Source organism: Streptomyces sp. 6N223 (genome assembly GCF_052246635.1).
Classification (GTDB): domain Bacteria; phylum Actinomycetota; class Actinomycetes; order Streptomycetales; family Streptomycetaceae; genus Streptomyces.
This window is the reverse complement of the sequence record NZ_JBQQCA010000015.1, coordinates 1-54,357: the sequence shown is the minus strand read 5'-3', so window position 1 is coordinate 54,357 and position 54,357 is coordinate 1. Positions and strand designations below refer to the sequence as shown.

General features: G+C 73.0%; 58 protein-coding genes and 2 pseudogenes (2 of these 60 cut by a window edge). 31 read left to right on the top strand and 29 right to left on the bottom strand.

Features of this window, described 5'->3' with window-relative positions; all coding sequences use genetic code 11:
- Window positions 1-13: the final stretch of a glycosyltransferase gene (locus tag ACTWQH_RS12190; RefSeq protein ID WP_443286471.1), read on the top strand. The gene continues 2,063 nt to the left of window position 1, outside the view; the window shows 13 of its 2,076 coding nt (coding positions 2,064-2,076); the start codon falls outside the window, past its left edge; the stop codon is at window positions 11-13.
- Here the strand turns inward: ACTWQH_RS12190 and soxR are convergent.
- Window positions 1-558, bottom strand: the 5' portion of a protein-coding gene (soxR, locus tag ACTWQH_RS12185; RefSeq protein ID WP_443286556.1) for a redox-sensitive transcriptional activator SoxR. Its footprint begins 57 nt before the window's first position; the window shows 558 of its 615 coding nt (coding positions 1-558); the start codon lies at window positions 556-558; its stop codon lies off the left edge, out of view. The genes ACTWQH_RS12190 and soxR overlap by 70 nt on opposite strands.
- A gap of 107 nt (window positions 559-665) precedes the next feature.
- On the opposite strand from soxR, the gene ACTWQH_RS12180 reads away from it, so the two are divergent.
- Window positions 666-1,508, top strand: a complete 843-nt coding sequence (locus tag ACTWQH_RS12180; RefSeq protein ID WP_443286470.1) for a metallophosphoesterase family protein — start codon at window positions 666-668, stop codon at window positions 1,506-1,508.
- Window positions 1,505-2,170 carry a 4'-phosphopantetheinyl transferase family protein gene (locus ACTWQH_RS12175; RefSeq protein ID WP_443286469.1) on the top strand — a complete coding sequence of 222 codons (666 nt, stop codon included), beginning with the start codon at window positions 1,505-1,507 and terminating at the stop codon, window positions 2,168-2,170. The genes ACTWQH_RS12180 and ACTWQH_RS12175 overlap by 4 nt, the downstream gene beginning before the upstream one ends.
- Before the next feature lie 54 nt (window positions 2,171-2,224).
- Here ACTWQH_RS12175 and ACTWQH_RS12170 read toward each other — a convergent pair whose 3' ends face one another.
- Window positions 2,225-4,021, bottom strand: coding sequence for a bifunctional metallophosphatase/5'-nucleotidase (locus ACTWQH_RS12170; protein ID WP_443286468.1), 1,797 nt, complete (start codon window positions 4,019-4,021; stop codon window positions 2,225-2,227).
- Between the two features lie 161 nt (window positions 4,022-4,182).
- Here ACTWQH_RS12170 and mshD point away from each other — a divergent pair, with 161 nt between their 5' ends.
- The 4 genes and pseudogenes from mshD (at window position 4,183) to ACTWQH_RS12150 (ending at window position 8,224) form a co-directional block, all read left to right on the top strand.
- Entirely contained in the window at window positions 4,183-5,079 is an 897-nt protein-coding gene (mshD, locus tag ACTWQH_RS12165) for a mycothiol synthase (RefSeq protein WP_443286467.1), read from the top strand.
- Between the two features lie 18 nt (window positions 5,080-5,097).
- A pseudogene (locus ACTWQH_RS12160) lies at window positions 5,098-5,229 on the top strand (helix-turn-helix domain-containing protein); the annotation flags it as partial.
- Window positions 5,230-5,646: 417 nt separating this feature from the next.
- Window positions 5,647-7,737: pseudogene (locus ACTWQH_RS12155) on the top strand (RNA degradosome polyphosphate kinase); the annotation flags it as partial.
- The gene (locus ACTWQH_RS12150; protein ID WP_443286466.1) at window positions 7,718-8,224 is read left to right on the top strand and encodes an NUDIX hydrolase; all 507 of its coding nucleotides are present in this window, start codon (window positions 7,718-7,720) and stop codon (window positions 8,222-8,224) included. The pseudogene ACTWQH_RS12155 and the gene ACTWQH_RS12150, both read left to right, overlap by 20 nt.
- Here the strand turns inward: ACTWQH_RS12150 and ACTWQH_RS12145 are convergent.
- Entirely contained in the window at window positions 8,187-8,897 is a 711-nt protein-coding gene (locus ACTWQH_RS12145; protein ID WP_443286555.1) for a class I SAM-dependent methyltransferase, read from the bottom strand. The genes ACTWQH_RS12150 and ACTWQH_RS12145 overlap by 38 nt on opposite strands.
- Window positions 8,898-9,237: 340 nt before the next feature.
- Here ACTWQH_RS12145 and mshA point away from each other — a divergent pair, with 340 nt between their 5' ends.
- The 4 genes from mshA (at window position 9,238) to ACTWQH_RS12125 (ending at window position 11,810) form a co-directional block, all read left to right on the top strand.
- Window positions 9,238-10,521 carry a D-inositol-3-phosphate glycosyltransferase gene (gene mshA, locus ACTWQH_RS12140; protein WP_443286554.1) on the top strand — a complete coding sequence of 428 codons (1,284 nt, stop codon included), beginning with the start codon at window positions 9,238-9,240 and terminating at the stop codon, window positions 10,519-10,521.
- 126 nt (window positions 10,522-10,647) lie between these two features.
- Window positions 10,648-11,181 (top strand): YbjN domain-containing protein, encoded by a 534-nt coding sequence (locus ACTWQH_RS12135; protein ID WP_443286465.1) that lies wholly within the window; start codon window positions 10,648-10,650, stop codon window positions 11,179-11,181.
- Between the two features lie 99 nt (window positions 11,182-11,280).
- Entirely contained in the window at window positions 11,281-11,556 is a 276-nt protein-coding gene (locus ACTWQH_RS12130) for a type II toxin-antitoxin system Phd/YefM family antitoxin (RefSeq protein WP_443286464.1), read from the top strand.
- Window positions 11,553-11,810 (top strand): Txe/YoeB family addiction module toxin, encoded by a 258-nt coding sequence (locus ACTWQH_RS12125; protein WP_443286463.1) that lies wholly within the window; start codon window positions 11,553-11,555, stop codon window positions 11,808-11,810. Before ACTWQH_RS12130 ends, ACTWQH_RS12125 begins: the two co-directional genes overlap by 4 nt.
- Before the next feature lie 104 nt (window positions 11,811-11,914).
- On the opposite strand, the gene ACTWQH_RS12120 is transcribed toward ACTWQH_RS12125, so the two are convergent.
- The gene (locus ACTWQH_RS12120; protein ID WP_443286462.1) at window positions 11,915-12,925 is read right to left on the bottom strand and encodes a DUF5685 family protein; all 1,011 of its coding nucleotides are present in this window, start codon (window positions 12,923-12,925) and stop codon (window positions 11,915-11,917) included.
- 378 nt (window positions 12,926-13,303) lie between these two features.
- On the opposite strand from ACTWQH_RS12120, the gene ACTWQH_RS12115 reads away from it, so the two are divergent.
- Window positions 13,304-14,122 (top strand): calcium-binding protein, encoded by an 819-nt coding sequence (locus ACTWQH_RS12115; RefSeq protein WP_443286461.1) that lies wholly within the window; start codon window positions 13,304-13,306, stop codon window positions 14,120-14,122.
- Between the two features lie 10 nt (window positions 14,123-14,132).
- Here ACTWQH_RS12115 and ACTWQH_RS12110 read toward each other — a convergent pair whose 3' ends face one another.
- Both ACTWQH_RS12110 and ACTWQH_RS12105 read right to left on the bottom strand, forming a co-directional pair.
- On the bottom strand, window positions 14,133-14,384 hold the full coding sequence (locus ACTWQH_RS12110; RefSeq protein ID WP_443286460.1) for a type II toxin-antitoxin system RelE family toxin: 252 nt from the start codon (window positions 14,382-14,384) through the stop codon (window positions 14,133-14,135).
- Entirely contained in the window at window positions 14,381-14,635 is a 255-nt protein-coding gene (locus ACTWQH_RS12105; RefSeq protein ID WP_443286459.1) for a type II toxin-antitoxin system prevent-host-death family antitoxin, read from the bottom strand. Before ACTWQH_RS12105 ends, ACTWQH_RS12110 begins: the two co-directional genes overlap by 4 nt.
- Before the next feature lie 71 nt (window positions 14,636-14,706).
- Here ACTWQH_RS12105 and ACTWQH_RS12100 point away from each other — a divergent pair, with 71 nt between their 5' ends.
- From ACTWQH_RS12100 to ACTWQH_RS12090, 3 genes are all read left to right on the top strand, one after another.
- A complete protein-coding gene (locus ACTWQH_RS12100) occupies window positions 14,707-15,039 on the top strand; it encodes a helix-turn-helix domain-containing protein (RefSeq protein WP_443286458.1) in 333 nt (110 codons plus the stop codon).
- A gap of 152 nt (window positions 15,040-15,191) precedes the next feature.
- Window positions 15,192-15,623, top strand: coding sequence for a hypothetical protein (locus tag ACTWQH_RS12095; protein ID WP_443286457.1), 432 nt, complete (start codon window positions 15,192-15,194; stop codon window positions 15,621-15,623).
- A gap of 38 nt (window positions 15,624-15,661) precedes the next feature.
- The gene (locus ACTWQH_RS12090; RefSeq protein ID WP_443286456.1) at window positions 15,662-17,776 is read left to right on the top strand and encodes a tetratricopeptide repeat protein; all 2,115 of its coding nucleotides are present in this window, start codon (window positions 15,662-15,664) and stop codon (window positions 17,774-17,776) included.
- A 33-nt stretch (window positions 17,777-17,809) separates the two neighbouring features.
- On the opposite strand, the gene ACTWQH_RS12085 is transcribed toward ACTWQH_RS12090, so the two are convergent.
- Window positions 17,810-18,112 (bottom strand): DUF397 domain-containing protein, encoded by a 303-nt coding sequence (locus tag ACTWQH_RS12085; RefSeq protein ID WP_443286455.1) that lies wholly within the window; start codon window positions 18,110-18,112, stop codon window positions 17,810-17,812.
- Window positions 18,109-18,909 carry a helix-turn-helix domain-containing protein gene (locus ACTWQH_RS12080; RefSeq protein ID WP_443286454.1) on the bottom strand — a complete coding sequence of 267 codons (801 nt, stop codon included), beginning with the start codon at window positions 18,907-18,909 and terminating at the stop codon, window positions 18,109-18,111. The genes ACTWQH_RS12085 and ACTWQH_RS12080 overlap by 4 nt, the downstream gene beginning before the upstream one ends.
- Window positions 18,910-19,105: 196 nt before the next feature.
- On the opposite strand from ACTWQH_RS12080, the gene ACTWQH_RS12075 reads away from it, so the two are divergent.
- On the top strand, window positions 19,106-19,240 hold the full coding sequence (locus ACTWQH_RS12075) for a hypothetical protein (RefSeq protein WP_443286453.1): 135 nt from the start codon (window positions 19,106-19,108) through the stop codon (window positions 19,238-19,240).
- Window positions 19,241-19,388: 148 nt separating this feature from the next.
- Here the strand turns inward: ACTWQH_RS12075 and ACTWQH_RS12070 are convergent, their stop codons facing one another.
- From ACTWQH_RS12070 to ACTWQH_RS12055, 4 genes are read right to left on the bottom strand one after another with little or no spacing between them, the layout of a single operon-like run.
- Entirely contained in the window at window positions 19,389-19,598 is a 210-nt protein-coding gene (locus ACTWQH_RS12070) for a hypothetical protein (RefSeq protein ID WP_443286452.1), read from the bottom strand.
- Between the two features lie 13 nt (window positions 19,599-19,611).
- Window positions 19,612-20,028, bottom strand: coding sequence for a PIN domain nuclease (locus ACTWQH_RS12065; protein WP_443286451.1), 417 nt, complete (start codon window positions 20,026-20,028; stop codon window positions 19,612-19,614).
- Window positions 20,025-20,258, bottom strand: a complete 234-nt coding sequence (locus ACTWQH_RS12060; protein WP_443286450.1) for a type II toxin-antitoxin system VapB family antitoxin — start codon at window positions 20,256-20,258, stop codon at window positions 20,025-20,027. The genes ACTWQH_RS12065 and ACTWQH_RS12060 overlap by 4 nt, the downstream gene beginning before the upstream one ends.
- A 31-nt stretch (window positions 20,259-20,289) precedes the next feature.
- Window positions 20,290-21,228, bottom strand: coding sequence for a DNA adenine methylase (locus ACTWQH_RS12055; protein ID WP_443286449.1), 939 nt, complete (start codon window positions 21,226-21,228; stop codon window positions 20,290-20,292).
- A 212-nt stretch (window positions 21,229-21,440) separates the two neighbouring features.
- On the opposite strand from ACTWQH_RS12055, the gene ACTWQH_RS12050 reads away from it, so the two are divergent.
- The 3 genes from ACTWQH_RS12050 to ACTWQH_RS12040 all read left to right on the top strand — a co-directional run bounded on the left by ACTWQH_RS12050 (window position 21,441) and on the right by ACTWQH_RS12040 (window position 24,470).
- Window positions 21,441-22,202: a MerR family transcriptional regulator gene (locus ACTWQH_RS12050; protein WP_443286448.1), complete on the top strand. Its 762-nt coding sequence runs from the start codon at window positions 21,441-21,443 to the stop codon at window positions 22,200-22,202.
- A 63-nt stretch (window positions 22,203-22,265) separates the two neighbouring features.
- Window positions 22,266-22,730: a protein-tyrosine phosphatase family protein gene (locus ACTWQH_RS12045; protein WP_443286447.1), complete on the top strand. Its 465-nt coding sequence runs from the start codon at window positions 22,266-22,268 to the stop codon at window positions 22,728-22,730.
- Window positions 22,731-22,799: 69 nt separating this feature from the next.
- Window positions 22,800-24,470 carry a threonine/serine ThrE exporter family protein gene (locus ACTWQH_RS12040; protein WP_443286446.1) on the top strand — a complete coding sequence of 557 codons (1,671 nt, stop codon included), beginning with the start codon at window positions 22,800-22,802 and terminating at the stop codon, window positions 24,468-24,470.
- 191 nt (window positions 24,471-24,661) lie between these two features.
- Here the strand turns inward: ACTWQH_RS12040 and ACTWQH_RS12035 are convergent, their stop codons facing one another.
- Entirely contained in the window at window positions 24,662-27,658 is a 2,997-nt protein-coding gene (locus ACTWQH_RS12035; RefSeq protein ID WP_443286445.1) for an AfsR/SARP family transcriptional regulator, read from the bottom strand.
- A gap of 458 nt (window positions 27,659-28,116) precedes the next feature.
- Window positions 28,117-28,611 (bottom strand): inorganic diphosphatase, encoded by a 495-nt coding sequence (locus ACTWQH_RS12030; RefSeq protein WP_443286444.1) that lies wholly within the window; start codon window positions 28,609-28,611, stop codon window positions 28,117-28,119.
- A 165-nt stretch (window positions 28,612-28,776) separates the two neighbouring features.
- Here ACTWQH_RS12030 and dacB point away from each other — a divergent pair, with 165 nt between their 5' ends.
- From dacB to folE, 6 genes are all read left to right on the top strand, one after another.
- Window positions 28,777-30,192 (top strand): D-alanyl-D-alanine carboxypeptidase/D-alanyl-D-alanine endopeptidase, encoded by a 1,416-nt coding sequence (gene dacB, locus ACTWQH_RS12025; protein WP_443286553.1) that lies wholly within the window; start codon window positions 28,777-28,779, stop codon window positions 30,190-30,192.
- Window positions 30,193-30,247: 55 nt separating this feature from the next.
- Window positions 30,248-31,411, top strand: a complete 1,164-nt coding sequence (locus tag ACTWQH_RS12020) for a zinc-dependent metalloprotease (RefSeq protein ID WP_443286443.1) — start codon at window positions 30,248-30,250, stop codon at window positions 31,409-31,411.
- 227 nt (window positions 31,412-31,638) lie between these two features.
- A complete protein-coding gene (gene tilS, locus ACTWQH_RS12015; protein ID WP_443286442.1) occupies window positions 31,639-32,778 on the top strand; it encodes a tRNA lysidine(34) synthetase TilS in 1,140 nt (379 codons plus the stop codon).
- A 57-nt stretch (window positions 32,779-32,835) separates the two neighbouring features.
- Window positions 32,836-33,390 carry a hypoxanthine phosphoribosyltransferase gene (gene hpt / locus ACTWQH_RS12010; RefSeq protein ID WP_443286441.1) on the top strand — a complete coding sequence of 185 codons (555 nt, stop codon included), beginning with the start codon at window positions 32,836-32,838 and terminating at the stop codon, window positions 33,388-33,390.
- 251 nt (window positions 33,391-33,641) lie between these two features.
- Window positions 33,642-35,639, top strand: a complete 1,998-nt coding sequence (gene ftsH / locus ACTWQH_RS12005) for an ATP-dependent zinc metalloprotease FtsH (protein WP_443286552.1) — start codon at window positions 33,642-33,644, stop codon at window positions 35,637-35,639.
- A gap of 95 nt (window positions 35,640-35,734) precedes the next feature.
- Window positions 35,735-36,328, top strand: a complete 594-nt coding sequence (gene folE, locus ACTWQH_RS12000; protein ID WP_443286440.1) for a GTP cyclohydrolase I FolE — start codon at window positions 35,735-35,737, stop codon at window positions 36,326-36,328.
- Between the two features lie 34 nt (window positions 36,329-36,362).
- On the opposite strand, the gene ACTWQH_RS11995 is transcribed toward folE, so the two are convergent.
- The 4 genes from ACTWQH_RS11995 to ACTWQH_RS11980 form a co-directional block, all read right to left on the bottom strand.
- Window positions 36,363-37,121: a hypothetical protein gene (locus tag ACTWQH_RS11995; RefSeq protein WP_443286439.1), complete on the bottom strand. Its 759-nt coding sequence runs from the start codon at window positions 37,119-37,121 to the stop codon at window positions 36,363-36,365.
- A gap of 98 nt (window positions 37,122-37,219) precedes the next feature.
- Window positions 37,220-38,167: an ABC transporter substrate-binding protein gene (locus tag ACTWQH_RS11990; RefSeq protein WP_443286438.1), complete on the bottom strand. Its 948-nt coding sequence runs from the start codon at window positions 38,165-38,167 to the stop codon at window positions 37,220-37,222.
- Window positions 38,168-38,175: 8 nt separating this feature from the next.
- Window positions 38,176-38,958, bottom strand: a complete 783-nt coding sequence (locus ACTWQH_RS11985) for an ABC transporter permease (protein ID WP_443286551.1) — start codon at window positions 38,956-38,958, stop codon at window positions 38,176-38,178.
- Window positions 38,959-39,004: 46 nt separating this feature from the next.
- The gene (locus tag ACTWQH_RS11980; protein ID WP_443286550.1) at window positions 39,005-39,682 is read right to left on the bottom strand and encodes an ABC transporter permease; all 678 of its coding nucleotides are present in this window, start codon (window positions 39,680-39,682) and stop codon (window positions 39,005-39,007) included.
- A gap of 68 nt (window positions 39,683-39,750) precedes the next feature.
- On the opposite strand from ACTWQH_RS11980, the gene ACTWQH_RS11975 reads away from it, so the two are divergent.
- A complete protein-coding gene (locus ACTWQH_RS11975) occupies window positions 39,751-40,911 on the top strand; it encodes an ABC transporter ATP-binding protein (protein ID WP_443286437.1) in 1,161 nt (386 codons plus the stop codon).
- Here the strand turns inward: ACTWQH_RS11975 and egtD are convergent.
- The 5 genes from egtD to ACTWQH_RS11950 all read right to left on the bottom strand — a co-directional run bounded on the left by egtD (window position 40,895) and on the right by ACTWQH_RS11950 (window position 46,957).
- Entirely contained in the window at window positions 40,895-41,923 is a 1,029-nt protein-coding gene (gene egtD / locus ACTWQH_RS11970) for an L-histidine N(alpha)-methyltransferase (protein ID WP_443286436.1), read from the bottom strand. The genes ACTWQH_RS11975 and egtD overlap by 17 nt on opposite strands.
- Window positions 41,886-42,689, bottom strand: coding sequence for an ergothioneine biosynthesis protein EgtC (gene egtC, locus ACTWQH_RS11965; RefSeq protein ID WP_443286435.1), 804 nt, complete (start codon window positions 42,687-42,689; stop codon window positions 41,886-41,888). The genes egtD and egtC overlap by 38 nt, the downstream gene beginning before the upstream one ends.
- A gap of 259 nt (window positions 42,690-42,948) precedes the next feature.
- Window positions 42,949-44,310 (bottom strand): ergothioneine biosynthesis protein EgtB, encoded by a 1,362-nt coding sequence (egtB, locus tag ACTWQH_RS11960; protein WP_443286434.1) that lies wholly within the window; start codon window positions 44,308-44,310, stop codon window positions 42,949-42,951.
- Complete coding sequence (gene egtA, locus ACTWQH_RS11955; protein WP_443286549.1) at window positions 44,304-45,539, bottom strand: ergothioneine biosynthesis glutamate--cysteine ligase EgtA; 1,236 nt, start codon at window positions 45,537-45,539, stop codon at window positions 44,304-44,306. The genes egtB and egtA overlap by 7 nt, the downstream gene beginning before the upstream one ends.
- On the bottom strand, window positions 45,539-46,957 hold the full coding sequence (locus ACTWQH_RS11950; protein WP_443286433.1) for a dihydrolipoyl dehydrogenase family protein: 1,419 nt from the start codon (window positions 46,955-46,957) through the stop codon (window positions 45,539-45,541). Before ACTWQH_RS11950 ends, egtA begins: the two co-directional genes overlap by 1 nt.
- Window positions 46,958-47,124: 167 nt before the next feature.
- Between ACTWQH_RS11950 and ACTWQH_RS11945 the strand changes: the two genes are divergently transcribed.
- The 3 genes from ACTWQH_RS11945 to ACTWQH_RS11935 all read left to right on the top strand — a co-directional run bounded on the left by ACTWQH_RS11945 (window position 47,125) and on the right by ACTWQH_RS11935 (window position 49,242).
- Window positions 47,125-47,928 (top strand): helix-turn-helix domain-containing protein, encoded by an 804-nt coding sequence (locus ACTWQH_RS11945; RefSeq protein ID WP_443286432.1) that lies wholly within the window; start codon window positions 47,125-47,127, stop codon window positions 47,926-47,928.
- Window positions 47,925-48,218 (top strand): DUF397 domain-containing protein, encoded by a 294-nt coding sequence (locus ACTWQH_RS11940; RefSeq protein ID WP_443286431.1) that lies wholly within the window; start codon window positions 47,925-47,927, stop codon window positions 48,216-48,218. The genes ACTWQH_RS11945 and ACTWQH_RS11940 overlap by 4 nt, the downstream gene beginning before the upstream one ends.
- Before the next feature lie 73 nt (window positions 48,219-48,291).
- On the top strand, window positions 48,292-49,242 hold the full coding sequence (locus tag ACTWQH_RS11935) for a phosphotransferase family protein (RefSeq protein WP_443286430.1): 951 nt from the start codon (window positions 48,292-48,294) through the stop codon (window positions 49,240-49,242).
- Between the two features lie 29 nt (window positions 49,243-49,271).
- On the opposite strand, the gene ACTWQH_RS11930 is transcribed toward ACTWQH_RS11935, so the two are convergent.
- The 5 genes from ACTWQH_RS11930 to folB all read right to left on the bottom strand — a co-directional run bounded on the left by ACTWQH_RS11930 (window position 49,272) and on the right by folB (window position 51,737).
- Entirely contained in the window at window positions 49,272-49,697 is a 426-nt protein-coding gene (locus tag ACTWQH_RS11930) for a type II toxin-antitoxin system VapC family toxin (protein WP_443286429.1), read from the bottom strand.
- Window positions 49,694-49,924 (bottom strand): hypothetical protein, encoded by a 231-nt coding sequence (locus ACTWQH_RS11925; RefSeq protein ID WP_443286428.1) that lies wholly within the window; start codon window positions 49,922-49,924, stop codon window positions 49,694-49,696. Before ACTWQH_RS11925 ends, ACTWQH_RS11930 begins: the two co-directional genes overlap by 4 nt.
- A 221-nt stretch (window positions 49,925-50,145) precedes the next feature.
- Window positions 50,146-50,649, bottom strand: a complete 504-nt coding sequence (locus ACTWQH_RS11920; RefSeq protein ID WP_443286427.1) for a DUF3180 domain-containing protein — start codon at window positions 50,647-50,649, stop codon at window positions 50,146-50,148.
- Window positions 50,650-50,685: 36 nt separating this feature from the next.
- Window positions 50,686-51,309, bottom strand: a complete 624-nt coding sequence (folK, locus tag ACTWQH_RS11915) for a 2-amino-4-hydroxy-6-hydroxymethyldihydropteridine diphosphokinase (protein ID WP_443286426.1) — start codon at window positions 51,307-51,309, stop codon at window positions 50,686-50,688.
- Window positions 51,306-51,737: a dihydroneopterin aldolase gene (gene folB / locus ACTWQH_RS11910; RefSeq protein WP_443286425.1), complete on the bottom strand. Its 432-nt coding sequence runs from the start codon at window positions 51,735-51,737 to the stop codon at window positions 51,306-51,308. Before folB ends, folK begins: the two co-directional genes overlap by 4 nt.
- 249 nt (window positions 51,738-51,986) lie before the next feature.
- On the opposite strand from folB, the gene folP reads away from it, so the two are divergent.
- Both folP and ACTWQH_RS11900 read left to right on the top strand, forming a co-directional pair.
- Window positions 51,987-52,859 carry a dihydropteroate synthase gene (gene folP, locus ACTWQH_RS11905; protein ID WP_443286424.1) on the top strand — a complete coding sequence of 291 codons (873 nt, stop codon included), beginning with the start codon at window positions 51,987-51,989 and terminating at the stop codon, window positions 52,857-52,859.
- Window positions 52,856-53,353 carry a nuclear transport factor 2 family protein gene (locus ACTWQH_RS11900; protein WP_443286423.1) on the top strand — a complete coding sequence of 166 codons (498 nt, stop codon included), beginning with the start codon at window positions 52,856-52,858 and terminating at the stop codon, window positions 53,351-53,353. Before folP ends, ACTWQH_RS11900 begins: the two co-directional genes overlap by 4 nt.
- An 8-nt stretch (window positions 53,354-53,361) precedes the next feature.
- On the opposite strand, the gene ACTWQH_RS11895 is transcribed toward ACTWQH_RS11900, so the two are convergent.
- Entirely contained in the window at window positions 53,362-54,195 is an 834-nt protein-coding gene (locus tag ACTWQH_RS11895) for an alpha/beta fold hydrolase (RefSeq protein WP_443286422.1), read from the bottom strand.
- Between the last annotated feature and the right edge of the window lie 162 nt (window positions 54,196-54,357).

Sequence of the window (54,357 nt, the reverse complement as noted above, 5' to 3'; positions counted from 1 at the left end):
CGGGGCGGGCTGACACGCGTCCTCGCACGCGGGGCCGTCCGACATCCCGCCGGGCTCCCCGGGCATCACCATCAGGCGCCGCGGGCCGCAGGCCCCGTCCCGGCCGCACACGTCGTCGGGGTTGGCCAGCAGGCAGCTCTCCAGCGACAGGCAGCCGCAGCCGATGCAGTCCGTCAGGTCGTCCCGCAGCCGCACGAGCTGGCGGATCCGCGCGTCCAGGTCCGCCCGCCACGACGCCGACACCACCGCCCAGTCCTCCCGGTTCGGCGTGCGGCCCTCCGGCAGCCGGTCCAGCGCCGCGCGGATGGCGGTCAGCGGCATGCCCACGTTCTGCGAGACGCGGATGAACGCCACCCGGCGCAGCATGTCCCGCCGGTAGCGGCGTTGGTTGCCCGGGGTGCGGCGGCTGCTGATCAGGCCCTGCTCCTCGTAGAAGCGCAGCGCGGAGGTGGCGACGCCGCTGCGCCGCGCGAGCTGGCCGATGGTGAGTTCCCTGGCGAGGGGCCTGGCGGTCGTGGTCGCGGTCGTGGTCGTGGTCGTCGTGGCGGTGGGGTGCATGGCCATGCCCCTCAGACTAGCCAGAACCTCAACACGACTCGAAGTTTTCGGCCTTAGGGGCCTGAGGTAGTTTGAAGGGGCAAACGGCGGAGGGGAGTTGCGTACCGGTGGGGAAACTGGTTGCTATCAGCGATCTGCATGTGCGGTACGACGAGAACCGCGAGATCGTCCGGAGGCTGCGCCCCGCCTCCGATGACGACTGGCTGCTGGTCGCGGGTGACGTCGGCGAGGTCGCGGCCGACATCGAATGGGCGCTCACCCTGCTCGCCGAGCGTTTCGCCAAGGTGGTGTGGGTGCCGGGCAACCACGAGCTGTGGACCCCACCGGACGACCCGGTGACGCTGCGCGGCGAGCGGCGCTACCGGCACCTGGTGGAGCTCTGCCGCCGCCTGGGCATCGTCACGCCCGAGGACCCCTTCCCGGTGTGGGAGGGCGAGGGCGGCCCCGTCGTGATCGTGCCGCTCTTCGTGCTGTACGACTACACCTTCCGCCCCGCCGGGACCACCACCCAGCGCCAGGCCCTGGCCGTGGCCGAGGCGGCCGGCGTGGTCGGGACCGACGAGTACCTGCTGCACCCCGACCCGTACCCGAGCCGCGAGGCGTGGTGCCGCGCCCGGCTGGAGCTGACCGAGGCGCGCCTGGCCGCCGAGCTGCCCGAGGGCGTTCCGACGATCCTCGTCAACCACTTCCCGCTGGTGCGCGAGCCCACCCGCATCCTGCGCTACCCGGAGTTCGCGCTGTGGTGCGGCACCGAGGCGACGGCCGACTGGGCGAGCCGCTTCAACGCCGCCGCCGTGGTCTACGGCCACCTCCACATCCCGCGCCTCATCTGGCACGAGGGCATCCCGCACCAGGAGGTGTCGCTGGGCTACCCCAGGGAGTGGCAGCCGCGCGCGACGACGCCCGGGCGCCTGGTGCAGGTCCCGCCGCCGGGGGTGGTGGCCAAGTGATCAAGGAGCTGTTGCCGCCCGAGGTGGCGGCGGAGGACTGCTTCGGCGACCCCGAGACGCCGCCCGAGCTGTTCCCCGAGGAGGAACGCCACGTGGCGCGGGCGGTCGACAAGCGCCGCCGCGAGTTCGGCACGGTGCGCGGCCTGGCGCGGACGGCGCTGGCCCGGCTCGGCGGCCCGCGCGCGCCGCTGCTGCCGGGGGAGCGCGGCGCGCCCGGCTGGCCCGAGGGCTTCACCGGCAGCATGACCCACTGCGACGGCTACCGGGCGGCGGCCGTGGCCCGCCGGGAGGAGCTGGCGGTCGTCGGCATCGACGCCGAGCCGAACGAGCCGCTGCCGGACCGGGGCATCCTCGACGCCGTCTCGCTGCCCGCCGAGCGCCCCGCGCTGCGCGAGCTGGCGGCGTCGCGGCCCGAGGTGAGCTGGGAGCGGCTGCTGTTCAGCGCCAAGGAGAGCGTCTACAAGGCGTGGTTCCCGCTCACCCGGAAGTGGCTGGACTTCGAGGAGGCCGAGATCGCGTTCGACCTCGCCGGCGGCTTCACGGCGCGGCTGCTGGTCCCCGGCCCGGAGGTCGACGGCGTTCGCATCGAGGGGTTCACCGGCCGCTGGCTCGCCCGCGGCGGCATCCTGGCGACGGCGATCGCGGTGCCGGCCGGCGGCTGACGCGGCGGCGTAGCACCCCCCGGGGCGGCCCGGGGCCGCCCCGGGGTGCGCTTGCTACTCCACGACCGTGATCCGGTCCGCCGCCGGGGCCGAGATCGGCGAGGCCTCCGACGACACCTCGCCCAGGTACGCCTCCAGCGCCGCCATGTCGTCGCCGCCGACCACCGGGTTGGTGCCCTCCGCCAGGGTCGCGAAGCCGTCGCCGCCGCCCGCCAGGAAGGAGTTGACGGCGACGCGGTAGGTGGCCGCCGGGTCCAGCGGCTCGCCGCCGACCGTCACCGAGTCCGCCACGACCCGCTCCGCGCCCGAGCGCGTCATGTCGAGTGTGTAGCTCAGGCCCTCGGAGGGCTGGAGGACCTTCGGCGCGGCCTCGTTGGCCCCGCTGACCTGCTCCCGCAGCACGGCCAGCAGCTGCTCGCCGGTGAGGTCCAGCAGGTTGACGGTGTTGGAGAACGGCTGGACGGTGAAGCCCTCCCCGTACGTCACGACGCCCTCGCCCTCCTCGCCGGAGGCGGCGTGCGTCAGGTCGGCCCGGATGCCGCCGGGGTTCATCAGCGCCAGGTCCGTCTCCGGATCGAGGGTGCGCGCGTGCGCGAGCTGCGCGTCGGCGATGAGGTCGCCCAGCGGCGACTCCGGCGTCCCGGAGCCGGGACCCGGGATGTCCTCGGCGATGTAGCCGATGGCCCGGTTGGCCACCGGGGCCGCCAGCTCACGCCAGAAGGCGAGCAGGTCGGTCATGTCCGGGGCCTTCTGCTGCTCCCGGTCGACGACGACGTTGGTGCCGTCGACCGAGGCCCGCACGATGTCGTCGCCGCGGCGGTCGTACTCCATGTCCAGCTCGGTGAAGAGCCGCCCGTTGGAGGCGGCGGAGGTGACCAGCCGCTCGTTGCCCGCCGGGTCGGGGATGGTGCAGACGTACGGCTGGTGGGTGTGGCCGGTGATCAGCGCGTCCACGCCGGCGCTCGTCCGCTCGGCGATGTCGACGATCGGGCCCGACAGGCCCGAGCCGGGACCGGCGGCGTCGCAGTCGTTGTTGTACGCCGTCGACTCGGGGAAGCCGCCCTCGTGGACCAGCGCGACCACGGCGTTGACGCCCTGCGCCTCGAGCTCCGCCGTGTAGCGGTCGATCGTCTCGACCTCGTCGAGGAACTCAAGCCCCTCGATGCCCTCCTGGGTCACGATGTCGGCCGTGCCCTCCAGGGTGACGCCGATGAAGCCCACCTTCACGCCGCCGGGGAAGCTCTGGATGGCGTAGGGGTCAAGGATCGGCTCGCCGGTGTCCTCGAAGACGACGTTCGCCGCGAGGTAGGGGAAGTCGGAGCCTTCGAACTCCCGCCCCTCCGCGTAGCAGCCGTCCTCCGGGTGGCAGCCGCCCTCCTGAAGGCGGGTCAGCTCCTCCCAGCCCTCGTCGAACTCGTGGTTGCCCACGCCCGCGATGTCCATGCCCAGGCCGTTGAGCGCCTCGATGGTGGGCTCGTCGTGGAACAGGCCCGACATCAGCGGGGTGGCGCCCACCATGTCGCCGGCGGCCACGGTCACCGAGCGCCGCTCGCCCTCCCGCGCCTCGCGCAGCCCCGTGGCCAGGTACTCCACGCCGCCCGCGGTGATGGTCTCGGTGGTGCCGTCCTCGTGCTCGTGGACGAGTTGCCCGCCCGAGCCGGTGGGTGGTTCGAGCGCGCCGTGGAGGTCGTTGATGGCCAGCACCTGGAGGTCGACGGTGCGCCCGTGCCCCCCGTGCCCGCCGCTCTTCTCCTCGTCCGCCGCCTGGGCGGCGGACAGGCCAACGGCCAACGCCCCGGCCGCCGCGAGGGCCAGGGATGCCGCGGAAAGTCTGTATACGCGTCGGTGCATGCGCGGCACTTTATTGGCTACGCGCGTAGCGTGTCAGGAGGCTTGATGTAACAAGCGGATGAAACACGAGAGAAGCCGGAACGGCGGGGAAGGGCGCAGGCGTTCGCCCTCGTTCTCGCGCGTTGTCCCGAAGCGGCGCGCGGACGCATAAAGTCGGGACCATGAGCGACGTCGTGGTGCGGGACGAGGTAACGGCGGCTGACGTGCGCGATGCCCAGGAGCTCATGGCCGCGGCCGCCAGGGTCGACGGCCAGAGCGCCGTCTCCGAGCAGGGGCGGCTGCTGTTGCGCGGCGGGCCCAGAGCCGGAGTCAAGCATCTGCTGCTGCGGCAGCGCGGCGAGCTGGTGGCGTACGGGCAGCTGGACGGCACGGATCCGGTGGAGGCGCCCTCGGCGGAGCTGGTCGTTCACCCCGACCACCGGGGGCGGCGCCACGGGCGCGCCGTCGGCGAGGCGCTGCTGGCGGAGTCCGGGCACCGGCTGCGGGTCTGGGCGCACGGCGGGCACCCGGCGGCGCGGCACCTCGCGCAGGCGCTGGGGCTGACGCTCTTCCGCGAACTGCGGCAGCTGCGGCGCCCGCTGGGCGGGCTGCCTCTGGACGACGTGCGGCTGCCGCCGGGGGTGACGGTCCGCAGCTTCATCCCGGGGCGGGATGACGCTGCGTGGCTGGCCGTAAACGCGGAGGCGTTCGCCCACCACCCCGAACAGGGGTCGCTGACCCAACGTGACCTTGACGCCCGGAAGGCGCAGGCCTGGTTCGACCCGGCGGGCTTCTTCCTGGCGTTCGCGGGGGAGCGGATGGTCGGCTTCCACTGGACGAAGGTCCACACGGCGGAGGGGCTGGGGGAGGTGTACGTCCTCGGCGTGGTCCCCGGCTCGCAGGGCACGGGCCTGGGCAGGGCCCTGACCATGGTCGGCCTGCGCTACCTGCATCGCGACCGGTCGCTGCCGACGGCGATGCTGTACGTGGACGCCGACAATCCGGCGGCGGTGCGGCTGTACGAGGGGCTGGGGTTCCGGACGTACGAGACCGATCTCATGTACCGGACGGAGACCTAGCGCCATACGCTCGTCCGTATGAACGAAGCCGACCGCCTTCTGCTGGCCCGCAGGGTCGTCGAGGACGGCTGGTCCCTGCGGCGAGCCGCCCGCCACTTCCGGGTCTCACCGACCACGGCGAAGAAGTGGTCCGACCGCTACCGCGCAGGCTGGACGGGAGGGGGCAACCTCCATGACATGCCGCGTTTGCCCCGAGCGCGTGAGAATGGGGGTATGACCCCCCGGCGAGCGCAGACGGATTCCCCCACGCGCGCACCCGCGCCCGTGCCGGGACGCCCAGCCCCAGCGACTCCGACTCCAGCGCCAGGCGCAGGGAACGCCGCCCCGGCCCCGGCCCCGGCGCCCGCGCCGGTCTCGGCGAAGGCGCAGGGTGCGGAGCGCGGCGACCCGGCGGCCACCGCTGCCTCGTCCGCCTCGTCCGCTTCGCCGGCGCCCGAAGGCCGCGCGCGCGCCGCACCTGGAGCCGTCAGCGCCCCCGCGCGGCCGCCGGAGGCTGCGGCCGTGGCGCCGCCGCCCGGTGGGGTCGCCACCCCCGTCGTCGCCGCGCCGGACGCCTTCACCGCGCCGCTGCCCGACGGGCGGTTCCTGGACCGGGAGCGCAGCTGGCTGGCGTTCAACGAGCGCGTGCTGGAGCTGGCCGAGGACCCGACCATCCCGCTCCTCGAACGCGCGAACTTCCTCAGCATCTTCGCCAGCAACCTGGACGAGTTCTTCATGGTCCGCGTCGCGGGCCTGAAGCGGCGCATCGCCACCGGCGTGGCCACCCGCTCCGTCACCGGCGAGCGGCCGCGCGACGTGCTGGAGGCCATCTGGGCCCGCACCCGGGAGCTGATGAGCCGGCACGCCACGTGCTACCAGAAGACCGTCGCCCCGCTGCTCGCCGCCGAGAACATCCACCTCGTGCGGTGGCCCGAGCTGACCGACGAGGAGCGGACCAGCCTCGTCACGCTCTTCCGGCGGCGGATCTTCCCCATCCTCACCCCGCTCGCCGTCGACCCGGGCCACCCCTTCCCCTACATATCGGGCCTGTCCCTGAACCTCGCCGTCGAGGTCCGCAACCCCGTCAGCGGCCACATCCACTTCGCCCGCGTCAAGGTGCCGCCGCAGCCCCTGCTGGACCGTTTCCTCGAGGTGTCCCCGCAGCGGTTCGTCCCGGTCGAGGATCTGATCGCCGCCCACCTGGGGGAGCTCTTCCCCGGCATGGAGGTCATCGCCCACCACGTCTTCCGCGTCACCCGCAACGAGGACCTGGAGGTCGAGGAGGACGACGCCGAGAACCTGCTCCAGGCGCTGGAGACGGAGCTGCTGCGCCGCCGCTTCGGGCCGCCCGTGCGGCTGGAGGTGGAGGAGTCGATCGACCCGGAGATCCTCGACCGGCTCGTGCGCGAGCTGAAGATCAGCCGCAGCGAGGTCATCTCCCTGCCCGGCCCGCTCGACCTCACCGGCCTGGGCGACATCGCCGAGCTGGACCGGCAGCAGCTGAAGTACCCGAAGTTCGTGGCGGGCACGCACCGCGACCTCGCCGAGGTGGAGTCCGCCTCCCCGCCCGACATCTTCGCCGCGCTGCGCAAGCACGACGTGCTGCTGCACCACCCGTACGACTCCTTCTCCACCTCCGTGCAGCGTTTCGTGGAGCAGGCCGCCGAGGATCCGGACGTGCTGGCGATCAAGCAGACGCTCTACCGCACCTCCGGCGACTCCCCGATCGTGACCGCGCTCATCGAGGCGGCCCAGTCCGGCAAGCAGGTCCTCGTCCTGGTGGAGATCAAGGCCCGCTTCGACGAGCACGCCAACATCAAGTGGGCCAGGAAGCTGGAGGAGGCCGGCGTTCACGTCGTCTACGGCCTGATCGGGCTGAAGACGCACTGCAAGCTCTCCCTCGTCGTGCGGCAGGAGGGCGACAGGCTGGCGCGTTACGCCCACGTCGGCACCGGCAACTACCACCCGAAGACGGCGCGGCTGTACGAGGACGTGGGGTTGCTGACCGCCGACCCGGAGGTGGGCGCCGACCTCGGCGACGTCTTCAACCGCCTCTCCGGCTACTCGCTGCACGACAACTACAAGCGCCTGCTGGTCGCCCCGCGCACGCTCCGCGACGGCCTGGTCGAACGCATCCACCGCGAGATCGACCACCACCGGGCCGGCCGCCTCGCGTGGGTGCGGATCAAGGTCAACTCGATCGTGGACGAGGACGTGATCGACGCCCTCTACCGCGCCTCGCAGGCGGGCGTGCCGGTCGACGTGTGGGTGCGCGGCATCTGCGCGCTGCGGCCCGGCGTTCCCGGCCTGTCGGAGAACATCCGGGTGCGCTCCATCCTCGGCCGCTTCCTGGAACACTCCCGGGTCTACGCCTTCAGCGGGGGCGGCGCCGCCGCGAACGGCGAGCAGGCCGAGGTGTGGCTGGGCAGCGCCGACCTCATGCACCGCAACCTCGACCGCCGCATCGAGGTCCTGGTCCGCGTCGCCGACCCGGTCCACTGCGCCTCGCTGGTCCGGCTGCTGACCACGGGCACCTCGGACGCCACCTCCTCGTGGCACCTCGGCTCGGACGGCGGCTGGACCCGCCACGCGGAGGACGCCGAGGGGCGCCCGCTGGCCAACCTCCAGGAGACCCTGATCGAGGAACGGAAACGCCGCCGTGTCAACAACGGAAGCTGACCCTGACTCCGGGGACCCCCACGACCTGGTGGAGGCGGCGGGCTGCGTCCTGTGGCGCCGCGGCGCGGACGGCGGCGTGGAGGTCGGATTGATACACCGGCCCAAGTACGACGACTGGTCGCACCCCAAGGGGAAGCTGGACGACGGCGAGACGCCGCGCGAGGCCGCGCTGCGCGAAGTGCTGGAGGAGACCGGCATGACCTGCGTCCTCGGCGCGCCGCTCAGCACGACCCGCTACGTCGCCAAGGGCCGCCCCAAGGCCGTCCACTACTGGGTGGCCGAGGCCACCGGCGGCTGCTTCCAGCCCAACGGCGAGGTCGACCGCCTGCTGTGGCTGCCGCCGCCGGACGCCCGCGCGATCCTGACCCACCCCGCCGACGGCCCTCTGCTGGACGAGGCGCTGCGGGCGATCGGGTCGGCCGGGTCGGCCGGGTCGGGGGAGACCGGCGTCAACGCCGTGGCGCCACCGCCTCCCAGCGAACCGTGATCTCGCCCTCCCGCCAGCGGCGGGGGCCGCCGGTGAGGGGCCAGCCGGCGGCGGCCAGGGCCCGGGCCGCCTCGGTCCAGCGCTGCCGCGCGCCGAAGGGGGCGTAGGGCGCGGCGCTCGCCCAGGCGTGGTCGAGGTCGCGGAGGAAGCGGTGGACGGGCTCGCCGGGGACGTTGCGGTGGATCAACGCCTTGGGCAGGCGTTCGGCCAGCGCGGCCGGGGTGGTGAGGGTGGCCAGGTGCGCGGCGAGGGTGAGGGTGCGCGGGCCGTCGGGGCCGAGCGCGATCCAGGCGTGGCGGCGGCCCAGCTCGTCGCAGGTGCCGTCGATGAGCAGCCCGTCCGGCGCCAGCCGCGCCGTCAGCCGCGCCCAGGCGTCGGGGACGGCGTTCTCCTCGTACTGGCGCAACACGTTGGCGGCGCGTATCAGGGTGGGGCGTTCGCCGTCGGGCAGCGGCAGCTCGAAGCCGCCGCGCAGGAAGGTGAGGCCGGGGCGTTCGCAGGCACGGGCGGCGGCCACGCGCGCCGGGTCGATCTCGACGCCGACGACCCGCGCGTCGGAGCGCACCCGCCGCAGCCGCGCCAGCAGCTCGACGGCGGTCCAGGGCGCGGCGCCGTACCCGAGGTCGACGGTGAGTGGCCCGGCGCCGTGCGTGGCGACGATCCAGCGGTCCATCCGCCGCAGCCGGTTGGGGCCCGTCGTCCCCCGCGTCACAAACCCCTCGGGCACGCCACGAGCGTAAGGGAGCGCGGTGGGCCGCAATGGAGCGTAATGGACCGTAATGGAGTGCGATGGATGTAACGGTTCGGCAAAGGAAGCGGGCCCGGGAAGACCACTGGCCGGGGTGCCGTTGGAAGGGGGGGTTGCCCGGCAGGCGCCGAGTAAGATTTCCTATCGGAATACTAGGGATGCCAGCATGGTCCGGTGCCGGTTCACGGGTAAGCCGGGAAGGTCCACGGACCGGCCGACGTCAGGAGGCTTCGTGCCACAGATCCGCCGGCTCCGCCGGGTCGCGATGCTCAGCGTGCACACCTCCCCACTCCACCAGCCGGGGACGGGCGACGCGGGCGGCATGAACGTCTACGTCGTCGAACTCTCCCGCCAGCTCGCCGCCCTCGGCATCGAGGTCGAGATCTTCACCCGCGCCACCTCCCCCGCCCTCGACCCCGCCGTACGCCTCGCCCCCGGCGTGCTCGTGCGGCACATCGACGCCGGCCCGTACGAGGGGCTGCGCAAGGAGGACCTGCCCGCGCAGCTCTGCGCGTTCAGCCACGGCATGACCCAGGTCTGGGCCGGACAGCACCCCGGCTACTACGACCTCGTCCACAGCCACTACTGGCTCTCCGGCCAGGTCGGCTGGCTCGCCGCCGAGCGCTGGGGCGTGCCGCTCGTACACACCATGCACACCATGGCCAGGGTCAAGAACGCCTCCCTCGCCGGCGGCGACACACCCGAGCCCGCCACCCGCATCATCGGCGAGACCCAGCTCGCGCGCGCCGCCGACCGGCTGGTGGCGAACACCGCCGAGGAGGCCTCGCAACTCGTCCGCCACTACGACGCCGCCCCCCGGCGTACGGCCGTCGTGCACCCCGGCGTCAACCTGGAGGTCTTCCACCCCGGCGGCGGCCAGGGCCGCGAACGCGCCCGCGCCCGCCTCGGGCTGCCGCGCGACGCCCTCATCCCCCTCTTCACCGGCCGCATCCAGCCGCTGAAGGCGCCCGACATCCTGCTGCACGCGGTGCGCGCGCTGCTCGACCACGACCCGGCGCTGCGCGAACGCCTGACCGTGCCCGTCGTCGGCGGCCCCTCCGGCACCGGCCTCGCCCGCCCCGAGGGGCTGCAGAAGCTGGCCGCCCGGCTCGGCATCGCCGACCTCGTCCGCTTCCACCCGCCCGTCTCGCAGCCCGAGCTCGCCGACTGGTACCGGGCGGCCGACGTGCTGGTCGTGCCCTCCTACAACGAGTCCTTCGGCCTGGTCGCGGCCGAGGCGCAGGCCTGCGGCACGCCGGTCATCGCGGCGGCGGTCGGCGGCCTGCCGGTCGCGGTCCGCGACGGCGTCACCGGCTACCTCATCGACGGCCACGACCCGGCCGAGTACGCCGCCGCGCTGCGCCGCTTCGCCGACGACCCCGACCTGGCCCACCGCCTCGGCGCGGCGGCGGCCCGCCACGCCCGCCGCTTCGGCTGGGCGACGACGGCGGCCGAGACCCTCGCCGTCTACACCAGCGCCGTGGAGGAACGCCTCGCCCGCGCACTGCGCGCCCGCGCGCTGGCGACGCTGCGGGGCGTACGCCGCTGAGCGCTCGCCGCGCGGGCTGAGCCGAGCGCCCCGCCGCCCGGGAGCTCCGCCCCCCGGGCCCCGGCCGCCCGCACCCCGGCACCCCACCCGGGGGTGAAGGCCGTCTCGTCCGCCTACCATCAGCCCATGGCCGCTGCCGACGACACGCCCGCGCCCGCCCCCGCTCCCCGCCGCGTCATCGAGGAGACGCTCGACGACTCCGGCGCCGCGTGGGAGAGCCCGGAGCCCGGGCACTACGTCGTCACCCTCCCCGGCACGCGCAAGCTCTCCACCACCTGCTCGCTCCGCCTCGGCAGCCACTCCCTCTCCGTCAACGCCTTCGTCGTCCGCCGCCCCGACGAGAACCACGCCGCCGTCCACCGCTGGCTGCTGGAGCGCAACACCCGCCTGTACGGCGTGGCGTTCGCCCTCGACCGGCTCGGCGACATCTACCTCGTCGGCAGGCTGCCGCTGGCCGCCGTCACCCCGGAGGAGATCGACCGGATCCTCGGCACCGTCCTGGAACAGGCCGACGGCTCCTTCAACACCCTGCTGGAGATGGGCTTCGCCACCGCCATCCGCAAGGAGTACGCCTGGCGCACGGCCCGCGGCGAGTCCACCCGCAACCTCGACGCCTTCGCCCACCTGCTCCGCCCGTCCCCGTCCCCGTCCCAGGACTGAGTACGCCCGGCGGCGTACGCGGCACTGTGCTTAGTGGTACCAGAACCTCGTACCGCTACGGTACGACTATCCTGTACCGTCCAGAAGGGGGCGCAGCGTATGAGCATCAGTGCCAGTGAGGCCAGGAAGAGCCTGTTCCCACTCATCGAACGTGTCAACACCGACCACGACCCGGTGCGGATCACGTCCAAGGCGGGGGACGCCGTCCTCATGTCCGCTGATGATTACGACTCCTGGCAGGAGACCGTCTATCTCCTGCGCTCCCCTGCCAATGCCCAGCGGCTCATGGAAGCGATCGCCCGGGACAGGGCGGGCGAGTCCGGGGTTGCCCGGACGATCGACGAGCTTCGGGACATGGCCGGGGGTGAGGCGTGAGGAATGTCAACTCCGACCCGGCCGCCTGGGAGGACTTCCTGTTCTGGCTCGCGTCGGACAGGAAGACGGCCCGTCGGATCACACGCTTGATCGCCGAAATTCAGCGCACTCCCTTCGAGGGCATCGGCAAGCCGGAGCCGCTGAAGGGCGACCTCACGGGTTACTGGTCGCGCCGGATCGATGACGAACACCGGCTTGTCTACCGGGCCGACGACAAGGAAGTGAAGATCGTCAAGGCCCGCTACCACTACTGACGGCCGACCGCGCCGACGAAGCCATCGCGTGTTCCGGACACTGGCCGGAAGCAGAACTCCGAGCGCACGGCGTGGCCGCCCGCAGCGCGACGGCGGGCACGTCGTCAGCAGTCGCAGCAGTCACAACAGTCGCAGCAGTCGCTCTTGTCGCTCCGCCGCTGCCGCTGCTGCCGCCTGCGGGCCTTCTTCTCCGCCCGCTTCCGGCGCCTGCGCTGCCACCAGGTCTCGTGCTCGACCGGGCCGTACCCGCCGTACGCGCCCGCGTGGGCGAAGGTCCGGTGCACGGCGTGGTCCAACTCGTCCACCAGGAGCGCGCGGATCAGGCGGTCGTCGGTGAACTCCACGTCGGCCAGGGCGAGGGCGATGCCGCGCACGGCGTCGTCGCACAAACGCCGGGCCTCCGCGAGCGGCGTACCGGTGGCCGCGATCGGGTTCCAGGCCCCGGCCTCGCGGTCCGCCTCCAGGTCCTCGACCGCGTCCAGCAGGTGCGCCACCCGCCCGAACAGCCGCCCCACCTCGGCCAGCGCCTCGGCGTTCCCCGGCCGCTCGGCGAGGATCGCGGTGTGGGCGACCGCCGCCGCCACCGCCGTCTCGGTCGGCTCCGTCACCGCCAGGATGGAGGTGCCCGGCCCGGCCAACGCCTCCACCTCGCGCTGCCGCTCCACCGCCGCGACCAGAACGCCGGAGTCGAAGCCCAGCCCGGCCCCGCCGCGTGCCCCGGCCGCCTCCCAGCTGCCCGCGACCCGCCGCGCGGCGGTGGCCACGAGCGGGCGCGCCAGCGCGCCGTCCCCGTCGGCCACGTGGTCACGGATCTTGGCCGCCGCCAGCACCAGCGACACCACGGCCGCGAGCCGCGCCCCCTCGCCCTGGGCCACGGTCGCGCGTCGCATGCGGCGCAGCGGACACGGCCCGGCGGTCCGCCAGTCGTCCTCGCTGGGCTCGGCCTGCGCCGCGTACAGCACCGATATCAGCAGCCCGTCGTGGTTGGTCGCCACGCGCGCCGCCTGCCCGCGCTCACCGCGCAGCGCGAGGCACAGCCCGCACAGGTGGCCTTTCCACTCCGCGGCCAGCCCGTCCGGCAGCCGGTGCTGGCACGGTCGAATGATCCCGAACACGGCGTTGTCCTTCCCCCGTTGTGGTTCGCGATGTTTCGGGGTGAACCATAGCCGCTTGGTCTGACGGGCGTCTCTGCGGCGACGTATGGAGGGTGGTGCACATACGTAGTGTGATCAAGATGGACGCGCGGCTGCGGCCACCGGCGTCAGTAAGGCCGAGCTCATCCGTCAGAAGGTACGCCGTCTCTTGCGGAGCGCCTCGCTGGCGCTGATGCTCAAGCGGAGCGTTCTGGGGCCGACACAAGAAAACGGTACCGCTCGCTGGCGATGCGGTCTTGGGCTCGTCGCCACCCGCTCCTACCATGCGGAGCGGCAGTGCCGCGTGCGAACTGTGCGCCGTCGCCGACGAGTCAATGACGACCCGACGAAGGGGAGAGCATGCGAAAGATGCGCACCCACCTGAGCAACGTCACCACCCTCGGCGTTGCCGCCGTCGCGGGCACGGGCATCGCCTTATGGCCCGCGTCGCCTGCGTCGGCCCAGGAGGGGGCCACGGCCTCCGTCGATCCCCCCGGGGGCAGCCAGCTGTCCGCGATCGTCGACTATCAAGCGGGCGACGACCAGGCCAACGACGTCACCATCACCGACGGTGCGGGCCCTCTTGACTACGTCATCGATGACGTGGTCCCGATCGAGGCCGGCGAGGGCTGTACCCATCCCGACGGGGCCGACCTCACGCGGGTGGTGTGTTCCCTGGCTCCGGAGGATGAGGGGCAAGGGTGGTTCTACGTCTCGCTGGGCGACATGAACGACACGATCGACGCGGGAAGCACGGCGGGAGGGGAGGTGTGGGGCGGGCCCGGCGACGACGTGATGGCCACCTCGCTGCCCACAAGCTGGTGGCTGGATGGTGAGGAGGGCGACGACACGATCACCGGCTCGCACGACATGCGGGGCGGCGAGGGTGACGACACGATCACCGGCGCCGAGGGGATCGAGACCTCGGTCTACGGCGACGCGGGACGCGACACGATCACCACCTTCGGCGGTGAGGATTTCATCTGGGGCGATCGGGGGCTCACGACCGGGGAGGGCGCCGCCGACGAGATCCGCACCGGGGGCGGCGACGACATCATCTTCGGCGAATACGGCGACGACGCGCTCTACGGCGAGGCCGGCGACGACACCATCGACGGCGGCCCGGGCGACGACATCATCGACGGTGGCCCGGGGAACGACGAGGAGACCCAGGACTGACGGGACGGGCTCAGGCCGTGTGGCCGAGGTGGAGGACGATGATCGTGACCGTCGCGTCCGAGATCTCGTAGAAGACGCGGTACATCCCTACGCGCATCCTGCGCAGGTTCTCCGAGCCGTAGGCGAAGGTGTTTTCCGGCCGCGGATCGTGTGCGAGGCGGTCGATCGCGTCCATGACCTGCTGCAGGCCACCGGGGTCATTCTTGAGAAAGCCTGCCGCCGAGTTGATCGCGGGAGTATCCCAGTCGATGCGGTAGATCACTTCCGATCCAGCCCAAGCCGCCGGAGAACCTCCTCGTGAGGAACGAGCTCCGTGGTGCCTTCGGCGACACGCTGCTTGTACTGCGCCACGGCCAAGGCGTCTTCGAGATCGGCGAGATCTTGGGGGTTGATCAGTATGGCGACAGGATGACCGTGGTCGGTGATGGTGATGCGCTCATGTGAGTTCCCGGCCCGACGCACCAGCGTGCCGAACTTCGCCCGGGCCTCGGTCATGGCGTAGGTGTCACTCATGCCGAGAAGTGTACACTACTTGCAACTACATTCCGTAATAGTCGGACTACCTTCCAGAGGATCTTCCACGGATGACCGTGTACAGCGACTGGGAAGACGTGAAGCGGCGGATGCGCGAACTTCACGCAGAGATCTCCGATGAGGAGTGGCAGGCGCGCGAGGAGGCGGCGCGGATCGCTACGGATGCCTACGTCCTCGGCTACCACCTGAAGGAGCTCCGGGAGAAGCTGGGTCTCACGGGGTCGCAGGTTGCCGCAAAGCTGGGGATGAGCCTGGCACGGGTCTCCCAGATCGAGCACGGCGAGATCCACAACCTCGACACCATGCGTACCTATGCTGCTGCCCTCGGCGCGCGGATCACCCTGCGCCTCGAATACGACGAGGAGGCCATCGCCGCGGCGTGATCTTGGAAGCTGCCGACGTCAACGATCCCGCTTGAGCCGCCGCCATACCCGCGAGTGCGGGTAACGGGTCTGTCGCGGGGGGGAGTTGTCCGGGTGCCGGGAGGTACGGTCGGAGTGGTGCCGTCGTCGGCCGGGGTGAGGGGGCTGTGGTCGTGCCTGGTGTGGAGATCGCCGTGGGGTACGTCTTCGCGTGGTTGGTGAGCAAGGCCCGGCCGGTGGCCGGGCGGGGGGACACGGAGGTGGACCGGCTGGGGGAGCTGGTCACCGGCAGGCTGGGCGGAGACCCGGCGCTGGAGCGGGCGGTGGAGGAGGCCGAGGCGGGCCAGGAGGAGCCCTCGGAACGCACCCGGCGGCGGCTTGTGGATTCCGTGGCGGACGCCGCCGAGCGGGACCACGACTTCGCCACGGCCTTGGCGGAGCTGGTGAGGAAGCTTCAGGCGGGTGGTGATGTGCAGGTGGTGGGCGGGAACGTGGACATCCACGCGGAGGGCGGCTCGGCCGCCGCGCTGCGGATGGGCGACGTCACGATCGGGTCGCCGCCACCCACGGCAAACCCTCCGCAGCCGGGCCCGGATCGGGGCTGACGGAACCCGGCACCAGCACCAGCCCTTCAGTGACGGCCGTGAGCGGCAGCTTCGCTGCCGGGGCGGTCGGCCAGCTCCATCTGCACCAGTACGCCGCACGTGTTACGTGGCCGCACCAGGTGGGGGTGATCCCCCCACGCGCGGGCAGCTTCCAGGACCGGGCCGAGGCAGCCCGGCTGCGGCAGACCCTGGCCGGAGGCGGGACGGCGGTCATCGAGTCGGCCGACGCAGCTCCGGGCGGGGTGCTAACGGGGATGGGCGGGGTGGGCAAGTCTCAGCTGGCCGCCGACTACGCGCGGGCGGCGTTGCGGGGCGGCGAGGTGGATCTGCTGGTGTGGATCACTGCCGCCAGCGCGAGCGCGGTGGTGTCGGGGTTGGCACAGGCGGGTGTGGAGGTGCTGGGCGCGGACCCGGCCCGGCCGGAGGTGGCGGCGCGGGCGTTCCTGGCGTGGCTGGAGCCCAAGCTCACCCAGCGGCCGTGCCGGTGGCTGGTGGTGCTGGACGACGTGTCCGATCCGGCTGATGTGCACGGGTGGTGGCCGCCGGTCAGCCCGCACGGCCGGACGGTGGTGACCACCCGCCGCAAGGACGCCGCCCTGGTAGGTGGCGGGCGTCGGTTGATCGAGGTCGGCCTGTTCACTCCGGACCAGACCCTGGCCTACCTCACCCGCGCACTCGCCCTCCACGGCCGTACCGAACCGCCCGAGGAACTGGCCGGGCTCGCCGACGAACTGGGCCACCTGCCGCTGGCGTTGTCCCAAGCCGCCGCCTACCTCACCGACACCGGCCTCGGCTGTGCTGCCTACCGGGCGCTGCTGGCTGACCGCACCCATGCCCTGGACGACGCAGCCCCCGACGTGTTGCCCGACGGGCAGACTCACACCACGGCCGCCGCCTTGGCGCTGTCCCTCGACCACGCCGACACCCTCCGCCCAGCGGGCCTGGCCCGCCCTTTCCTCCACCTCGCCGCGTTCTTCGACCCCAACGGCATCCCCGACACCGTCCTTACCTCACCACCCGCCCTGGCTTACGCCGGCGATGAGGTCACCGCCGACCAGGCCGTACTCGCCCTGCGGGCGCTGTACCGGCTTAGCCTCATCGACCACGACCCCGACACCCCGCACCAGGCCGTACGCGTCCACCAGCTCATCCAACGCGCTATCCGCGACACCCTCACCCCCGACCAGCGCCACCACCTCGCCCGCACCGCCGCCGACGCCCTCTTCGTCGTCTGGCCGGAGATCGAACGCAACACCGCCCTGGCCCGGTCCCTGCGCGCCAACACCACCGCCCTGACCGACAACGCTGGCGACGCGCTGTACCAGCCTGACGCGCATGCGGTGCTGGACCGCACCGGAAACAGCCTCGGCGAGTCCGGGCAGGTCGCAGCCGCCCACGACCACTTCCACCACCTGACCATCACTACAACTCGCCACCTCGGCCCCGACCACCTCCACACCCTCAGAGCTCGGTATAACCTCGCGCGTTGGCGGGGGGAGGCGGGGGATGCGGCGGGTGCTGCTGTGGTGTTGGCCGAGGTGTTGGAGGACTCGGTGCGGGTGCTGGGTCCCGATCACCCCAACACCCTCAGCACGCGGGCGCGCCTGGCGTATTTGCGGGGGGAGACGGGGGATGCGGCGGGTGCTGCTGTGGTGTTGGCCGAGGTGTTGGAGGACTCGGTGCGGGTGCTGGGTCCCGATCACCCCAACACCCTCAGCACGCGGCAGGGCCTCGCGCATTTGCGAGGCGTGGCGGGGGATGCGGCGGGTGCTGCTGTGGTGTTGGCCGAGGTGTTGGAGGACTCGGTGCGGGTGCTGGGTCCCGACCACCCCGACACGCTCGCTACCCGGCATAACCTCGCGCGTTGGCGGGGGGAGGCGGGGGATGCGGCGGGTGCTGCTGTGGTGTTGGCCGAGGTGTTGAAGGACGAGGTGCGGGTGCTGGGTCCCGACCACCCCAACACCCTCAGCAGCCGGCACAACTTCGCGGTCTTTCAGGGCGTGGCGGGGGATGCGGCGGGTGCTGCTGTGGTGTTGGCCGAGGTGTTGGAGGACCGGATGCGCGTGCTGGGTCCCGACCACCCCGACACCCTCAGAGCCCGGGAGGGCCTCGCCTACTGGCGGGACCAGGCGGGGGAGACGGGCGCCACGTGACGAGGCCCTCGCGGTGCCTCTGCCCGAGTCAGGTCAATGGGTGGAGAGATCACCGGACTTGAGGGCGCCGACGAAAGTGGCCCAGTCGGGTGCGGCGAAACGGAGGACCAAGCCGTCGTGGGTGGCTTTGGAGTCGCGGACGGGGATGGTGGGGTGGAGGGTGCGGGAGAACTCCAGGCACTGGCCGCCGTTGCCGCCGCTGTAGGACGACTTGACCCACTCGGAATCGGCGGGGCGGAGGAAGCTGCGGGAGAACTCCAGGCAGTCGCCGCCGTTGCCGCCGCTGTACGACGACTTGACCCACTCGGCGGCGGCGAGATCCAGGTCGGCGTTCATGATGATCGGTACTCCTTCAGCACGGTCTCGATCAGGGCGCGTGAGTCGGCGAGTGACAGCGCGTTCGCCCTCAGCCGATCGTAGTCGTCCTGGGCGGCGGCGACGCCCGCAGGAGCGTAGATCAGCCTGCCGCCCACTGCGGTCTCCGTGTACAGCAGGTTGGGGGAGTCCTTAAAGCGCAGCAGGATGAAGGGCAGCATGTGCGCGCCCGTGACGCCCGCCGCGAACGGCAGGACCTGGATCTCGATGTGGGGGGACTCGGCCGAGGTCAGCAGGTGCTCCAACTGCCCGGCCATGACCTCCGTGCCTCCCACCATCGTGCGCAGGCACGCCTCGTGGAGAATGACCCACAGCAGCGGCGGGTCCTCGCGATCCATGACCTTGCGGCGGCGCAGGCGGTTGGCGACCTTGCCGTCGATCACGTCCGCTGACGCCCTGGGGTGGGCGGCACGGAAGACGGCGCGGGCGTAGTCCTCGGTTTGGAGGATGCCCGTCACCAGCGTCGCCGAGTAGACCGTGATGTGGCTCGCTCGGCGTTCGTGCCGCAAGTACGGCTCGAACCACGCCGGGCTCTCGTCGTCCAGGATGCGCTGCCGCAGGCGCTCGAACATGCCGCTCGTCCCGAAGACCTTGTCGCAGCCCTGGGCGTACTTCTCGCTCGGAAACTGCTGCCCCGCCTCCACCTTGCAGACGTACGCCTCCGAGTAGCCCGTCCCGAGGCCGACATGTCGCTGCGTCAGCCCCTTCCCCAACCGCACCGCCTTCGCCTCGACGCCGAAGACGGACGGCTCACTCAAGACATCCTGCGGCGACTCCTCGTCCATGGCTCTGACCTCCCGTTATGGCGTTTCTGCGCGCCGCACCTGACCTGAGGGGGGCGGGGTTAAGGGCCTCAAAGCGCCCCGAAACCTGCTCTGCTGATGGCGTGACGGCGGGAGTACGCAGTGTACGGACCCGCAGGCCAGGGCAACACCGGGACGTTGAAGGATCGAGATGGTTCAACAGCAACAGCAGCCGCCGGAACCCAAGCCGCAGCCGCCCTCGCAGCAGGAGAAGTCGCTGAGCGAGAAGGTGCGGGAGGTCAATCGGCAGAGCGTGTTCAACGCGCAGCTAAGGGGCGGGCGATGAAGCGCGAGACGCGTGAGCGCGAGCCCCTCTTCGCGCGTGGTGCCGACGGTGTCGGGCGCTGGTGGCGTACGGGGACGTGCGGGCCGTGCGGGCGCGAACGGGTTCTCGTGACCTGGACCGGCACCCGCCGGGATGTGTACGGCCGCCGTCACACCCACACGTTCAGCTGCACGTACTGCCTGCGCCCGCCCCGCCGTCGCCCCGCGCCCGCACCCGCGCCGGATCCGGTGCCGGTGCCGGTGCCGGTGCCGGTGCCGTCCCCGCCGCCCATACCCACCGGGACCTGGGTCCACCTGGCCGCCACCGCCCTGAGCGCGGTGTCCGTGATATGCGCCGCCGCCGCGTTTCTCATTGCCACCGGATGAGAACACTCAGTCGGCGCTGCCCGGTTCCACTACCCACTGGCAGCGCTGCTGCGTGATGCTGGCGATCATGTCGAAGTCGGCATCGTGGTGCAGCACGACGGTCTTATAGCGCTCCGCCGTTGCCGCGATCAACAGGTCAGACAACGACAGGGCGCGGTGGAAGCCCCGATTGACTGACTCGCGCTGCACCTCAAGCGCACGCTCCGCAATTACGTGCTCGCAGTAGAGATAGTCGAAGCCGCGCAACCAGGTAGTCAGAGCGCCGAGCTCAGTCTTACCGCGAAGGCTGTATGTGAGCTCATATTCCACGGCCGGGCAGATCGCCAGAAGCCCGCGCTCATGCAGCGGATCGAGGACTTCGGCGACCAACGGCCGGTGCCAGCGAGCCAGAGCGGACTTATCTACGAGGAACGGACGGGTCACGCAGCCGCCTTCGGGTCCTCGGGCTGCGGGTTCTGCACCCTCGTCTTTTCGACGATCTCGCTGAAGTCGAGCTCACCCGACTTGACGGCGTCGGCGAACTGCTGACGCAGGTGACGTTTGACGGCATCTTCCACCGCGGCTCGCACAGCTGCGGCCTTGGTCTTGGTTCCGTAGATCTCCTTGGCCCGCTCGACCATCTCATCGTCCAGATCAATCATGGTTCGCGACACGGGGACCCCTTCGGTAAAAAGACACCAAATTCTACCACGGAATGGTGTCGTTTTGGCGCTGTCGCGGCAGTGGGCTGAGTAGCCTGTCGATCTCCGGCTCGCCCCCCAGGCGTCTCACCAGTGCGGGGGAGAGGTAGAGGGACTCGACCGTCAGGCGCCTGCGGCCCTGGAGGGTGGCCTGGGTCGAGACGCCGGCGACGACGTGGCGGTGGGTGAGGCCCAGTTCGTCCGGAAGGGCCTGGCCGTACTTGTTGTCCTCGCGCACCGCGTCGTACGACACGATGAAGGACACCTTGTTGTCCACGGCCGCCTGGAGCGTGTCGGCGAACGCCTCGCGGCGCAGGCCGGTCAGGTAGCGGGGGTCGGGGACGTCGCTCGTGCCCTGGTAGGGCGGGTCCAGGTAGACGAGGTCGTCGGCATCGGCGTTCACCAGGGGGTCGGCGTACGACTGGGTGGCGGTCGTCGCCGCGCCGCGCAGGAGGTGGGAGGCGGCTGTGATGCGGGCCGCGAGGTGGGGAGGGCGGGCGCCGAGGCGGCGGTGGTCGGGGGCCTGGTTGAAGTCGCCGGTGCGGCTGTAGCGGACGGCGGCCTTCACGCAGCGGCAGAGGAGGTAGAGGAGGAGTTCGGGGCGGTGGGTGGCGTTGAACTCGTCGCGCGCCGCGAGGTAGTACGCGCGGGGGTCGGGGTGCTGCTCGTGCCACATGCGGGCGTAGGCCGCGAGGAGTGTCGACGGGTCGTGGATGATCAGGTTCCACAGGGCGATCAGCGGGGCGTTCACGTCGGTGAGGTGGACGGCCCCGGCCACGGCGTGGCGGCGTGCGGCCAGGGAGATCGCGGCAGAGCCCGCGAAGGGCTCGATCAGGCGCGGGACGCCACCGTCGGGGAAGAGGGAGAGGATGTGACCCGCGAGGGCGCGCTTGCTGCCCTGGTAGGGGAACGCCTGGGGGACGGTGACGGCCGCGAGGGGCATGGCGGCAGCCTAGCCGCGCGGGATGTCCTGACGAGCTGGCTGGTCTGGCTGAGGTGGCTGAGGTGGCTGAGCATGATCCCGACGAGTGCGACGTTTTGGCTGCGTACGGCGCGAAAAAGGTGCGTACCGTCGCAGTCGCGGTGGGCGCGGCTTGCACCTTACGTAACGTGAGGGGGCACCGTGGTCGGCGTACCGGACGGAAAGAGACGGACGTGGGCTACGCGGTCGGGCAGCTTGCGGCGTTGGCGGGCGTGACGGTGCGGACGCTGCACCACTACGACGCCATCGGGCTGCTGGTCCCGGGCGAGCGCACGCGCGCCGGGCACCGGGCGTACGGGGAGGCGGAGGTCGACCGGCTGCAGCAGATCCTCTTCTACCGGGAGCTGGGCTTCCCGCTGGAGGAGATCGCCGCGTTGCTGGACGACCCGTGCGCCGACCCGATGGCGCACCTGCGCCGTCAGCACGCGCTGCTGACGGAGCGGGTGGCGCGGCTGCGCGCCATGGCCACGGCCGTCGAACGAGCCATGGAGGCACGGACGATGGGCATCAGGCTGACACCGGAGGAGCGGTTCGAGGTCTTCGGGGAGTTCGACCCCGGGGAGTACGGGGAGGAGGTCGAACGCCGCTGGGGCGGGACCGACGCCTACCGCGAGTCGAAGCGGCGGGCGGCGGCGTACACCAAGGAGGACTGGCTGCGGATCAAGCGCGAGGGGGAGGAGCTCAACCAGCGGTTGGCCGAGCTGATGGACTCCGGCGCGGGGGCGGAGACGGGGGCGGCGATGGATCTGGCCGAGGAGCACCGGCAGCAGATCTGCCGCAACTTCTACGACTGCGGCTACGAGCTCCACCGAGGGCTGGCCGAGCTGTACGTCGCGGACGAGCGGTTCACCCGCACCTACGAGGCGATCCGGCCCGGACTGGCGGCGTTCCTGAGTGAGGCGATCCTGGCCAACGCCGCGCGGGCGGAGGGGTAGCGGAGGGTTAGCGAAGGGGCAGGCGCACGGGCCCGGCCCTGGCTGCCGGGCTACGCTCGCGCCATGACGAACAAGGGAGTTGCCACCTGGGATCCGGCCGCCGCAGGCGTGCTGCGGCTGCCGTCCGGGCGGCTCGTGCGCGGGCGGGGGCTGCGGCGGCCGCTGCCGGAGGGCAAGGGCAAGGGCGGGGGCGGCGGGCCGGTGCCGGCGTTCGGGCTCTACCTGCTGGGGCGCCAACCGCCCCCGGTCGAGTGGGAGAGCCGGTGGGTGCGCTGGCCCGACTTCCGGCTGCCCGCTGACCGCGCGGACGCCGCCGAGGCGCTGCGCGAGGCGTGGGAGCGGGCCGCGTCCGAGCGCGTCGAGGTCGCGTGCGGCGGCGGCGTCGGGCGTACCGGCACCGCCCTGGCCTGCCTCGCGGTGCTCGACGGCGTACCCGGCGAGGAGGCCGTGGCCTACGTCCGCGAGCACTACGCCCGCCGCGCCGTCGAGACGCCCTGGCAGCGCCGCTTCGTAGCCCGATTCTCCTGACGTCCGGGGTCACTCCTATCCTGCGAAAGGAAGGTGACCGGAGGGAGCGTCAGAGGGAGCGAGGCGGAAGTGGCCGGGGAGAGCCGGGGGTCGGCGGAGGGCGACGGGGACCGGGGCGTCCGGGACGCCCGGGACAGCCGGGGCGACTGGGACAGCCGGGACGTGGAGTCCACGTCGGGGTTCGCGGTCCCGGAAGGGCTGAGGCCGCCGTCGCCGCCCGCCGACGAGCACCCGACCTCGGAGTTCGCCGTCCCCGAGGGCCTGAGCCTCGCCCCGCCCGAGGCGCCGCCGCGCAGCGACTTCACGCCGCCGCAGGGCATTCCGCAGTTCGCGCGCGGGGCGCCCTGGCATGACCGGATGCGGGCGATGGTGCGGCTGCCGCTGTCCGAGCGGCCCGCGCCCGCCGCCCGCGAGGCGCGCGGCGAGGGCGAGGAGGCCTCCCCGCCCGTGCCGCGCGTGCTGGACCTGACGCTGCGCATCGGCGAGCTGCTGCTGGCGGGCGGCGAGGGCGCGGAGGACGTCGAGGCGGCGATGTTCGGCGTCACGCACGCGTACGGCCTGGACCGCTGCGAGGTCACGGTCACCTTCACACTGCTCTCCGTCACCCACCAGCCCTCGCTCGTCGATCCCTCGGTCTCGCTGAGCCGCACGGTGCGGCGGCGGGGCACGGACTACACCCGGCTGGCCGCCGTCTTCCGGCTGGTGGACGACATCTGCTCGGAGTCGGAGCAGGTGACGCTGGAGGAGGCGTACGGGCGGCTGGCGACGATACGCCGCAACCGGCACCCGTACTCGAAGTGGCAGCTGACCTTCGCGAGCGGGCTGCTGGCCGGGTCGGCCAGCGTGCTGGTCGGCGGCGACTGGTGGGTCTTCCTGCTGGCGGCGCTCGGCGCGATGGTCGGGGACCGGCTGGCGTGGCTGGCGGCGAGCCGCGCGCTGCCGGAGTTCTACCAGTTCGTGGCGTTCGCGATGGCCCCGGCGGCGGTCGGGATCGGGTGGGCCGTGGCGCACCCGACTCACAGCGGGGAGGTCGAGGCGGCCGCGATGATCACCGGCGGGCTCTTCGCGCTGATCCCGGGGCGGGCGCTGGTCGCGGCGGTCCACGACGGGCTGACGGGCTACTACCTGACGGCCTCCGCCCGCCTGCTGGAGGTCGTCTACCTCAGCGTCGGCATCATCTGCGGGGTGCTGGCGGTGCTGTACATGGGGGAGACGTCGGGGGTGACGCTGGACCCGGACGTGCTGCTGGAGGCCGTCACCCGGCCCGCGACGCAGCTCGCGGCGGCGCTGCTGCTGTCGCTGACCTTCTGTGTGCTGCTGCAACAGGAGAAGGGCACGCTGATCCCGGCCACGCTGAACGGGGGCGTGGCGTGGGTGGTCTTCGGCGCGATGCACGACACGGCCGGGCTGTCGCCGTTCGCGGCGACGGCGGTGGCGGCGGGGATGGTGGGCCTCTTCGGGCAGCTGCTGTCGCGGTATCGCTTCACGTCGTCGCTGCCGTACGTGACGGCGGCGATCGGGCCGCTGCTGCCGGGGAGCGCGGTGTATCTGGGGCTGCTGGGGTTTGCTCAGGGGAATGTCGACACGGGGCTCGACTTCCTGCTGCGGGCGGTGACGCTGGCGCTGGCGATCGCGATCGGCGTCAACCTGGGCGGGGAGCTCGCGCGCCTCTTCATCAGCACGCCGGGCCAGTTCACGCCCATCGGCCGCAGGGGCGCGAAGCGCACGCGCGGCTTCTGACGACGGGGCCCGGGGGCTCCGCCCCGGGCCCCGGCCTGGGGGCTCCGCCCCCAGGCCCCCTGGGCATGTGCGGGCCGTCGCCTGCCGCCCGTGGTGTGCCCACCCTCCGCCCTTGGCGGAGACTGCCCGCACCACGGGATTCGGAGGGCTCGCCGACGACGGCGCCCAGCCCCGGATGCGGCTGGCGGGCGTTAGCCCGCCGCCGGGTCGCGTTCGGGCTCGGCGAGCCCGTGAAGGCGCGCGCGCAGCGCCCTCGCGTCGCCGGGGGCGAGCTCGTCCAGGAGCGCGAGCGCGCGCCGCAGCGTGCGCTGCCCCTCCTCCCGGTGGCCCGCCGCCAGCTGCGCCTCCCCCAGCTTGCGCAGCGTCCGCGCGCCCAGCGCCCGCTTCCACCCCCGCCGCCACGCCAGCGACCGCCGGTAGTAGGCGATCGCCTCCTCGTACTGCCCCAGCCGGTGGTGGATGTACCCGATGCTGTCCAGCGTCGCCGACTCACCGGGCATGTCTCCCAGCTCCCGGTGGATCGCCAGCGCCTCCTCGCAGCAGCGCAGCGCCTCCCCGTACGCCCCGAGCTGCGCGTGGAACCAGCCGACGTTGTTCAGGGTCCTGCCCTCGCCCGCCCGGTCGCCCGCCGCCCGGTAGAGCCGCAGCGCCTCCTCGCTCAGCCGCAGGCCCTCGGCGTACCGGCCGCACCGGTCCTCCAGCACGGACAGGTAGACGTAGCAGACGCCCTGCCCGCCCTGCCCGATGTGGTCCCCCAGGCCGCCGAACAGCGCCAGCGCCTGGCGCAGGTGCGCCTCGCTCTCCCCGTCCTGCCCCAGCCGGATCAGCGCCTGCGCCAGCCCGACGTGCGCGTGCGCCGCCGCGGCCGGGTCGGAGAGGCGTTCGGCCGCCTGGAGCGCGATGTGGTGCATGGCGGCCTGGTCGTCCGAACGCCCCTCCTGCGACAGGAAGCCCCAGGCCGCGCCGGCCAGCTGCCAGGCGTGCGTGTCGAAGCCGCTGCGCGCGGCGAGCCGGATCGCCGCCAGCAGCATCCGGTGCTCGCGGCCGAACCACGCCAGGCTCTGCGCCCGGTCGGCGATGCGGGCCAGGGTGACGCCGGGCCTGGGCGGGGCGAGCGTGAGCGGAACCCGGTGGTACAGGTCCAGCAGCCGGTCGCCGCGGCCGGCGCTGTGCAGGTAGTGGTCGAGGAGGCGGTGCAGGGCCTCGCGGCGTTCGTCCTCGGAGTCGTGGAGGCGGGTCAGCTCCTCGGCGTACGCCCAGAGCAGGTCGTGCCAGCCGTAGCGGCCGGGGGAGGGCTCGGTGGCCAGGTGGGCACGGGTCAGCTCGGTCAGCAGGCGGTGGGCGTCGCGCACCGGGATGCCGGCGAGGCTGGCCGCCGCGGCGGTGGAGATCTCGGGGCCGGGGACCAGGCCGCGCAGCCGGAACAGGCGGGCGGCGTCCGGGCTGAGGGCCCGGTAGGACCACGAGAACACCGTGCGGACGTTGGTGTTGGCGTCGCCGCCGTCGAAGACGTCCAGGCTCTCTCCACTCCCGGAATCGCCGAGGCCGTCGGGGCCGTCGGGGCCGTCGGAACCGTCGAGGCCGCCGTCGAGGCCGTCCGGGCCCGAGGTGAGCGCGGCGAGCGGGAACGCCGGGCGGGCGCGCGCCCGGGCGGCCACGATGGCCAGCGCCAGCGGCAGGCCCGCGCAGCGGGAGACGATGTCGGCCACCGCCGCCGGCTCGGCGGCCACCGTGTCCTCGCCGAGCCGGCGGACGAGCAGCTCGCGGGAGTGCGCGGGCGGCAGCAGGCCGAGCGAGAGCGTGCGGGCGCCCTCGACCGCGACGAGGCCGGTCAGCTCGGCGCGGCTGGTCACCAGCACCAGGCAGCCGGGGGAGTTCGGCAGCAGGGGCCTGACCTGGTCGGAGTCGAGGGCGTTGTCGAGCAGGATCAGCATGCGGCGTTCGGCCAGCAGGCTGCGGTAGAGCCCCACCCGCGCCTCCAGCGTGGTGGGGATGCGCTGCGGCGGCACCTGAAGGGCGTCCAGGAAGAGGCGTACCGCCTCGGCGGGGGAGCGGGCGAAGTAGGTGGGGCCGAAGCCCTGGAGGTTGACATACAGCTGGCCGTCGGGGAAGCGGTCGCTCACGCGGTGCGCCCAGTGCACGGCGAGGGAGGTCTTGCCGACGCCTCCGGTGCCGGTGATGACGCACGGCGCCGTCGCGTGGCCGGGCAGGGGGGGTCTCCCCGGCAACGGGGGCGTAGCCGCCGGGGGAGGCAGGGCCAGCTCGTCGAGGGCGGCCAGCTCGTCCTCGCGGGCGGTGAACGGCTCGGTGTCCGGCGGGAGATGCCTCGGCACGGCGAACGCCGCTGCCGGAGCCGCCTCGGGCGTGGCCTCGCCCGCCGGTTCCTCCGGCCCTCCGCTGCCGGCCGTCTGCTCGTCCTCGGCCCCGCCCGCCTCCGCCGCCTCCGCCGCCGCCGTCCGGCCCGCGAGGATCGCCTGGTGGAGGCGTTGCAGCTCCTCGCCCGGCTCGATGCCCAGCTCGTCCGCGAACCGCTGCCTCACGCGGCGGAAGACGGCCAGCGCGTCCGTCCGCCGGTGGCAGCGCAGCAGGGCCGTCATCAGCAGCGACACCAGCCGCTCCCGCAGCGGGTCCTCGGCCACCAGCGCCGACAGCTCCGCCGCCACCTCCTGGTGCCGCCCCAGCCGCAGGTCGAGCGCGGCGCGGCGCTCCAGCGCCGACAGCCGCTCCTCCTCCATGCCGGGCGCCACCGCCTCCGGCAGCCACCGGCCCGCGACGTCCGCGAGCGGCGGGCCGTGCCACAGCGCCAGCGCCGTGCGCAGCTGCACGCTCGCGTGGTAGGCGCCCTTTCCCGACCCCCGCTCCGCGCCCTTCTCCGCGCCGCGCGCCTCGCGCACCAGCTTCCGGAAGCGGTGCAGGTCGACGCGCTCGCGCTCCGCCGTGAGGCAGTAGCCGCGCGCCGAGGTCGCCAGCTCGACCTCGGGGAGGAACGGCGCCAGGAGCCGCCGCAGCCGCGAGATGTGCCCCTGCACGGCGTTGCGCGACGACTCCGGCGGCTCGCTGCCCCACAGCGCGGTCTCCAGCCGGGCGACCGGCACCGGCCGGCCCGGCTCCAGCAGCAGGGTCGCCAGCACGGTCCGCTGCTGGGCGGTGGGCGGCCCCAGGCACCGGCCTTTGGCCCAGACGCCCACCGATCCCAAGAGACGGAACTCAACGCCGTCCACGATCGTCGCCCCATCTCCCCCGAAGCACCGTCAGAATCCCGACGAGGCGAACAGACTAGCGGCCAACTCAGCACGAAATCAGCCACGTTTCAGCGCGGATGAGCACTCTGGGCGCGGCGGCACCGCGACCCACCGTCCGGTTCCCCCCGCGGGGAGGGTTCAGCCCCCTGTCCCTCCCCGCGGGTTTCTCGCGTCCCCAGTGACCATCAGAGGTGATGCACGCATGTGGACCGACACGCCCCCAGCCCGCCGCAACCTGTGGTGGCGCCGCCCGCCCCGTCGTCCGGAGGTCAGTGGGCCGGACGGAGGCCGGTGACGCAGCCGACGACGCCCGCCAGGAGCAGCACCTCCGGGGCGGCCACGGACTCGCCGCCGAACGTTATGGCGTAACCCCGCCGTGCGAGAGGTGGTGCGTCAGTGGTGCGTCAGTGGTGGCTGCCCGCCTCCACCGCGCGCTTGAACGAGGCCTCGATCTCCGCCTCGGCCTCCGTCCGGCCCACCCAGTTCGCGCCCTCCACGGACTTCCCGGGCTCCAGGTCCTTGTAGACCTCGAAGAAGTGCTGGATCTCCAGCCGGTCGAACTCGGCCACGTGGTGGATGTCCCGCAGGTGCTCCATCCGGGGGTCGGACGCCGGCACGCACAGCAGCTTGTCGTCGCCGCCCGCCTCGTCCCGCATCCGGAACATGCCGATCGCCCGGCACAGGATGAGGCAGCCGGGGAACGTCGGCTCCTCCAGCAGCACCAGCGCGTCCAGCGGATCGCCGTCCTCGCCCAGCGTGCCGTCGACGAAGCCGTAGTCCGCCGGGTAGACCGTCGAGGTGAACAGGTGGCGGTCCAGCCGCATGCGGCCGGACTTGTGGTCCACCTCGTACTTGTTCTTCGAACCCTTCGGGATCTCGATGGTGACGTCGAACTCCACCTGGGGCACTCCTTAACCGTTTTACAGCTCCGTGCACAGCGACAGGTGGTTAAGTGTCCCTCACGCAGGTTTCGGATCGCGAAAGGGGCTGGTCGTAGCGTGCGCGGGGCGGCAGAGGCGGTTGCGCGGCGGTATCGCCGGCACGCGGCGACGTGGCGGCTGGCGATGGGCGCGGCGGCGGCCGGGCTGGCGTTGGCCGCCGTGGCGGTCGCCCTGACGGGCCCGTGGGACGCGGGCCAGCGGGAGGCCGAACGCCGGGCCGCCGCGGAGGCGGGCGAGCCGGTGGAGCCCGATCCGGTCGCGGGCGTCATCCCGGCGGCGCAGGCCGAGCGGGTGCTGGCGCCCCTCGGCACGGACGCCGGCGGCGAGGGCGGCGAGGGCGGCGACGGCGGCGCCGGCCTGCCCGGCGAGCGGGCGCTGGCGAACGCCCTGGGCCCGGCCCTGGACGACGCCGCGCTCGGCGCGGGCGCCACCGGCTCCGTCATCGACATCGCCACCGGCCGCGAGCTGTACGCCGACGGCGCGGGCGGCCCGATGACCCCCGCCTCGACGGTCAAGATCCTCACCGGCGTCGCCGCCCTGCACACCCTGGGCGCCGACCACCGGCTGACCACCACCGCCCTGTGGGACGCCGGGCACGAGCGCGTCGTGCTGGTCGGCGGCGGCGACACGACCCTCCGGTCGGAGGACCTCAGGGCGCTGGCCGAGGACGCCGCCGCGGCGCTGCCGGGCGACGGCGGCGGCCCGGTGTCCGTCGGCTTCGACGCCTCGCTCTACGCCACCGAGCTGCACCCCATCGGCATCAACGACAACATCGCGCCCATCACCCCCCTCCAGGTCGACGCGGGCCGCCTCGACGACAGCGAGACCGGCCCGGCGCCGCGCGCCCCCGACCCGGCCACCGAGGCCGCCGACGAGTTCGCCGGGTACCTGCGGGACGCCGGGGTGCGCGTCACCGGCGGGCCCGGCCGCGTCGGCGCCGCGCCCGAGGACGCCGAGACGCTGGCGGTGCACCGCTCCGCGCCGCTGTCCACGCTCGTGGAGGAGATGCTCACCCACAGCGACAACGACCTGGCCGAGGCGCTCGGCCGCCACGTCGCGCTCGCCACCGGCCACGACGGCGACGCGGCGGGCCTGCGGCGCGCCGTCTCCGCGCAGCTCGCCGAGCTGGGCCTGCCGGCGGCGGGCGGTGACGGCGTACGCATCGCCGACGGCAGCGGCCTGGACCGCGCGGGCCGCGTCACCGCCGAGCTGCTGACCGGCGCCCTGCGGCTGGCCGCCGACGCCCGGCGGCCCGCGCTGCGGCCCGTCCTGACGGGGCTGCCCGTGGCGGGCTTCACCGGCACGCTGGCCGACCGCTACGACCCGGACGGCGGAACGCCCGCGGGCGCGGGCGCGGGCCTGGTGCGGGCCAAGACGGGCACGCTCACCGGCGTCAACTCCCTGGCCGGGACCGCCATCACCCCGAACGGGCGGGTGCTGGCGTTCGCCTTCCTGGCGGAGGAGACCACCGATCCCGTCGCCGCCCAGGCCGCGCTGGACACGGCCGCCGCGACGCTCGCGAGCTGCGCCTGCCGCTAGAGCGGCGGCCGGCCGCCACTAACGCTTGTCCCGGACGGGCCGTACCGTTGACGACATGACGAGTCTCGGCGCACCCGACCTGGTGGACTGGAATCTCGCGGTGTCCACGGCGACCCGCATCGCCCGCCCCGGGCCGGAGGTGAGCCGCGACGAGGCCCGGGCGGTCGTCGCCGAGCTGCGGCGGCACGCGGTCACCTCGGAGCGGCACGTCCGCGCGTTCACCCGCATGGACTCGGGCGCGGTGGACACGCCCGTGCTGGTGGTGGACCGGCCCGGCTGGGTGCGGGCCAACGTCGCCGGCTTCCGCGAGGTGCTCCAGCCGCTGATGCAGCGGGTGCGGGAGCGGCGGTCGGCCACGCCCGGCGGCGTGGCGCTGAGCGTGGTGGGCAGCAAGGTGACCGGCGTGGAGGTCGGGATGCTGCTGTCGTTCCTCTCCTCGCGGGTGCTGGGCCAGTACGAGACCTTCGCCCCGGCCAGCCCTCAGCTTCCGGCGGCGGGCGGCGGGCGGCTGCTGCTGGTGGCGCCGAACATCGTGCACGTGGAGCGCGAGCTGGACGTGGCGCCGCACGACTTCCGGCTGTGGGTGTGCCTGCACGAGGAGACGCACCGCACGCAGTTCACGGCGGTGCCGTGGCTGAAGGAGCACCTGGAGGGCGAGATCCAGGCGTTCCTGCGGGAGGCGGACGTCGACCCGGGCACGCTGGTGGAGCGCATCCGGCAGGCGGTGCAGTCCATGACGGGCGGCGGCAAGGGGCAGGAGAGGGGCCAGGAGAAGGGCCAGGATCAGGAGGCCGCCGACTCGGACGGCGGCGCGGGAGGCTTGGGCGGCGGCTTCGTCGACCTGGTGCAGACCCCCGGACAGCGGGAGATCCTGGAGCGCGTCACGGCCGTCATGTCGCTGCTGGAGGGCCACGCGGACTACGTGATGGACGGCGTGGGGCCCGACGTGGTGCCGACGGTGGCGGAGATCCGGGAGAAGTTCACCCGGCGCCGCCAGACCGGCGCGGGCCGCCTGGACCGGGCGCTGCGGCGGCTGCTGGGCCTGGACGCGAAGCTGCGGCAGTACAAGGACGGCGAGCGCTTCGTGCGCACGGTCGTCGAGCAGGCGGGCATGGACGGCTTCAACAAGGTGTGGACCTCGCCGAACACCCTCCCCACCAAGGACGAGATCGCCAAACCCGAGCGGTGGGTCGCACGGGTGCGCCCGGGCGCCGCGTAGGCGTGCGGCGGCCGCGCATCTTCAGGCGCGGGGCGGGCGGTTGAGGGCGGAACACCCGCAACATCACTCGTACGAGGGACCGTGGCGGCATACCTGGCGTGCGATGCTCGGGATACCGCGCGACTCTGTCACCATTTACGCACCCAGCGTGACAGGGCTCTGGTCGAAGACTCCGGTCGAAGTCCCCAGGAAGCCCCCGGAAGCCCCCAGAAAGAAGTGATGCGGATATGGGTCCCCACCCCGCGGTCGCGGCGATACGCCTGGCGGTACGCCGCGTTCTGCACGACGTCCTCAGCGAGCTGAACGACCGCCCCGCCGACTCCCCCGCCGAAGCCCCCTCCGAAGCCCCCTCCGACTCCGACTTCCAGATCCAGGCCGACTCCAGCGCCGGCACCCCCGCCGACCCCCCTCTCATCCTCGTGGCCTGCTCCGGCGGCGCCGACTCCGTGGCGCTGGCCTCCGCCCTCGCCTTCGAGGCGCCGCGCCTCGGCCTGCGCGCCGGGGGCGTCACGATCGATCACGGACTCCAGCCGGGCTCCGCCGCCCGCGCCCGCGAGGTCGCCGAGCGGCTGGCCGACCTCGGCCTGGACCCCGTGGAGGCCGTCACGGTCTCCGTCGGCCGCTCCGGCGGCCCGGAGGCCGCCGCCCGCACGGCCAGGTACGCCGCCCTCGACGCCGCCGCCGACCGCCACGGCGCGGCGGCCGTCCTGCTGGGCCACACCCGCGACGACCAGGCGGAAACGGTGCTCCTCGGCCTCGCCAGGGGCTCCGGCATCCGCTCCCTGGCCGGCATGGCCGCGTCCTTCCCCGGCGTCACGGCGCCCGCCGGCGGCCGCCCGGACGCGGCGGGCGGCGCACCGCACCGGTACCGGCGGCCGTTCCTGGGCGTCGACCGGCAGACCACGCGCAAGGCGTGCCTCGTGCAGTCGCTTCCGGTGTGGGACGACCCGCACAACGCCGATCCCTCCTACACCCGCTCCCGCGTGCGGCACGAGGCGCTGCCCGTGCTGGAGAAGGCCCTGGGGCGCGGCGTCGTCGAGGCGCTGGCGCGCACGGCGTGGCTGTCGCGGGACGACGCGGACGCGCTCGACGACTGGGCCCGCCACGCGCTGCGGGCCGCCAGCCGGGCCGACGGCGGGCTCGACGTCGCCGCGCTGCACGAGCTGCCCGCCGCCGTGCGCCGCCGGGTGCTGCGGCTGGCGGCGATCGACGCGGGCGCCCCGGCCGGGTCGCTCTTCGCCCGGCACATCGAGGAGACCGACCGCCTGATCACGGCCTGGCGCGGCCAGCGTCCGCTGAATCTGCCGGGCCGCGTCGAAGCGCGGCGGCAGGGTGGCAGACTGGTGCTCCAGCGAGCAAGCCAGTAGGCCGCAAGGCCATCGGGCCACGAGAGCCTCGACAGCCACGAGAGAGCAGCAGCGCGGGTGCGAGAGAAAGACCTGGGGGCCGATCTTCAGTCGGTCCTCATCACCAAGGAAGAGATCGACGCCAAGCTTGCCGAGCTGGCCGCCAAGATCGACGCGGCGTACGCGGGCAAGGACCTGCTCCTCGTCGGCGTGCTGAAGGGGGCGGTCATGGTCATGGCCGACCTGGCCCGCGCGCTGTCCTCGCCGCTGACCATGGACTGGATGGCGGTGTCGTCCTACGGCGCCGGCACCCAGTCCTCGGGCGTGGTGCGGATCCTCAAGGACCTGGACACCGACATCCAGGGCCGCGACGTGCTGATCGTCGAGGACATCATCGACTCCGGGCTGACCCTCTCCTGGCTGCTGTCGAACCTGGGGTCCCGGGGCCCCGCCTCGCTCAAGGTCTGCGCGCTGCTGCGCAAGCCGGACGCGGTGGAGGTGGACATCGACGTGGAGTGGGTCGGCTTCGACATCCCCAACGAGTTCGTCGTCGGGTACGGCCTGGACTACGCCGAGCGGTACCGGAACCTGCCCTTCGTCGGCACGCTCGCGCCCCACATCTACCGCGACTGAAGCGCGACGGAACGCGACGGACGGCGACCGCCCGCGACCGCCCGCGACTGGACGGGAACATAGCGGCCCGCTTTACCGTTGGAGCGAAGGGAACGCAAGGGGTTCCCCGGCGGTATCGACGCCCGGCAGCGTGGGCGGGCGGTGCTGGGGTACCGTCGCGTTAGTTAGGCAGTTTGGCCGGGCGCGTATCGGCCGACCCAAGGACACCTCACCGTTGGCAGGAGGGACGGGGCCCGCGCCGCCCCGTGTGGATAAACGTGAAGCGCTACTTCCGTGGGCCAGTGATGTGGATCGTGCTGGCCGTCCTCGCCGTGATCCTGCTGATGCAGGTGTTCAGCTCCTCCGAGGGCTACAAGAACGTCGACACCGGCGAGGTCGTCCAGGCGATCGACAACAACCGCGTCAGGTCGGCCGAGCTCACCACCGGCGACGAGAACACCATCAAGGTCGAGCTGCGAGACGGCCAGGAGATCCAGGGCAGCGAGAAGGTCCAGGCGGACTACATCGACAACCAGGGCGAGCGCCTGGCCGACACCCTGCAGCAGAAGTACCAGGAAGGCCAGCTGCCGGACGGGTACAACGTCTCGCCCCAGTCGCAGAACCCGTTCGTCGGGATGCTGCTGTCGATCCTGCCGTTCCTGCTGATCATCATCGTCTTCCTGTTCCTGATGAACCAGATGCAGGGCGGCGGCTCCCGCGTGATGAACTTCGGCAAGTCCAAGGCGAAGCTCATCACCAAGGACACCCCCAAGACCACCTTCACCGACGTGGCCGGGGCCGACGAGGCCGTGGAGGAGCTCCAGGAGATCAAGGAGTTCCTGCAGGAGCCCGCGAAGTTCCAGGCCGTCGGCGCCAAGATCCCCAAGGGCGTGCTGCTGTACGGCCCGCCCGGCACCGGCAAGACGCTGCTGGCCCGCGCGGTCGCGGGCGAGGCGGGCGTGCCGTTCTACTCGATCTCCGGCTCCGACTTCGTCGAGATGTTCGTCGGTGTCGGCGCCTCCCGGGTCCGCGACCTGTTCGAGCAGGCCAAGGCGAACGCCCCGGCCATCGTCTTCGTCGACGAGATCGACGCCGTCGGCCGCCACCGCGGCGCCGGCATGGGCGGCGGCCACGACGAGCGCGAGCAGACGCTGAACCAGCTCCTCGTCGAGATGGACGGCTTCGACGTCAAGGGCGGCGTGATCCTGATCGCGGCCACCAACCGGCCCGACATCCTCGACCCGGCGCTGCTGCGGCCCGGCCGCTTCGACCGGCAGGTCGCGGTGGACCGGCCCGACATGCAGGGGCGCCTGGAGATCCTCAAGGTCCACCAGAAGGGCAAGCCCGTCGCCCCCGACGTCGACCTGGGCGCCGTGGCGCGCCGCACCCCCGGCTTCACCGGCGCCGACCTCAGCAACGTGCTGAACGAGGCGGCCCTGCTGGCCGCGCGCGGCAACGCCAAGCTGATCGACAACAAGTTCCTCGACGAGGCCATCGACCGCGTCGTCGCCGGTCCGCAGAAGCGCACGCGGATCATGAGCGACAAGGAGAAGATGATCACCGCGTACCACGAGGGTGGACACGCCCTGGTGGCGGCGGCGTCGCCGAACGCCGACCCGGTGCACAAGGTGACGATCCTCTCCCGTGGCCGGGCCCTGGGCTACACCATGGTGCTGCCCGAGGAGGACAAGTACTCCACGACGCGCAACGAGCTGCTGGACCAGCTGGTCTACATGATGGGCGGGCGCGCCGCCGAGGAGCTGGTCTTCCACGACCCGACCACGGGCGCGGGCAACGACATCGAGAAGGCCACGGCCACGGCCCGCGCCATGGTCACGCAGTACGGCATGACCGAGCGCCTGGGCGCGATCAAGTTCGGCTCCGACAACTCCGAGCCCTTCCTCGGCAAGGAGATGGGCCACCAGCGCGACTACTCCGAGGAGGTCGCCGGGCTGGTGGACGAGGAGGTCAAGAAGCTGATCGAGACCGCCCACAACGAGGCCTGGGAGATCCTGGTGGAGAACCGGGACGTGCTGGACAACCTCGTGCTGGCGCTGCTGGAGAAGGAGACCCTCAACAAGGACGAGCTGGCGGACATCTTCGCGCCGATCGTCAGGCGCCCGCCGCGCCCGGCCTGGACCGGCTCCGCGCGGCGCACGCCCTCGACCCGGCCGCCGGTGGCCTTCCCCGCCAAGGAGCTGAGCCTGGCCAACGGCTCCGGCCCCGAGGTCGCGGCGCCGCCGCTGGAGGAGCGCCGTCCCGAGGCGTAGGCGTTGGCGTATGCCGGAATGCCCCCCGCGCCCCCCACGTTCTACCGTGGGGGGCGCGCACGTGTGTGCGAATAGTGCGAGAGAACGAGGACCACATGGACCACACGACCGCGGGGCCCGTCCGTGAGTTCGACGAGAAGCGTGCCGAGAACGCCGTCCGCGAGCTGCTCATCGCGGTGGGCGAGGATCCGGACCGGGAGGGCCTGAAGGAGACCCCGGCCCGGGTGGCGCGGGCGTACCGGGAGATCTTCGCCGGGCTCTGGCAGCGCCCCGAGGACGTCCTCACGACGACCTTCGACCTGGGCCACGACGAGATGGTGCTGGTGAAGGACATCGAGGTGCTGAGCTCATGCGAGCACCATCTCACCCCATTTGTTGGCTATGCCCATGTTGGTTACATTCCATCCGCCAATGGGAAGATCACTGGCCTGTCGAAGCTGGCGCGCCTGGTCGATGTCTTCGCCCGCCGCCCGCAGGTGCAGGAGCGGCTGACGACCCAGGTCGCCGACTCCCTCATGCGCATCCTTGAGCCGCGGGGCGTGATCGTGGTGGTGGAGTGCGAGCACATGTGCATGACGATGCGCGGAGTACGCAAGCCCGGCGCAAAGACCACCACCTCCGCTGTCCGGGGCCAGCTGCGAGACGCGGCCACGCGGGCGGAGGCCATGAGCTTGATCATGGCTCGGTGACTCTGCCGGATTAACTCTGCCGGAGGTCTTCCGGCTAGCGGGCACCACGTGCACGCGACGGAGTGAAGAAGTCGAAGTTGCCGTTGCGCTGTGGCGGCGGCATCACCGGCTCCAGGTGGGCGGCCGACCGCTCGCGCGTCTCGCGCGTCTCGCGCGCCTCGCGTTCCCGCTCGGCCGCAGCCGCCGTCTCCGCCTCCGACTCCTCGCGCTGGCGGGCCAGGCTGCGGGAGAGGTGGCCCAGCGCCTCGTACGCCTGGAGGTACGTCAGCGGGGTCGGGGCGCCGCCCGAGGTGCGGTGGTCGGTGGCCTGCGCCTCCAGCGCCTTCGCGGGCGCGGCGGCCTCCAGCGCCAGCAGCCGCCGGCCCTCCAGCGCCTTGGCCCGCTCGGTCTCGGCCGTGGCGTAGCGGCGCAGCAGCTCGGCGTGCTCGCTGCGCAGCCGCTCCAGGTCGGCCCGCTTGGCCGAGATCTTCTCCTCCAGCGCGCCGATCTGGTCCTGCGCCTGCTCCAGCCGCGCCTGCCGCTCCTCGTTACGCCAGTTCAGCCCGGCCTTCGCGGCGCGCTCCCGGGCGACGATGCGCCCGGCCCTGATGTCCCAGCGCCGCAGCAGCAGCGCGCCCGTCACGGCGGCCACGGCCGCCCCGCCCGTCAGCGCACGCAGCACGAGAGCGTCCCCGTCGCCCGCCGCACCCCCGACGAACCAGGAGGCGCCGGCGCAGGCGACCGCCGTCCCGCCCACGGCTGCGGGGATCAGCACCCGGTGTAGTGCCGAGTTCCGGTGACGTCCACGTGCCATGGGCGAAACCTACCGTGGCCGCCCGGTGCGTGGGAGGGCACCGGGAGACTCTTCCCCGCTGTTTATCGATATGTGTCTCAGGACTGAGTTTCAGGGCCTCAGGTCGTCAACAGGCCCTGCTCCTCCAGGTAGTCGTGGGCCACGTCCTCCGCCGTGCGGCGTTCGGCGTCCACCTGGCGGTTCAGCTCGATCAGGTCCCGCGTGGTGAGCACCATGCTCAGCTGGTCCAGGACGTGGGCGATGTCCTCGTCCCCGGCGCTCCTGGTGTTGACGACGGGCAGCACGACGTCGGCGAGCTGGAGGTTCTTGTCGTCCTCCAGCAGCACCAGGTCGAAGTCCTCAAGGGTGCCGTCGGTCGTGGTGACCAGCACCATGTCGTCCTCGCCGTTCTGCACGGCCCGCTTGGCCTGCACCGTGCCAACGCCCTTGGGGTCGAGCTCGGCGATGTCGATGCCGTAGGTCTCCTCAAGGCCCGGCTGGCAGAAGGGCCGTTCGGGGCAGTCGTCGCCCGCCGCGAGGCGGACCGGCAGGCCGGAGGCGCCCAGGTCGCTGAGGGTCTCCAGGTCGTGCTCGGCGGCGAACTCCTCGTGGACGGCGAAGGCGTTCTGGTCGATCGCCCCGCCCCCCTTCAGCGCCGTCAGGCCCAGCGGCTCGGCCAGGTCCCGCAGCGCCGCGATCGTGTCCCCCGCATGGGCGGAGGCGACGTCCGGGGCGTCGACGCCGTTGACCTTGTCGTTGAGGAACTCCGCCATCGTCGCGGCGTACTCCGGCACGATGTCGATCTCGCCGCTCTCCAGCAGCGGCTCGTACAGCTCGCGGCTCTCGACCGTCTCCGTGTCCGTGTCGTACCCGTTGTGCTCCAGCAGCTGGGCGTAGAGCTCGACCATGATGGTCGCCTCGGTGAAGCTGGCGCCGCCGATGGTCAGCGAGCCCTTGTCGCCGCCGTCGCCGCCGCCCCCGCTGTCGCCTTCCTCCTCCAGGCTGTCGCCGCCGCAGGCGGCCACGGCGAGCACCAGCGCCACGGCGCTCGCGGTCATTCCAGCCATCCGTGCCTTCACGGTGTTCCGCTCCCCGTCTTCGCCTTGGTCATTGTCACGGCCGGACTCAGCCTTTCAGTCTCCGTCGCCGATGTCGAACGCGATAGCGAACGCCGTGAACCCCGCGAACGCCGCCGCAGCGGATCGCAGGCGCGCTCGGCCAGCGCCAGCACGCCCTCCACCGCCAGTGCCAGCAGCGCCACCAGCACCGCGCCCGCCACCACCTGCGGCGTCCGGTTGGTGTCGAACCCGGCGGTGATGATGCGCCCCAGGCCGCCGCCGCCCGGCAGCGCGGCCAGCGTCGCGGTGGCGACGATCTGCACGGCCGCCGTCCGCACCCCCGTCATGACCAGCGGGAACGCCAGGGGCAGCTCGACGCGCGTCAGCAGCTGCCAGGGCGACATCCCCATGCCCCGGGCCGCCCGCACCACCTCGGCGTCCGCCTCCGACACGCCGACGTAGGCGTTGGTCAGCAGCGGCGGGACGGCGAAGAGCACCAGCGCGATGATGGTCGGCAGGTCGCCGTGGCCGCCCAGCGGGCCCATGCTGAGCAGCACCAGCACCGCGAAGGTCGGCACCGCGCGCCCGGCGTTGGAGATGTTGACGGCCAGCGCCCCGCCCCAGCGGCGGCCGCCTCCGTGCCCGAGCCACAGGGCCAGCGGCAGGGCCAGCACGCAGGAGATGGCCAGGCAGACCCCCGTCAGGTACAGGTGCTCGCCCAGCCGGTGCCAGGCCCCGGCCTCGCCCCGCCAGTTCTGCGCCGTGGTCAGCCACTCCCAGCTGTCCCCGATGACGCTCAGCTCCACGTCGTACGCCCCCTCACGCCCCTCACGCCCCTCACGCCTCTCACGCCGTCCGTGCCGCCCGGGTCCACGGCGTGAGCAGCCGCTGCACCACCAGCAGCAGCACGTCCGCCACCACGGCCAGCGCCACGCACAGCACCGACGCCGTCAGCACCTGGGCCTTGAAGTAGCTGTCCATGCCGCTGTAGATGAGATTGCCGAGCCCGCCGTAGCCGATGATGGCGCCGATCGTCGTCAGCGAGATCGCCGAGACCGTGGCGATGCGCACTCCCGCCATCAGGGACGGCAACGCCAGCGGCACCATGACGCCGAACAGCAGGCGCACCCGCCCGTACCCCATGCCGAGCGCCGCCTCGCGCGCGTCGGCGGGCACCGAGGCCAGGCCGGCGCGGATGTTGCGGACGAGGATGGTCAGCGAGTACAGCACCAGCCCGCAGATCACCACCGACGACGACAGCCCGAACACGGGCAGCAGCAGCGCGTACATCGCGAGGGAGGGGATCGTGTAGAGCACGGTCGTCAGCGACAGGATGCCGCCGGCCGCCAGCCGCCAGCGGTGGGCGACGAGGGCGAGCGGGAACGCGATCAGGGTGGCGATCGCGACGGCCGAGACCGTGATGAGGACGTGCTCCCCGGTGGCGTCGATGAGCTCGTCGCGGCGGCTGCTGATGTACTCGCCGCAGATCCAGGCGTTGGCCGTCAGGCAGTTCTCGGAAGCGATCGTGGGCACCCCCCTAGCGGAGGGCCACCACCCTAGTTCGTTCATTCGACATTGCGATACTGACTCGCATGCTGCGATTCGAGCACGTGTCCAAGCGGTACGCGAACGGCGCCGTGGCCCTGCACGACCTGGACCTTCAGGTGGCGGAGGGCGAGCTGGCGGTGCTGGTCGGGCCGTCCGGGTGCGGCAAGACCACGACCATGAAGCTGGTGAACCGGCTGGAGGAGCCCACCGCCGGCCGGGTGCTGCTGGAGGGCGAGGACGTCGGCACCCTCGACCCCGTGCGGCTGCGCCGCCGCATCGGCTACGTCATCCAGCACGTCGGCCTCTTCCCGCACAAGACGGTGCTCGACAACACCGCGACCGTGCCGCAGCTGCTGGGCTGGCGCCGCGCCAAGGCCCGCGCGCGGGCGGCGGAGCTGCTGGAGCTGGTGGGCCTTGACCCGGCCGAGTTCGGCGACCGCTACCCCGACCAGCTCTCCGGCGGCCAGCGGCAGCGGGTCGGCGTCGCGCGGGCGCTGGCCGCCGACCCGCCGGTGCTGCTGATGGACGAGCCGTTCGGCGCGGTGGACCCGGTGGTGCGGGAGCGGCTGCAGAACGAGTTCCTGCGGCTCCAGCGCGAGGTGCGCAAGACGATCCTGTTCGTCACGCACGACATCGACGAGGCGGTGCGGCTGGGCGACCGCATCGCGGTGTACGGCCAGGGCACGGTCGAGCAGTTCGACACGCCGCTGGCCGTGCTCGGCTCGCCCGCCAGCGACTACGTCGCGTCGTTCGTCGGCAGCGACCGGGGCCTGAAGCGGCTGTCGGTGACGCCGGTGGAGACGGGCGACCTGGAGCAGCCGCCGGTGGTGCGGCTGTCGGACCCGATGGGGCGGGCGGCGGAGCGGATGCGCGCCGACGGCGTGCGCTGGGCCGTGGTGCTCGACGGCGACGACACGCTGCGCGGGTGGGTGCGGGACGCCGAGGCGGACGGGCAGGTCGCCGACCACGTGCGGCGCATGGAGGCGTGGCTGCCGCTGGGCGCCCCGCTCAAGCAGGCGTTCAGCACGATGCTCCAGCACGACGCGGGCTGGGTCGCGGTGCTGGACGACGCCGAACACGGGCGTTTCCTCGGCGTTCTCACGCCGTCCAGCCTGCACAGCGCGCTGCGGCGGTCGGTCGACGCGGACGCGCGGGACGTCCGGCGTTCCGAGGTGGAGCTGGAGAGCGTCACCGGCGTGCCCTAGCCCTGCCCTGGGCGGGGGCGGGTGTGGCGAGCAGCAGGCCGAACGGGTCCGGGCGGCTCGTCCACCAGGTGTGGACGGCGAAGCCGGCCTCGGCCAGCTCGCGGGTGAGCGGGCCGCGGCGGAACTTCACCGAGAACTCGGTGCGCAGCTCCTCGCCGCGCCGGAAGTCGGCGGTCAGGGAGACGGCGGGGACGGTGACGGTCTGGGCGGAGCGGGCGCGCAGGCGCATCTCGACGCGCTCGTCGCGGTCGTTCCAGACCGCGTGGTGGTCGAAGGCGGCGGGGCGGAAGTCGGCGCCCAGCTCGCGGTTGATCACGGCGAGGACGTTGCGGTTGAACGCCGCCGTCACGCCCTGGGCGTCGTCGTACGCCCGCACCAGGCGCGCCGGGTCCTTGACCAGGTCGACGCCGAGCAGCAGCGCGTCCCCGCCGGCGAGCGCGGCCCGCAGCCGGGCGTAGAAGGCGGCGCGCTGGGCGGCGTCGAGGTTGCCGAGGGTGCTGCCGAGGAAGGCGACGAGCCGGGGGCCGGGGGCGAGCCGGGGGCCGGGGAGGGCGAGGTCGGCTTCGAGATCGGTGACGGTGGCGGCGACGCGCAGGCCCGGGTAGTCGCGGCACAGCGCCTGCCCGGCGTCCCGCAGCGCGGCGGCGTTCACGTCGAGCGGGGCGTAGGCGCGCAGGGTGCCCTCGCGCAGCAGGGCGTCCAGCAGGAGGCGGGTCTTGGCGGAGGAGCCCGAGCCGATCTCGACGAGCGTGCGTGCGCGCGTCAGCCGGGCGAGGCGGGCGGCGTTGGAGCGCAGCAGGCCGCGCTCGGCGCGGGTCAGGTAGTACTCGGGCAGCCGCGTGATGCGCTCGAACAGCTCGCCGCCGCGCTGGTCGTAGAACCACTTGGGGGGCAGGACCTTGGGCCGGGAGGTCAGCCCCGCGCGGACGTCCGCGGCCAGGCGGGCGGTGAGGTGGTCCTCGGGCAGGCGGCGGTCAAGGCTGAAGCGGCTCGTGGTGGAGACGGACGTCATGGCGTGGGGTCCTTTCGCGCAGCGGGACGGTCGTCGCCGTGCCGCGGGTGGCAAGGAGGAGGCAGCGCTGCGGCACCTCGCTCCAGTCCGTGGCGTGGTCGGTGGGCTCGGAGGCGACGAGCACCTCGCCGGGCGCGGTCCGGTAGTAGAGGCTCGGCCCGTGGCGGGTGGCGGCGATGGAGCGGCCGTCGGTGAGCAGCAGCGTGAGCCGGGCCCGCGGCCGGACGGCGGCGACCGCCCGCACGACGGCGGCCAGGGCCTCGCCGGGCGGCTCGCCGGCCGTCAGCCGCCGCCCGATCAGCAGCCACAGCAGCGCCGCGTCGCAGCGGGCCTGGACGCCCAGCAACGCCTCGGCGTCCAGGCGCAGCCCGAGGTCGGCGGGGAGGCGCCGCCAGTCGTCGACCGCCCCGTTGTGGCTGAACAGCCAGCGCCCGAGCGCGAACGGCGCGGCGGCCGACTCCTCGCGGCTGGTGCCGGTGGTCGCGCAGCGGACGGCCGCGAGGACGGCGCGGCTGCGGATGGTGCGGGCCAGGTCGGGAAGGTTGGCGTCCCCCCAGATCGGCACGGCGCGCCGGTAGCGGGCGGGCGCGGCGTCCGGCGCGGGCGGGTACCAGCCGACCCCGAACCCGTCGGCACTGACGGCCCCGGCGCCGGGCTCCACCAGCCGCGGCGTACGGGCCTGCGCCAGCAGCCCGTGCGGCGGCTCGGTCAGCAGCCGGTCGAGACCGCGGACGGGGCCGAGGTAGGCGAGGTGACGGCACATCATGCCTCCGGCGGGGCGGGCGGCTTGTCACGGCGCGGGATGCGGTGACGGCGGCGGCCCCGGGCTCCGGCCCGGGTCCGGGTCGCCGCCCACACCCCGGCACCCCACCCGGGGTTGAGTGGCGTTGGGCGCCGTCGCCAGCGACCCCGACCCGGGGGCGCTGGGGATGTGGGTGACGACGGCGCCCGCCCCAGGGTGGGGTGCCGGGGTGTCGGCGGCCCGGGGGTCCGGGGGCGGAGCCCCCGGTGGGGCCACGGGCGGGTCACGGCACGGCCCCCTCCGCGGAGCGGGCCGTGCGGGCCGTGCGGAAGCCGGCGAAGATCTGGCGGCGGATGGGGAAGTCCCAGTTGCGGAAGGTCGCGCGGCAGGCGACGGGGGCCGTGGCGAAGGAGCCGCCGCGCAGCACCTTGTAGTCGCCGCCGAAGAAGACCTCGCTGTACTCGCGGTAGGGGAACGCCTCGAAGCCCGGGTACGCCGTGAAGTCCGAGGCGGTCCACTCCCACACGTCGCCCAGGAGCTGCCGCGCCCCGCAGGGCGCGGCGCCCGCCGGGTACGCGCCGGCGGGGGCCGGCTGGAGGTGGCGCTGGCCCAGGTTGGCGTGGCCGGGGCCGGGGTCCTCCGCTCCCCACGGGTGGCGCAGCGAGCGGCCGGTCGCCGGGTCGTGGCGGGCGGCCTTCTCCCACTCGGCCTCGGTGGGCAGCCGCCGGCCGGCCCAGCGGGCGTAGGCGTCGGCCTCGTACCAGCAGACGTGCAGCACCGGCTCGTCCGGCGGCACCGGCTCCGTCCGCCCGAAGCGGCGGCGCAACCAGCCGCCCGCGCCGTCCGGCTCCCAGTACAGCGGCGCCGTCAGGCCCTCGCTGCGCCGGTGGGCCCAGCCCTCCCGGGTCCACCAGCGCGGCTCGCGGTAGCCGCCGTCGGCGATGAACGCCTGGTACGCGGCGTTGCTCACCGGGGCCGCGTCCAGGAAGAACGCCGGGACGTCGACGGCGTGGGCGGGGCGTTCGTTGTCCAGCGCCCACGGGTCGGTGGCGTGGTCGGTGCCCATGGTGAAGGGGCCGCCCGGGACCAGCACTTCGCGCGGGGAGGGGGAGAGGGCGGGCGCCGGGGGCGGGGCGTCGAGCACGGCCGGGCCGCTCCGGAGCTGGTGCGTGGCGAGGATCGTCTCGTCGTGCTGCTGCTCGTGCTGGGCGATCATGCCGAAGACGAAGCCGTCCGCCAGCAGCGCCTCGCCCGTCAGACGCGCCTCGTCCAGCTCCTCCAGCACCGACAGGGACTGCTCGCGCACCTCGGCGAGGTAGCGGCGGGCCTGCGTCGGCGTGAGCAGCGGCAGCGTCGGCCGGTCGGCGCGCGGGTGGCGGAAGGCGTCGTAGAGCTCGTCGAGGTGCGGCCACAGCGCGGGGCGCCCGCCGGCGCGGCGTACCAGCCAGATCTCCTCCTGGTTGGCGATGTGCGCCATGTCCCAGACCATCGGCGACATGAGGGGGGAGTGCTGGGCGGTGAGCTCGGCGTCGTGCAGGCAGTCGGTGAGCGCGAGCGTACGCCGCCGCGCGGCCTGGAGGGCCTCGCGCGCCCTCTCGCCCGGCCGCACGCGGGATGCGGGGCGGGTGGGGTGTTCCGTCACCATGAGCGCGCTCCTTCCACGCGTGTCGCCGTACGCAGCTCGTCGAGGCGGTCGTCGGCGGGGCAGCGGCCGCGTTCGGCATAGCGCGCGGCGAAGTCCGCGACCGCGTCCCGCACGGGGCCGGGCGCGAGGGCCGCCCGCGCGGCGGCGAAGCAGGAGCGCACGGCCGCGCCCAGCGCCGGGTCTGCCGGGCCGAGCCGCGCGGCGCGGGCCCAGACGCGGGCCTGTGGCATGCCGTCCGGGCACAGCGGGGCGGTGGCGCGCCACGCCGCCTCGGCCGCCGCCGGGTCGTCCAGCAGCGTCGCGGGCACCGCCGTGGCGGCGATCCAGTCGTCGCCGCGCTGCGCGTCGATCATGCGCAGCTCCAGCCAGCCGCGCGGGCGGACGGGCGGGAAGAGGGTGCCGAGGTGGTAGTCCAGGTCGTCCAGGGTCGGGGTCTGGGCGCACCGCGAGGCGCCGTCGAGCCAGGAGCGGAAGGTGACGCCGCGCGGCGCGGCCCAGTCCTCGGCGGGCGCGGAGCGCGGCAGGCACATCAGGCGCGCGTCCAGGGCGTACCGCGACCAGGCGGCGCGGGGACCGGCGGGATGGTGGTGGGGCGGGCGGGTGCGGCCGGGGTCGATCCGCGCCCACAGCGCCTGCCGGGTGGAACGCCAGCCGGTGGGCCGGCCGCGCCACAGCGGCGAGTTGGCGAACGCCGCCACCAGGACCGGCCCGAGCCGGTGGGCCAGCGCCCAGCGGCGGCGGTAGTCCTGTTCCAGGCCGCACTCCACGTTGACCTGGACGGCGGCGGTGGCGCACATCATCACCCGCCCCCACGGGCCGTCGGCCGCGAAGTACGAGTCCATCGCCCGGTAGCGCGGGTGGTCCACGACGCGCCGCGGGCCCCGCGACGGGTCCAGGCCCTGGCCGAGGAGCGCGAGGCCTGCCCGCGCCAGGGCCCGGCGTACCGCTGCCAGGTCGGCGGCAGCCGCCTCGACGCACTCCGGCAGCGAGGCGGCGGGCGCGGTGCTCAGCTCGACCTGCCCGCCCGGCTCGCGGCTGAGGCCGCCGCCGCGCGGCAGCTGATCCAGGGCGGCGAGCGCCCCGTCGAGCCGCTCGGGCGCCACGGCCCGGCCGGGCTCGGCGGGGTCGTGCACCAGCCACTCCAGCTCCACGCCCGTGCGGCCTGGCGGCGCGTACGCGAAGCACGTACGCCGGATGTGGGCCTCCGCCTCCTCGACCGTCAGCGTCATCACGGCGTCGCCAGCCTCCCGAGCCTCCCGAGCGCGTCCTCCACGGCCCGGTGGAAGGTGGGGTAGGCGTAGATCATGTGCCGCAGCCGGTCGGTGGTCAGGCCCGCCTGGACGGCGACCACGAGCCCGTACAGCACCTCGCCACCGGCCGGGCCCGCCGAGGTGGCGCCCACGAGAACGCCCTGCCCGGCGTCCTCCACGAGCTTGACGAAACCGGCGTTGCCCGCCTTGTGGATCCAGCCGCGCGCGGAGGACGGCAGCCGCGTCAGGCCCGTCCGCACGCGCAGGCCGCGCTCGCGCGCCTGAGCCTCCGTCAGGCCGACGGCGCCCACCTCGGGGTCGGTGAAGGTGACGCGGGGGAGCGCGCGGTAGTCGGCCTCGGGGCCCGGCTCGCCGAGGATGTCGCGGGCGGCGATCTCGGCCTGGTACATCGCGACGTGCGTGAACGCCCCGTGCCCGGTCAGGTCGCCGACCGCCCACACGCCGTCGGCCGCGCGGCCCGCCCGCATCCGCCCGTCCACGGGCAGGGCGCGGGCCTCCGGTCCGGGGTCGAGGCCGGGGACGGTCGCGAGCCCGAGGGCGGGCAGATCCGCCTGGCGCCCGGTGGCCACCAGCAGCCGCTGGGCCGTCAGCTTCTCGCCGCTCGCCAGCAGCACCATCAGGTCCTCGCCGTGCTGCTCCACTCGCTCGGCGCGTGCGCCGGTGCGCAGCTCGATGCCGTCGAGCGGCAGCGTCTCGGCGAGCAGCTCTCCGGCCTCCGGCTCCTCCATCGGCAGCAGCCGTTCCAGCGCCTCGACGATGGTGACGCGGGTGCCGAAGCGGGCGAACGCCTGCGCCAGCTCAACGCCCACGGGCCCGCCGCCGAGCACGATCAGGGACTCGGGCGGCTCGGTGGCGGCGACGGCCTCGCGGTTGGTCCAGTACGGTGCCTCGGCCAGGCCGGGCACGGGCGGGATGCTGGGGCGGGAGCCGGTGGCGAGCACGACGCCGCGGCGGGCGCGGAGGATCCGGGACTCGCCGCCGGCGTTGTCGACGCGCACCATGCGCGGCCCGGCGAGCGAGCCACGGCCGCGGACGAAGCGGCCGCCCCTGCCGGTGAAGCGGTCGACGGCCGCCTGGTCGTTCCAGTCGTCGGTGGCCTCGTCGCGGACGCGGGTCGCGAGCGGGGACCAGTCGGGCGCGACGCGGGCCCGCCCTGCCATGCCGGGCACGCGGCGGGCCTCGGCGAGGAGGGTCGCGGAGCGGAGCATCATCTTGGTCGGGACGCAGGCCCAGTAGGGGCATTCGCCGCCGAGGAGTTCCCCTTCCACGCCGGCGACGACGAGGCCGGCCTCGGCGAGACGAGTGGCCGCGTGCTCGCCGCCGGGGCCCATCCCCACGACGACGACGTCCACGTCGGTCTCGGCAGCGGCAGCCATGCGTCCAGGCTTACGGCGCGGTGCGCACCGCGCCTGCCCTGCGCGTCCGTCCGGGTGAGGCGGGCTGTTGTGTTGAACCGTCGTGGGCGTTCGACGTACCGGTGCCGCATTGGCCTGCGGCTTCATACATTGCGTATTTCGGCCGTCACAGTGGGGGGGTCAGGCGCGTGGACTCGAACGAGCCGCCGGTCTTCGGCAACGAGGTCCGGGAGGTGCGTACCGACAAGAACATGACGCAGAAGCATGTGGCCAACGGAACGGGCTACTCGGAGGCGTACGTCTGCAAGGTGGAGTCCGGGCAGCAGTTCCCGAGCGAGGCGTTCGCGAAGGGGTGCGACAAGGTGTTCGCGACAAGCGGGGTCTTCGAGCGGCTGCGGCAGCGGATTCTGGACGACGAGAGCCCGTCGTGGTTCGAGCCGTACCTCAACCACGAGGGCAAGGCGAGCCACATCATGGTCTATTCGGCGACGCTGGTTGCGGGCATGCTCCAGACGGAGGACTACGCGCGGGCGGTCTTCCGGTCGTCCAACCCCCGGGACGACGCGGCCGTGATCGACGGCAAGGTCAAGAACCGGCTGCGCCGCCGCGAGGTGTTCCAGTGGGAGAACCCGCCGCTGCTGTGGTGCATTCTCCACGAGGCGTGCCTGCGCACGGTGGTGGGAGGCAACGAGGTCATGGCCGGGCAGTTGGAACATCTGCTGACCTCGGCCGAGTCGCCGCACATCGAGATTCAGGTGATGCCGTTCGCGGCGGGTGCCCCAGCCGCCTGGATGAGGCCCTTCATCCTGCTGCGGTTCAAGAACGCCTCCACCCTGCTCTACACGGAGAACCAACTGGGCGGAAAGCTGGCCTACTCGCCGGAGAGGGTCGCCGCCGCGAGCGATGACTATGATCGGCTGAGAGCACACGCCCTGTCACCGGATCAGTCCCTGTCCCTGATCAAGACCGTGCTGGAGGAGTACCGACGATGAGCGCCGAGCTGGATCTCTCCGCCGCCGAGTGGGTCAAGTCGTCCTACAGCGATGGTGCTGGCGGCGACTGCGTGGAGTTCTCCCGAACCTTCCTCACCGCCGCCGAGTGGGTCAAGTCGTCCTACAGCGACGGCAGCGGCGGCAACTGCGTGGAGTTCTCCCGGAGCCTCGCCCCCCTCGTCCCCGTCCGCGACTCCAAGTCCCCCGACGGCCCGGCCCTGGTCTTCACCCCCGCCCACTGGACTGACTTCGTCTCCGCCCTTGGCGCTGGGAACCTCCGCGCCCGCTGACGGCCCCGGCGCGTGCGCCGCGCGGCGGCGAAATCCACGTGCGGGTGCGGGGGAGGGCGGGTGTACTTCCCGCATGGTCGAATACCGCCAGCGCCACGCCGACGAATGGCTCGCGCACTTCGCCCGTCGCGGCCACGGCTCCCCGCGCCCCCTCGCCGCCGGCGTCGAGGGCGCCGTCTACCGACTCGAAGAGGGCCTCGTCGCCAAGGTGTGGAGCGGGCGGCCGCCGGCCGATCTCGATCTCTCCCGCCGGGTCTACGCGGACATCGCCCGCCACCCGCTGCCCTTCGCCACGCCGGAGATCCTCGATACCGAGGTCCACGACGGCGTTCTCGTGACCTACGAGCGCGAGCTGACCGGGTCGCCCTTCCGCCCTCAACCCGTGATGACCTCCTCCGAACGCGACCTGCCCCCCACCGAGACCGCCGCGCTCCTGACGGTCCTGCGTGCCCTCGCGACCGTCCCGGGCTCCGAGGCCATGCGACGCCTCGCCGTCCAGGGCGACGACCACCCCCTCTGGCGGGGTCATACACGCTTCCCCGACGCGCTCGCCGCCCTCGTCCGGCGCGCCGCCCACCGCCACGGCGACGTGCTCGCCGCCCACGTCCCGGGTCTTTCCGCCGCGGTGGAACGCGTCGTCGCCTCCCTCACGGACCTTCCCGGCTCCCCGGTCACCGCCATCCACGGGGATCTCGTCCCGCCCAACATCCACGTCGACGAAGCCAGCCGGCCCACCGCCGTCCTCGACTTCGGCTTCTTCACCACCGCCGGCGATCCCGCGTTCGAGGCCGCTGTCACCGCCGCCGTCTGGGACATGTACGGACCGCACGCCGAACACCACGCCGCCACCCTCACCGGCCTGTTCGCCAGGGAACTCGGCTACCCGGCCGAGACCCTCGTGCTCTACCAGGCCGTCTACGCCCTCACCACCTACGACCTGTTCTCCTCGGACGGCAGCGACGGCCACTTCCGCTGGTGTGCCGCCCTTCTCCGGAGACACTCCGGGCTTCGCGATCGTGCATGAAGCCCCGGCCGGGAACGGGGGGCTCCGAGCTACAGGCTGTGGGGGAACAACTCGAAGGCATCCACGTGGCGGGGGCGGACGACGGCGAAGCGCCGCCGGTCGAGCGTGGCAATCCGTGCCGTCTTCACCCGCTCAGCCACAGCGACCACGCATGCGTCCGTCCCGCCCAGTGGCAGGCTGGCGTACTGCTCCACCAGATCTGCCATGCGCAGAATGTCCTCAGGAACCACAGCCGTGACCGTGCCGTACAAGCCGTTGGCCAGGTCCCGCAGGAAGACCGCCTCAGCTCGCGCCCCGAGTTTGCTCCCCACCAGGTAGCAGGCTTCCGCGATGACCGGGGCAGGCACAAACAGATCCCTGCGATTCGTTGCCACCAGCCACGCGCGACATGCCCCGTGGTCCTGATCCTTGCGGTCAACGAGAGAGACCGGCGGACCAGTATCGACGACGATCAACGACCGAACCCCTCGGCCAGGTACCGGTCAGCGTTCCGCCCCATGTCCCCCGGGCCCTCGCCCAAGCCCAGCGATGCAGGCAAAGGCAAGCCGTCCGTCTCGGAATGAACCAGGCCCCTGCGGCCTTCCTGGTCCCGCCCACGCTCGCGCAGCCACGCGGCCACGTCATCCCACGTCTCCGGCGCCAGCCGTTCCACGAGCTCGTGAAGCTCCGCTTTCGTCGTCATGCTCCCAGCGTAGCCATGCCTTGACACAAGAGGTCCCGTCCAACGGGGGCCCTAATCGACATCGCGGCGGCTGTCCGGGAGGCCACTGCGGAGGCTCAGCGTCAGCGAGCGCACGGCGACACCGACCACCCGCGGTGATCCCCGCCCGTGCGACGGTGCGCACGTTTTCCCGCCGTAGGCGGCCTTCCCGTCGCAGTCGTCGGGATCATGCTGGGGATCGGCTAGATCGGCTCCGCGCTCGGGCCGTTGTCGTGGCCGTCGTCGCCATTGCCGTCCGGCAGGCGGCACACACGCTCCAGGAACAGCGCCGCCGCGACCACCGCGACGCCCGCCAGCACCGCGAGGCCGGCGTAGATGGCCTGGTCGCGGCGGTTGGGCACGTCCAGCTTGTTCATCGCCAGGAACAGCCCGAAGCCGCCGTACAGCCCGCACACCAGCGACGACACCAGCGCGCTGGCCTGGCCGAAGACCACGGCGCGCGCGACCATCAGCCGGTCCACCGGCCGCGCGCCGGGCCGCCGCTCGCGCTGGGCGCGCAGCCGGGAGCGGATCGACAGCGCCGTGGCCAGCAGCACGGCCGCGATCAGCGCCAGGATCACCGGCGCCAGCAGCGGAACGGCGGGCAGCGTGTTGCCGAGCGATTCCCACAGCCCCGCCCCGGCCCACGCCAGGGCCGCCGCGGCGGCGAACAGCCCGGCGAGTGTCCCGATCCGCAGTTGGTTCACCGCTTCGACGTGCCCCTTGTCAGTCAGCGAGTTCGTTCAGTCCGGGAGCACCAGGCGCAGGTCCGTCCGGTGAATGACGCCCTGCCCGGACAGCGCCGGCAGCAGGTCCGCCACCGGGCCGTGCCCGGGCACCTCGGCGCCCGGCTCGACATCGTGCCACGGTACGAGGACGAACGCCCGCTCGTGAGCCCGGGGGTGCGGCAGCGTGAGCGCGGGGTCGTCGGAGACCACGCCCTGGTACGCCACGATGTCCATGTCCAGGGTGCGCGGCTCCCAGCGGGACTCGCCGCCGCGCCGCACCCGCTGGAACGCCTCCTCGATGGCGTGCGCCCGCTCCAGCAGCGAACGCGGCGGCAGCGTGGTGCGCACCAGCACCACGGCGTTGAAGTACGTCGGCTGGCTGCCGGCCGGGACGCCCCACGGCTCGGTCTCGTAGACGGGCGAGACGGCCTTGACCCGCATGCCGGGGGTGTCCTCCAGCGCGTCGATGGCGCCCTGGAGCGTCTCCAGCCGGTTGCCGAGGTTGCTGCCCAGCGAGATGACGGCGCGTTTGGGGTTGTGCAGCGTGGTGTCGGCGGCGTCGATCATGTCGGAGACGGAGGCGGGCACCGGCTGCACGGTCGGGTCCGGGGTGGCGGCGTTGTTCGGGTGCGGGGTCATGCGCGGCTCCGGTTGATGGTGACGGCGACGTCGTCGAACGGGACGGTGATCGGGGCCTGCGGCTTGTGCACCGTGACCGCGACCTCGTGGACGGCCTCGTGCGTCAGGCACTGCTCGGCGATGCGCTGGGCGAGCGTCTCCAGGAGCCGGCACGGCTCGCCGGAGACGATGGCCGCCACCTCCTCGGCGACGACGCCGTAGTGCACGGTCCTGGCCAGGTCGTCGCCGTCGGCGGCGGGGCGGGTGTCGACGCCCAGCTCGACGTCGACGACGAAGGTCTGGCCCAGCGCGCGTTCCTCCGGGAGGACGCCGTGGAAGCCGCGGGCGCGCAGGCCGCGAAGGGCGATGCGGTCCGGGGTCCGGTCGGGGGTCCGGTCGGGGGTCCGGTCGGGGGTCGGACCGGGAGTCCCATCGGGCGTATCTGCCATGGCGTTCACTCCCTTCCACTCCTCAAACGCTCTGCGGTGCCTCGTGGGTGCCATTCGAATCTACCTGCGATCAACGAGCGTCTATGTCAGCGCCGCCTACCCGTGCGGTGTTCCCGTACGCCAGCATCCGAACGTTCGTCCGGTCGTCGTCCGGGCGTCGGCAGGCGGCCGGCCGCCGTTACCGGGACGTCACCGGCCATCGTCCGGACGGGCGCCCGGCGGCGGCACCCCAGCCCCTACCCTGGTGCTATGAGCAACTCCCGCGCCCAGGTGACCGGGCTGCCCCGCTGGGACCGCTGCGCGGTCATGGGGGTGGTCAACGTCACACCGGACTCCTTCTCGGACGGCGGGCGGTGGTTCGATGCGGAGTCCGCGGTCAAGCGTGGACTCGATCTGGTGGCGCAGGGCGCCGACCTCGTCGACGTCGGCGGCGAGTCGACCCGTCCGGGCGCGACGCGCGTGGACGAGGCGGAGGAGCTGCGGCGGGTCGTCCCGGTGGTGCGGGAGCTGGCCGCCGAGGGCGTGATCGTCAGCGTGGACACGATGCGGGCGTCCGTCGCCGAGCGCTCGCTGGCGGTCGGCGCCCGCCTGGTCAACGACGTCAGCGGCGGGCGCGCCGACCCGGGCATGGTCCCGCTGGTGGCCGAGGCGACGGTGCCGTTCGTCGTCATGCACTGGCGCGGCCAGAGCATCGACATGAACGAGCGGGCCGTCTACGCCGACGTCGTCGGCGAGGTCGTCGACGAGCTGCGCCGCGCCATCGACGCGGCGGTGGCGGGAGGTATCGACCCGGGCCGCGTCATCGCCGACCCGGGTCTCGGCTTCGCCAAGCGGGCCGAGCACGACCTGGCGCTGGTGGCCGCGATGGACAGGCTGCTGGCCGGGCTGGGCGGACGCCCCCTGCTGATCGCCGCCTCCCGGAAGCGTTTCCTGGGGCGGGTGCTGGCCGGCGACGACCCGGACGCGGCGCCGCCGCCCGCGCGGGAGCGGGACGCGGCCACGGCGGCGGTCTCGGCGCTGGCGGCCCGCGCCGGGGCGTGGGCGGTGCGGGTCCACGAGGTCCGCGCCAGCGCGGACGCGGTCCGGGTGGCGCGGGCGGTCGAGGAGGCGGCTGTCCGGTGAGCAGCGCGCGCACCGACATCGAGGCGGTGGAGGCCGCCAACACGGCGCTGTACGACGCGCTGGAGCAGGGTGACCTCGACTCGCTCGCCGAGCACTGGCTGGAGGACGGCATCAGCGTCGTCCACCCGGGCTGGCCGGTGCTCAACGGCCGGGCGGAGGTGATGCGTTCCTACGCCCTGATCATGGCGAGCACGGAGTACATCCAGTTCTTCCTGACCGACGTGGAGGTGTCGGTCAAGGGCGACACGGCGATGGTGACCTGCACGGAGAACATCCTCAGCGGCGGCCCGGCCGAGGAGGACGGCAGCGCGGGCCCGCTGGTCGGCGGCCTGGTGGTGGCGACGAACGTCTTCCGCCGCACGGAGGAGGGCTGGAAGGTGTGGTCGCACCACGGCTCGCCCGTCCTGATCGACCGCGAGGAGGACGAGGACGACGAGGAGGACGGGGACGGCGGCGGGACCGCCGGGCCCGGCGGGATCTCCGAGCTGGGCTAGGCGCTGGGCTAGGGCTGGGCGCCCAGGAAGTCCAGCAGGTCGGCGTTGAACCGCTCCTTGTCGCCAGGGACCATGGCGATGCCGTGGGAGCTGCCCCGGTACACATTCAGCGTGGAGTTCCGGATGATCTCCACGGTCTTGCGGGCGGTGGCGTCGATGGGCACGATCTGGTCGTCGTCGCCGTGGACGATCAGCGTGGGGATGTCGAACCGCCGCAGGTCCTCGGTGAAGTCGGTGGTGGCGAAGGCGTCCACACACTTCACGGCCGCCTCGATGGACTGGTGCATGGCCATGAACCAGAACGCGTCCCTGTTGCCCTGGGTGGCCCTGCTGTCGCCCCGGTTGGCGCCGAAGAACGGCTCGGAGGTATCCCTCCAGAACTGCGAGCGCTCCATGAGGATGCCGCTCTTCATGTCCTCGAAGACCTTCGCGGGCACGCCCTCGGGGTTCGCCTCCGTCCGCAGCATCAGGGGCGGGATCGCGGAGAGCAGCACCGCCTTCCTGACGCGGCCCGTGCCGTGGCGGCCGATGTAGCGCGCCAGCTCGCCGCCGCCCATGGAGTGGGCCACGAGCGTCACGTCCCGCAGATCGAGCTCCTGTATCAGGTCGCTGAGGTCGTCGGCGAAGGTGTCGAAGTCGTAGCCGCGCCAGGGCTGGCTGGAGCGGCCGTGTCCCCGGCGGTCGATCGCGATGCCGCGGTAGCCGTTGTCGGCCACGCGCTTCATCTGGTCGTCCCAGGCGTCGGCGTTGAGCGGCCAGCCGTGCAGGAAGAGGACGGGGGGCCCGTCGCCCCAGTCCTTGTAGTAGATCTCGGTGCCGTCACGTGTGGTGATGATGGGCATGCGCGCTGTCCTTCCTCCGCGAGTCGTCCAAATAGTGCAATCAGGACAAATCTACGGAGGTGTGCGGGAGACCGCGATCGCAGGCGGGGGCGGCCGACGCCGCCCTCACCCTCCGTGTGGGGTGCTTGACGACGGCGCTCGACCCCGGGTGGGGTGCCGGGG

Excerpts from the sequence above, each read along its gene's own strand:
- ACTWQH_RS12130 (WP_443286464.1), top strand. The coding sequence starts at position 11,281 with ATGAGCATCAGTGCCAGTGAGGCCAGGAAGAGCCTGTTCCCACTCATC.
- ACTWQH_RS12100 (WP_443286458.1), top strand. The coding sequence starts at position 14,707 with ATGACCGTGTACAGCGACTGGGAAGACGTGAAGCGGCGGATGCGCGAA.
- ACTWQH_RS11950 (WP_443286433.1), bottom strand. The coding sequence starts at position 46,957 with ATGGCTGCCGCTGCCGAGACCGACGTGGACGTCGTCGTCGTGGGGATG.
- egtC (WP_443286435.1), bottom strand. The coding sequence starts at position 42,689 with ATGATGTGCCGTCACCTCGCCTACCTCGGCCCCGTCCGCGGTCTCGAC.
- egtB (WP_443286434.1), bottom strand. The coding sequence starts at position 44,310 with ATGGTGACGGAACACCCCACCCGCCCCGCATCCCGCGTGCGGCCGGGC.
- ACTWQH_RS11975 (WP_443286437.1), top strand. The coding sequence starts at position 39,751 with ATGCTGCGATTCGAGCACGTGTCCAAGCGGTACGCGAACGGCGCCGTG.
- ACTWQH_RS11990 (WP_443286438.1), bottom strand. The coding sequence starts at position 38,167 with ATGGCTGGAATGACCGCGAGCGCCGTGGCGCTGGTGCTCGCCGTGGCC.
- egtD (WP_443286436.1), bottom strand. The coding sequence starts at position 41,923 with ATGACGTCCGTCTCCACCACGAGCCGCTTCAGCCTTGACCGCCGCCTG.
- ACTWQH_RS12105 (WP_443286459.1), bottom strand. The coding sequence starts at position 14,635 with ATGAGTGACACCTACGCCATGACCGAGGCCCGGGCGAAGTTCGGCACG.
- ACTWQH_RS11925 (WP_443286428.1), bottom strand. The coding sequence starts at position 49,924 with ATGACGACGAAAGCGGAGCTTCACGAGCTCGTGGAACGGCTGGCGCCG.
- ACTWQH_RS11995 (WP_443286439.1), bottom strand. The coding sequence starts at position 37,121 with ATGGCACGTGGACGTCACCGGAACTCGGCACTACACCGGGTGCTGATC.
- ACTWQH_RS12055 (WP_443286449.1), bottom strand. The coding sequence starts at position 21,228 with ATGCCCCTCGCGGCCGTCACCGTCCCCCAGGCGTTCCCCTACCAGGGC.
- folE (WP_443286440.1), top strand. The coding sequence starts at position 35,735 with ATGGACCACACGACCGCGGGGCCCGTCCGTGAGTTCGACGAGAAGCGT.
- mshD (WP_443286467.1), top strand. The coding sequence starts at position 4,183 with ATGAGCGACGTCGTGGTGCGGGACGAGGTAACGGCGGCTGACGTGCGC.
- mshA (WP_443286554.1), top strand. The coding sequence starts at position 9,238 with ATGCTCAGCGTGCACACCTCCCCACTCCACCAGCCGGGGACGGGCGAC.
- folB (WP_443286425.1), bottom strand. The coding sequence starts at position 51,737 with ATGGCAGATACGCCCGATGGGACTCCCGGTCCGACCCCCGACCGGACC.
- ACTWQH_RS12020 (WP_443286443.1), top strand. The coding sequence starts at position 30,248 with ATGACGAGTCTCGGCGCACCCGACCTGGTGGACTGGAATCTCGCGGTG.
- ACTWQH_RS11935 (WP_443286430.1), top strand. The coding sequence starts at position 48,292 with ATGGTCGAATACCGCCAGCGCCACGCCGACGAATGGCTCGCGCACTTC.
- ACTWQH_RS12075 (WP_443286453.1), top strand. The coding sequence starts at position 19,106 with ATGGTTCAACAGCAACAGCAGCCGCCGGAACCCAAGCCGCAGCCGCCC.
- ACTWQH_RS11940 (WP_443286431.1), top strand. The coding sequence starts at position 47,925 with ATGAGCGCCGAGCTGGATCTCTCCGCCGCCGAGTGGGTCAAGTCGTCC.
- ACTWQH_RS12170 (WP_443286468.1), bottom strand. The coding sequence starts at position 4,021 with ATGCACCGACGCGTATACAGACTTTCCGCGGCATCCCTGGCCCTCGCG.
- ACTWQH_RS11895 (WP_443286422.1), bottom strand. The coding sequence starts at position 54,195 with ATGCCCATCATCACCACACGTGACGGCACCGAGATCTACTACAAGGAC.
- ACTWQH_RS12045 (WP_443286447.1), top strand. The coding sequence starts at position 22,266 with ATGACGAACAAGGGAGTTGCCACCTGGGATCCGGCCGCCGCAGGCGTG.
- ACTWQH_RS12085 (WP_443286455.1), bottom strand. The coding sequence starts at position 18,112 with ATGAACGCCGACCTGGATCTCGCCGCCGCCGAGTGGGTCAAGTCGTCG.
- folK (WP_443286426.1), bottom strand. The coding sequence starts at position 51,309 with ATGACCCCGCACCCGAACAACGCCGCCACCCCGGACCCGACCGTGCAG.
- tilS (WP_443286442.1), top strand. The coding sequence starts at position 31,639 with ATGGGTCCCCACCCCGCGGTCGCGGCGATACGCCTGGCGGTACGCCGC.
- ACTWQH_RS12145 (WP_443286555.1), bottom strand. The coding sequence starts at position 8,897 with ATGGACCGCTGGATCGTCGCCACGCACGGCGCCGGGCCACTCACCGTC.
- egtA (WP_443286549.1), bottom strand. The coding sequence starts at position 45,539 with ATGACGCTGACGGTCGAGGAGGCGGAGGCCCACATCCGGCGTACGTGC.
- ACTWQH_RS12135 (WP_443286465.1), top strand. The coding sequence starts at position 10,648 with ATGGCCGCTGCCGACGACACGCCCGCGCCCGCCCCCGCTCCCCGCCGC.
- dacB (WP_443286553.1), top strand. The coding sequence starts at position 28,777 with ATGGGCGCGGCGGCGGCCGGGCTGGCGTTGGCCGCCGTGGCGGTCGCC.
- ACTWQH_RS12115 (WP_443286461.1), top strand. The coding sequence starts at position 13,304 with ATGCGAAAGATGCGCACCCACCTGAGCAACGTCACCACCCTCGGCGTT.
- folP (WP_443286424.1), top strand. The coding sequence starts at position 51,987 with ATGAGCAACTCCCGCGCCCAGGTGACCGGGCTGCCCCGCTGGGACCGC.